Source organism: uncultured Alistipes sp. (assembly GCF_949296715.1).
Classification (GTDB): domain Bacteria; phylum Bacteroidota; class Bacteroidia; order Bacteroidales; family Rikenellaceae; genus Alistipes.
On sequence record NZ_CASFQD010000048.1, the window covers coordinates 1 to 57,671 of the forward strand.

Below are 57,671 nucleotides of genomic sequence, written 5' to 3' on the forward strand. Positions count from 1 at the left end.
ACAACATTTTAAGGACTTCGTAAAGTGGTATCTTTTTCTGAATAGCAATGATGGAATTATTATGAAAAACAAATGACCAGAATCATACGATTCTGGTCATTTGTTCTAATATAATACCAACCAATTTTGGCATCATTACCCGAAAAAAACTCCCGACCCTTTCCCGGGTCGGGAGTTTTTCGTTGCCGCAGGGCGGACGGTCTGTCGTTACGAGCGCACCTGGGCGCCGCACTGCTGCTCGAACTGCCGCGTGAGGTTGGCCATCACGCGCTCGATGGTCTTGTCGTCGAGCGTGCGCGTCTTGTCCTCGAGGATGAAGCTCAAGGCGTAGGACTTCTTGCCTGCGGGGAGCTTGTCGCCCTCGTAGACGTCGAAGAGCGAGACGCTCTTGAGCAGCTTGCGCTCGGCGGCAAGTGCGACGCTGCGCAGCGTCGCGAAGGTGACGTCGCGGTCGACGAGCAGCGCCAGGTCGCGCTTCACCTCGGGGAACTTCGAGAGCTCCTCGGCCGCAATGCGGTGCTTCTTCGTCGAGCGCACCAGCGCGTCGAAGTTCATCTCGAGGTAGTAGACCTCCTGCTTGACGTCGGTCAGGCGGCGGAGCTTGCCGCTGACGACACCGATCTGCAACAGTTCCTTGCCGTTGAGCGACATCGTGAGCCCCTCGCCGAAGAGATCGCTCTGCGTCGGCTCGCTCTTGAGCGCATAGATGTCGATGCCGAAGCGGCGCAGCAGCTTCTCGGCCACGGCACGCAGCGTGAAGAACGACGCCTTCTCGGGCTTCGCGTTCCACGACTGCGGCATTGCGATGCCCGTCACGGCGATGGCGAGCCGGTACTCCTCCGAATAGGCCGCCAAGCGGTTCTCCTCCGAGCGCTTCGCCTCGTCGTAGAAGTAGCAGTTGCCGAACTCGTAGAGCTTCAGGTCGCCGTTCTTGCGGTTGGCGTTCAGGCAGACGGCCTCCAGCATGTTGAACAGCAACGTCTGGCGCAGGACGTTCAGGTCGGCGCTCAACGGATTGAGGATGCGCACGCAGTGCTCGGGCGGGCAGGCGGCGAGCCCCTCGTAGTAGGCCGCCTTCGTCAGCGAGTTGGACATGATCTCCGTGAATCCGTTGTCGGTCAGGAAGTCGGCCGCAAGGTTCATGAGCTTGCTGCGGTCGGGTTTCGGCGCGTAGGAGAGCGTCGAACGCACGCGCGACGGGATTTCGACGTTGTTGTATCCGTAGATGCGGAGGATGTCCTCGATCAGGTCGGCCTCGCGCTGCACGTCGACGCGGTAGGGCGGCACGGCAACGGTCAGGCGGCCCTGCTCTTCGGAGAGAATCTTCACGTCGAGCGCCGCGAGGATCGTGCGCACGGTCTTCTGGGGAATCTCCTTGCCGATGAGCGCGTTGATGCGCGCGAACGAGACGTCGAAGACGAAATCGGCGGCCGGCACGGGGCAGATGTCCGTAATCTCGCTCGAAATGGTGCCGCCGGCCAGCTCCTTCATCAGCAGCGCGGCGCGTTTGGCGGCGTAGACCTGCAGGTTGGGGTCGATGCCGCGCTCGAAGCGGAACGACGAATCGGTGTTCAGGCCGAAGCGCTTGGCCGTCTTGCGCACCCACACGGGATTGAAGTAGGCGCTCTCGATGAAGACGTCGGTCGTCGTCTCGCTGATGCCCGAATCGAGGCCGCCGAAGACGCCGGCGATGCACATCGGGCGCTCGGCCGAGCAAATCATCAGGTCCTTGTCCGTGAGCTTGCGCTCCACGCCGTCGAGCGTCACGAAGGGCGTACCCTCGGCGCAGGTGCGGACCACGACCTCGCGGCCCTCGATCTTCGCGGCGTCGAAGGCGTGCAGCGGCTGCCCGAGCTCGAAGAGCACGAAGTTGGTGATGTCGACCAGGTTGTTCTTGGGGTTGATGCCCGCGGCCCGCAGGCAGTTCTGCATCCACTCGGGCGAGGGGCCGATCTTGCAGCCCGAGACCGTGACGCCCACATAGCGGGGGCAGGCCTCGTGGTTCTCGACGCGGATCGCGACGGGCAGGTCGTGGTTGTCCACGGCGAAGGCCGAGACGTCGGGCCACTTCACCTCCGCCCGCTCGCCGCGGCTGCGCAGGTAGGCCGCCAGGTCGCGCGCCACGCCGATGTGCGACGCGGCATCCACACGGTTGGGCGTCAGGCCGACCTCGATCAGGTAGTCGTCCTCGACACGGAGGTACTCCCTGGCCGCCATGCCGACGGGCGCGTCGGCCGCAAGCTCCATGATGCCGTCGTGCGACGAGCCGATGCCCAGCTCGTCCTCGGCGCAGAGCATGCCGAGCGACTCGACGCCGCGGATCTTCGACCGTTTGATCTTGAACTCCTCGTCGCCGCCGTTGGGGTAGAGCACCGCGCCGACCGTGGCGCACAGCACCTTCAGTCCCGCGCGGCAGTTGGGTGCGCCGCAGACGATCTGCAGCGGCTCGCCCGCGCCGACGTCGACCGTCGTGACATGCAGGTGGTCCGAGTCGGGATGGTCCGTGCAGGTCACGACCTCGCCGACCACCACGCCCTGAAGGCCGCCCTTGACGGTCTCGATCTTCTCGAAGCCCTCGACCTCGAGGCCTATATCGGTCAGAATGCGGGCCACCTCCTCGGCCGGAAGGTCCGTTTCGATGTAGCGTTTGAGCCAGTTGTACGAAATATTCATATCGTTGAGTTTATGTATTTGCTAAAATCGAACAAAGATAGGAAAAATTCCGCACTTTGTCCACTTTTGCGCCGATAATCGGGCATACCCGTCCCGGGCGGCCCGCGCATCAGCGCGACCCGAGCCAGAGGAAGACCATGCCGACGAGGATGAAGGCCAGGTCGACGGCTTTCGAGCGGAGGTTGCGCTCGTGGAAGAGCGCCGCGCCGCACAGGAACGAGATGACGACCGAGCCGCGGCGGATCATCGAGACGACCGAAATCATCGCATCCTCCTCCTGCAGGGCGAGCAGGTAGGCGAAGTCGGCCAGCGTCAGGAAAACCGAGATGAGCGGGATGGCCCAGCTCCAGTGGAACGGCGTGGTCGTGCGCCGCTTGGGCCACCAGAGCAGCGCCACGACCGCCGACATCATCACCAGCTGGTAGAAGTTGTACCAGCTCTGCACGAAGACGGCGTCGAGACGCGACATGATGTACTTGTCGTAGAGGCCGCTCACGGCACCCGTCAGGGCGGCCAGCGCGACGAAGAGAATCCAGAGGTTGTGGCGGAAGTCGACCCCTTCGCGGCGGCTCGAACGGCTCAACAGGAAGAGCGAGACGAGCGCCAGCACGACACCGGTCCACTGCCAGGCGTTGAGCCGCTCGCCGAAGAGCAGCATCGCACCGACGAGCACCATGACCGGGCGCGTGGCATTGATCGGCCCGACGATCGTGATGGGCAGGTGCTTGATGCCGAAGTATCCGAATATCCACGATGTGAGCACGATGGCCGACTTCAGCACAACCAGTCCGTGAGCCTGCGCCGTGCCGGGTTCGCAGGCCAGCAGCGTGCCGTCGAACCAGCCCAGCCCGCACTCGGCGGAGAGAATCGCCGGAACGAAGAACAGCGTGGAAAACAACGTATTAAGCAGTAGCACCGGAAGTACGGCATTATCCGTCAGGGCCTTCTTCTTGGCGGCATCGTACAACCCCAGCAGCGCTGCGGAGGTGAAGGCAAGCGTCAACCACATGGGCGTCAGAGTTCGTCGCTGTAGACGGCGCCGGGCAGGTCGTGGAGGTTGTAGCGCGAGGCCATCGACATGCCGTAGGCCCCGGCCGACTTGATCGCCAGCAGATCGCCGCGCCGCGTCTTGCGCAGGCTCACGTTCTCGTCGAAGACGTCCGTCGATTCGCAGGCCGTGCCGACGATCGTATATTTGTCGCGCCCCTCCTCCTCGGAGGTGATGTTCTCGATGTTGTGGTACGAGCCGTAGAGCGCCGGGCGGATCAGCTCGGTCATCGAGGCGTCGACGATCACCAGCTTGCGGCCCGTGGCCGTCGTCTTGTTGAAGAGCACCCGCGTGATGAGCTCGCCGCACTCGGCGACGATCGAACGCCCGAACTCGAAGTGCACCTCGCGCTCGCCGACCGAGAGGTGGTTGCGGATGATCGAGAAGAGCGACGCGAAGTTGGGGATGGGCTCGTTCTCGGGCACGTCGTAGTTGACGCCCAGACCGCCGCCCACATCCACGAAGCGGAACGTGAAGCCGAGCTTCTCGAGATTCGCCACGATGACGTTGACCTTGTCGCACATGTTCTCGAAGACGTGCAGCTCGCGGATCTGCGACCCGATGTGGAGGTGTATGCCGATGATGTTGATATGCTTGAGCGCCTTGATCTCGTCCGCATGTTCAAGCACCTCCTCATACGAGATGCCGAACTTCGAGTCGGCCTGTCCCGTATCGATGCAGTGGTTCGTCTTGGGGTCGATGTCGGGGTTGATGCGCAGCGCCACGTCCGTCACGCGGCCCGCCTCTGCCGAGAAGCCGTCGACGACGTGCAGCTCCTCGATCGACTCGCAGTTGATCGCCAGGATGCCCTGCTCGATGGCGTAGCGCAGCTCCTTGTCTCGCTTACCGACACCGGCATAGACGATGCCCTTCGGATCGAAGCCCGCCTCGACGGCCTTGCGCAGCTCGTTGCCGCTCGCGCAGTCGATGCCCAGGCCGTATTCGCGGATGATCGCCAGCAGGTGGTCGTCGTAGTTGGCCTTGATGGCGTAGTGGACCTTGTAACCGTATTTGTTCGACTCGTAGACGACGCTTTCGAGTGTCTGGCGCAGCAGCGCCGTATCATACAAATAAAAAGGGGTCTCGTAACCCCGCAGTCTGGATGCGATTTGTCTGCTTAACATCTTTTTTCAACCTTTTAACCTAACCGAATGAGGACGCAAAGATAAGATATTCGGAACAAAACGACAAATCGGAAAGCGCGGCGAAAGGCCCGGAATCCGATTTTTTTCGTATATTTGCGCACATTTTCACGCGAGGAACATGAAAAACATCCGCAATTTCTGCATCATAGCCCACATCGACCACGGGAAGAGCACCCTTGCCGACCGCCTGCTCGAAAAGACCAACACGCTGAACCAGCGTGAAATGCAGGCACAGGTACTTGACGACATGGAGCTCGAGCGCGAAAAGGGCATCACCATCAAGAGCCACGCCATCCAGATGGAATACACGGCCCGCGACGGCGAGCGCTACACGCTCAACCTGATCGACACGCCGGGACACGTCGACTTCTCCTACGAGGTCTCGCGCGCCATCGCCTCGTGCGAGGGGGCGCTGCTGGTCGTCGACGCGACGCAGGGCATCCAGGCGCAGACGATCTCGAACCTCTACCTGGCCCTGGGGCACGACCTGGAGATCATCCCCGTGCTGAACAAGATCGACATGGAGTCGGCGATGATCGACGAGGTGAAGGACCAGGTCATCGACCTGATCGGCTGCCGGGAGGAGGAGATCCTGCTCGCCTCGGGCAAGACCGGCGCCGGCATCGAGGAGGTACTCGAGGCCATCGTGCAGCGCATCCCGGCTCCCGAAGGCGACGAGACGGCGCCGCTGCAGGCGCTGATCTTCGACTCGGTGTTCAACCCCTTCCGGGGCATCATCGCCTATTTCCGCGTCTTCAACGGCACGATCCGCAAGGGCGACCACGTCAAGTTCTTCAACACGGGCAGCGAGTACGACGCCGACGAGGTGGGCGTGCTGAAGCTCAAGATGCAGCCGCGCGACGAAATCCGTGCCGGCGACGTGGGATACATCTGCTCGGGCATCAAGACCTCGTCCGACGTGAAGGTCGGCGACACGATCACCTCGGTGGCCAACCCCGCGCAGGAGGCCATCGCAGGCTTCGAGGATGTCAAGCCGATGGTCTTCGCGGGCGTCTATCCCGTCGAGGCGGACCAGTACGAGGACCTGCGCGCTTCGCTCGAGAAGTTGCAGCTCAACGACGCCTCGCTGACCTTCGAGCCCGAGAGCTCGCTGGCACTCGGCTTCGGCTTCCGCTGCGGATTCCTCGGCCTGCTGCACATGGAGATTATCCAGGAGCGCCTCTACCGCGAGTTCGACATGGACGTCATCACCACGGTGCCGAACGTCTCCTACCGCATCACGACGACGCAGGGCGCGCAGCTCGAGGTCCACAACCCCTCGGGGCTTCCCGAGATCACGAAGATCGCCAAGATCGAGGAGCCCTACATCCTCGCGCAGATCATCACCAAGTCGGAGTTCCTGGGCAACGTCATCAAGCTCTGCATCGACAAGCGCGGCGTGATGAAGAACCAGACCTTCATCACGCAGGACCGCGTGGAGGTGAACTTCGACATGCCCCTCTCGGAGATCGTCTTCGACTTCTACGACAAGCTCAAGAGCATCTCGAAAGGGTATGCCTCGTTCGACTACCACCGCACGGGCTACGAACTCTCGAAACTCGTCAAGCTGGACATCCTGCTCAACGGCGAGCCGGTCGACGCCCTCTCGTCGCTCACCTATGCGGACCACGCCTACGACTTCGGCCGCAAGATGTGCGAGAAGCTCAAGGAGCTGATTCCGCGCCAGCAGTTCGACATCGCCATCCAGGCAGCCATCGGCGCCAAGATCATCGCCCGCGAGACGGTGAAGGCCGTGCGCAAGGACGTGACGGCCAAGTGCTACGGCGGCGACATCTCGCGAAAGCGCAAGCTGCTCGAGAAGCAGAAGAAGGGCAAGAAGCGCATGCGCCAGATCGGCAACGTCGAGGTGCCGCAGTCGGCATTCCTCGCGGTATTAAAAATGGACTGACATGAAGAAAACCATCATCGACCTGTTCGAGAGCTCCGTCGAGAAGTACGGGGCCAAAACCTTCCTGCTCGAGAAGCGCCACCACAAGTTCGAGCCCACGACCTACGCCGAGACACGCGAGTTGGCCCTCGAAACCGGTGCGGGTCTGGCCGCCATCGGCATCCGCCCCAAGGACAAGGTCGCCATCCTGTCGGAGGGAAGCAACGCATGGATCATCTCCGAGCTGGGCCTCTTCTACGCAGGTGCGATCAGCGTGCCGCTGTCGGTCAAGCTCGAGGAGGCGAACGACCTGCTCTTCCGCCTGCGGCACGCCGAGGTGCGGGCGATCTTCGTGTCGAAATACCAGCTGCCGAAAATCCGCCGCATCCGCGCCGAGCTGCCCGAGCTCGAGCACATCATCGTGCTGGGCCATATTCCGCTCGAACCGGGCGAAACGGCCTACGGCACGCTCAAGCGGCTGGGCCGCGACTACCTGTCGAAGCACCGCCCGGAGTTCCTCGCCATCGGACAGTCGATCCGCAACGAGGACTACGCGACAATCACCTATACGTCCGGCACGACGGCCGATCCGAAGGGCGTCGTGCTGACGCACCGCAACTACACGGCCAACGTCGAGCAGTCGCTCTCGCGCATCGACATCCCGTCGTACTACCGCACGCTCATCATCCTGCCGCTCGACCACTGCTTCGCCCACGTCGTAGGCTTCTACATCATGATTGCCTGCGGCGCGTCGGTCGCCACGGTGAAGGTCGGCGCCACGCCCATGGAGACGCTCAAGAACATCCCGCAGAACATCCGCGAGGTGCAGCCGCACTTCCTGCTCTCGGTCCCGGCGCTGGCCAAGAACTTCCGCAAGAACATCGAGAGCTCGATCCGCGCCAAGGGAGCCTTCACCGAGCGGCTCTTCCGCCTGGCACTCCGCACGGCCTACGCCTACAACGCCGACGGATACCGCCGCGGCACGGGGTGGCGCCTGCTGCTCAAGCCCTTCGTCGCACTCTTCGACGCCGTGCTCTTCCGCAAGGTCCGTGCAGGCTTCGGCGGCTGCCTGCGCTTCTTCGTCGGCGGCGGGGCCCTGCTCGACGCCGAGCTGCAACGCTTCTTCTATGCCATCGGCATCCCGATGTTCCAGGGCTACGGGCTCTCGGAGGCGACACCCGTCATCTCGACCAACTCGCCCAAATACCACTGGCACCGCTTCGGCTCGTCGGGCAAGATTCTCATCCCGCTCGAGCTGAAGATTGTCGACGAGGAGGGGCGCGAACTTCCGCGCGGCGAGAAGGGCGAGATTGTCATCCGCGGCGAGAACGTCATGGCGGGCTACTGGAAGAACCCCGAAGCGACGGCCGAGACCGTGCGCGACGGCTGGCTCCACACGGGCGACATGGGCTACGTCTCACAAGACGAGTTCCTCTACGTGCTGGGACGCTTCAAGAGCCTGCTCATCGCCTCGGACGGCGAGAAATACAGTCCCGAGGGGATGGAGGAGTCGATCGTGAGCAACTCGCCCTACATCGACCAGATCATCATCCACAACAACCAGAGCCCCTTCACGGGTGCCATCGTCGTACCGAACGGCGAGGCGCTGCGCCGCGAGCTGGAGGCCCGGGGCGTCGCACCCGAAGAGCGGGCCGCAGCGGCCGCCGACCTGCTCGGCGCCGAAATCGACCGCTACCGTGCGGGCGGAGACCATGCCGGGGAGTTCCCCGAGCGGTGGCTGCCTGCAGGACTGGCGATCGTCGACGAGGCCTTCACCGAGCAGAACGGGCTGGTCAACAGCACAATGAAGATCGTGCGCAGCAAGGTCGAGGAACACTTCCGCACCCGGCTGGAGTACCTCTATACGGCCGAGGGCAAGGCGCTGCGCAACCCCGAGAATCTGGCCTCGCTGAAAAAAATCGTAGGCTGATGCAAAAAATCGGCCTGCAAAAAGTTGAAAAATCAAAAAAGCGGAGTATCTTTGTACTCCGAATGCGGAAATAGCTCAGTCGGTAGAGCATCAGCTTCCCAAGCTGAGGGTCACGGGTTCGAATCCCGCTTTCCGCTCACGAAAGAGGAGAGGCCGCAAGGTTTCTCCTCTTGTTTTATTTTCCAGATACACAGGGATTCGCTGCCCGTGACCCTCACCGCCCCTTTCAGGGGCCGGGGGTGTCAACAAAATTGCCCGCTCGGGCGCAGCACGAGTGCGAATCCCGTTTTCCGCTCACGAAAGAGGAGAGGCCGCGAGGTTTCTCCTCTTGTCTTATTTACCAGATACCCAGGGATTCGCTGCCCGTGACCCTCTCCGCCCCTTTCAGGGGCCGGGGGTGTCGACAAAATCACCCGCTCGGGCGCAGCACGAGTGCGAATCCCGCTTTCCGCTCACAGACAAAACACTCTCCACATACAACGGAGAGTGTTTTTTATTCGAAACGAAACGAGCCGCAACAGTCGAGCGAATAATATTTCCCGGCAGATGTTGTCAAATAGTTGTCAAAAAATTATCCGACAGGAAGCCACAACGCAGGCTCTCGCGTGGCGGACATAAAACCTGTACAGTCGTCCGTCTGGAGGATTATCCTGTTTCGACCGAAACGGTAATCGGAACCGGTCTTTCATTTTTTAGGATATTCGCCCGTTTCTCGCTACTTTTACATGCCAAAACCAATCGGAATGGAAATACGTCTGAAAGCGGGAGCCGGATTTCCGAACCGGCTGCTCTATACGCTGGCCGTCATCGCCGGGGTCTCGGTCGCCAACCTCTACTACAACCAGCCGCTGCTCGACATGATCCGGCAGGAGCTCGGCACCACGACCCTGGCCGCCAACCACATCGCCCTCTTCTCGCAGTGCGGATACGCCCTCGGACTGCTCTTCCTCATTCCGCTCGCCGACCTGCGCAGCCGTCGGCGCATCCTGCTTGCCGACTTCACGCTGCTGATCCTCGCCCTGCTGGCCACGGCGACGGCGCCCGACATCGGCGTGCTGCACGTCAGTTCGTTCGTCATCGGCGTCTGCTCCGTCGTGCCGCAGTTCTTCATCCCCTTCGCCGCGCAGTACTCGCGCCCCGAAAACAAGAACCGCAACGTGGGCATCATCCTCTCGGGGCTGCTCACGGGCATCCTCGCCTCGCGCGTCGTCAGCGGCGCCGTCGGCGAGTGGCTCGGCTGGCGCGAGATGTACTATATCGCCACGGGCATGATGCTCGTCTGCGCCGTGCTCGTCTTCCGCATCCTGCCCGACGAGAAGCCCAACTTCACGGGCAGCTACGCCGCGCTCATGCGCTCGCTCTTCACGCTGCTGAAGCAGTACCCGCTGCTGCGGCTGCACTCCGTGCGCGCCGCACTCGCCTTCGGCTCGTTCATGGGTTTCTGGGCCACGCTCGCCTTCAAGATGGCGCAGGAGCCCTTCCATGCGGGCAGCGACGTGGTGGGGATGCTCGGGCTGTGCGGCATCGCCGGAGCCGTGACGGCCTCCTTCATCGGGAAATACATCGCCCGGCTGGGCGTCTACCGCTTCAATTGCTTCGGGGCGCTGCTGCAGCTGGCCGCCTGGGGGCTCTTCGCCGCGGGCGGCGACCACTACGGGCCGATCATCGGGGGTATCCTGCTCGTCGACATCGGCATGCAGTGCATCCAGTTGAGCAACCAGGCGCCGCTGTTCGAGCTCTGCCCGTCGGCCGCCAACCGGATCAACACGATCTTCATGAGCTGCTACTTCATCGGCGGCTCGCTCGGCACGCTGCTCTCGGGCACGGCCTGGGTGCTCTTCGGCTGGTCGGGCGTCGTGGGGACCGGAGCCCTGCTCACCGCTCTGTCGCTCATCATCACACTCGTTGCCAAACGATAGGGTAGTCCGCTGCCGCACTCCGCAATAAGCCCTGCCGGCCGCTGCGCCGCATATCCGCCCCGCCTCACATCACGCATTCACGCCACCGCACAACAAATCCGGCCGGCCGCAGTCCGAAGCTGCAACCGGCCGGGGTCTTGTAAGGCGGCAAGTCTATTGCAGTTTGCCGTACTCCTCATCCGTGACGGGTTCGAGCCACTCGTTCGACGTCTTGTCGCCCGGCACCTCGAAGGCCAGATGGGCGAACCAGCTGTCGGCCGCGGCGCCGTGCCAGTGCTTCACGCCGGCCGGGATGTGGATCACCGTGCCCGGAAGAATCTCCACGGCGGCCTTGCCCTCCTCCTGGTACCATCCGCGCCCGGCCACACCGATGAGCATCTGTCCGCCGCCCTTTTCGGCGTGGTGGATGTGCCAGTTGTTGCGGCAGCCCGGCTCGAAGGTCACGTTCGAGACGGCGACCTGCTCGCGCGAGACGGGAGCCAGGTAGCTGTTGCCGGTGAAATACTGCGCGTAGGCCGTGTTGGGCTCGCCGACGGGGAAAATCATCTGCCGCTGGAAGGCCGCCCGGGCATCCTCACCCGTCGTATCTCCGGCCCATACCTCTTTGGCCAGCCGGAACGCCGCCCATGCCTTGGGCCATCCGGCGTAGAAGCCGATGTGGGTGATGATCTCGGCAATCTCCGTGCGGGTGATGCCGTTCTGCCGGGCCGTCTGCAGGTGGTAGGTCAGCGACGAGTCGGTGATTCCCTGACTGATGAGCGACGTGATCGTCACCAGGCTGCGGTCGCGCAGCCCGAGGAGGTCGGTGCGGCTCCACACCTCGCCGAAGAGGACATCGTCGTTCAGTTCCGCAAATTTCGGGGCGAAGTCGCCCAGCTGGTCGCGGCCGGCCGTCTGTTTGGTTTTTTCCTGTGCCATGATCGTTGTTGTGTTAAGTGCCAATGCGACGAGCGCAAGCATGAATCGTCTCTTCATATCGTTCGCGGTTCGTTGGTTTGCGTTTGCGTTTCCGATACAAAGGTACGCCACGGCCGCCGGCCGGAGTTATACGTTTTACGGGGGTTTCTACCCGAATCCATGTTTTGCGCGCCGCCGCACGCGCCGCGCGGGAGGGATCACGCGTGCAGGCGGTAGCCGACGCCCCGGGCGTTGACGATCTGCACCGACGGATCGGCGGCCAGCAGGCGGCGCAGGCGCGTGATGAAGACATGCAGGCTCCGGGCGTTGAAGAAGGTGTCGTCGCCCCAGATGCGCTGCAGGATCAGCTGCGTCGGGACGATCTCGCCCATGCGCTCGCACAGCATCTCGAGCACCCCGGCCTCGCGGGCCGAGAGCTCGCGCACGTGCACGCCGTCCGCGAGGGTCTGCCGCTCTGGATCGAACTGAAAGCGGCCGACGGCGTAGTGCACCCCGGCGGCGGGCCGTGCCGCGCGGCTGCGCCCGACGAGCGACCGGACGCGCACGACCAGCTCGCTCATGGCAAAGGGCTTACGCAGGTAGTCGTTGCCGCCCGTCTCGAAGCCGCGCACCACATCCTCGGCCGCCGAACGGGCCGAGAGGAAGAGGATCGGCACGTCGTCCGAGCGGCGGCGCAGCGCCTCGGCAAAGGTGTAGCCGTCCATGCCGGGCATCATGATGTCGGTCACGACGACGTCGGGCCGGCAGGCGTCGAAGCGCCGCAGCCCCTCGACGCCGTCGTAGGCTACCGTGACGTCGAACTCCCGTTCGCCGAGCGTGTCGGCGATGATGTCGGCCAGTGTCCGCTCGTCCTCGACGAGCAGCATGCGGATCTTATCGTTCTTCATCGGGCAGAATCAGTGTGAAGGTCGAACCGCGGCCCGGAGCGCTCTCCACCGTAATTTCGCCGCCGTGTTTGCGGGCGATCAGCCGCACATAGTAGAGCCCCAGTCCGAATCCCTTGACGTCGTGGCGGTCTCCGGTCGGCACGCGGTAGAATTTTTCGAAGATGTGGGCCTGCGCTGCGCGGTCGATGCCGATGCCGTCGTCCGCGACGCGCAGCTCGACCCCTTTTGCAGTGCGCCGGGCCGTGAGGAGGACCGACACCCGTTCGCCCGAATATTTCAGCGCGTTGTCCACCAGGTTGTCCAGCACGTGCCCGAGGTGGAAGCGGTCGGCCGTCACCGCGATGTCCGCCGGCTCGACCCGCACCGTGATCTCGGCCCGGCCGCGGGCCTTCATCCGGAATTTCGCCGCCGTCTCGTCGAGCAGCGCTCCGAGTGCAAAGCGCTCGCGGCGGAGCGTGAACTCCTCGCGCTCCTCGACGCTCATCGTCAGGATGCGCTGCACCATGCCGCCCAGCGCGGCCAGCTGTTCGCGGATGACCTTAAGGTACCTCTCCCGCCGCGCCGGGTCGTCGGCCGCCCCGAAGTCGAGCAGGGCGTCGTTCGCGGCGTTGGCCACGGCGATCGGGGTCTTCAGTTCGTGGGTGATGTTGTGCGTCAGGTCGAGGCGCATCTCTTCGAGCGTCTTTTGCCGGAAGAGCGTGCGCAGCAGGTAGATCAGCGCCCCGGCCACGGCCGCAAGCATCAGGAGCGACGAGCCGATCACTCCGGCCATGTCGCGCAGGAGCTGCCGGTCGGGGTTCTCGATGCGCAGGCGGAAGAGCAGCTCGTCGTCGGTCGTGAGCGGCGTCGTGAAGACCAGCGGGTCCGCAAGCCGCAACGAGTCGTTGCGCGCCGTGAGGACCACCTCCTCGTCCGCAAGCGGACGTGTGGAGAAAAGCCGTGCCGACGAGGCCGTATCGGCCTGTCCCCGCACGACATCCACCTTGTGGGGCAGGTCGATGCCCGCAGCCCGCAGGTTACACGTGAGCAGCGAGTCGTAGCGCGCCATGTTAAGCCGCAGGACATAGACCGACGGGATGCGGATCTCCTGCCGAATGTGGCGGGTCGTTTCGCCGTCCGAGATGCTGATGTCGTGGTGGACCGTGTCGGCGGCCGTTTGGGGAACGAAGGTGATGCTCTTGCCCGCGCCGGAGAGGTTCTTTACCGAAATCTCCTGAATCATGTCCACCTGGATCGAGTCGATGTTCCCCGACGAGGAGAAGGTGATTTGGCTGCGGTGCCCGGAGGGTTTGTTGCCCAGCAGCAGGTCGTCGTAGGCGGCGCGCGTCATGGCCTGCATCACCTGCCGCGAGAACTCGCGCCGGCGGTCGCGGTACATGCCCGCAAGGCTCCACGCCTGCACGGCGACGAGTACCGCCAGCGTGACGGTAACCAGAAGCGATATGCGGCCGAAGCGACGTTTGTTCATTCCGATGCGGCGTTTTGTGCGAAACAAAGGTACGCATAAAAACGCCACGGTCGACGGCGTTAAGACTATTTAACATTCGTTAACGGAGCGTTAACCATCGCCTGCCGGATTTCGTGCGACCTTTGTCATCGGAACAAAAACCGATATACACCATGAAAAAAATCTTTGTCATCACCCTGGCCGCCCTTGCGGCCTCGATCTGCGCGGTACAGGCGCAGCAGACCATTGTTTCCTATACGACCGACGGCGTCACGACCTTCGATACGGTCGAGCAGCCCGGCGACGTGCTCGACACGACGCGCTTTGTCGTCAGCTACCGCATGCTCTACCATCAGCGGCCCGAAAACGACGACCCGATGGAAGACCTCCTGCTGCTCCAGGTCGGGCACAACGTCACGAAATGCTACTCCTACAAGACCTGGCAGACCGACTCGCTCGTGCGCGTCACGCCGCCCGAGCAGGTGATGGCCAACCTCGGAAGTTTCCACGGCGGCGTGAAGGACATCCTCTTCCGCGACCAGGCGGCCGGCCGGCTGACCCACACCGACCAGATCGGCATGGACCACCTGCTCTACACCGAGCCGCTGCCCGACTGCGGTTGGGAACTTACGGACGGCGAGCGGACGATCCTCGGCTATGCCTGCCGCCGGGCCACCTGCACCTTCCGCGGCCGCAACTACGAGGCGTGGTACGCCCCCGAAATTGCCGTGAGCGGCGGGCCGTGGAAGTTCGGCGGGCTGCCGGGGCTGATCCTTGCCGTGAAGGACGATGCCGGGGTGCTCGACCTGGAAGCCACGGGCGTGGAACAGCGCGTCGAGCCCATCCGCATGACCAAGCGCAACTACATGAAAACCAGCCGTAAAAAATACAGCGAGCTCAAGCAGAAGATAATGACCGATCCGGTCGGTTATCTCACGGGCAACTCCAACGTGCGGATGACCGTCAAGAACGAGGACGGCACGCCCCTCAATCCGGGCGACCTCGTGCGCGGCTACAACCCGATCGAACTCGAATAACCCGCAGCGTCGCATGAAGTGGATTGCATTTCTCATTGTCCTGCTGGGAATTTCCGTCACGGCATCGGCACAGGAGCTGACGGGCCGGGTCGTGGATGCCGCGGACGGACGTCCCATCGCCGGAGCCATCGTGCTGGCGGCCGACAGCACGGGCCGGCAGGCGGGCTATACGACCTCGGGAGCAGACGGCACCTACCGCCTGACGCCGCGTGCGGGGCGGCACGTCGCCCGCATCGAGGTCTCGACGATGGGCTACCGCCGGCAGTCGGTCGCGGCCGCCACGCCGCTCGAAATCGCCATGACGGCTGCGCCGCTGGCCATCCGCGAGGTCGATATCCGCGCACCGCGCCTCACGCTGCGGGGCGACACGGTAAGCTACAACGTCGCGAGCTTCACCGAGGCGCAGGACCGCACGATCGCCGACGTACTGCGCAAGATGCCCGGCATCGAGGTCGAAAAGACGGGCGAAATCCGCTACAACGGCCAGGCGATCAACCGCTTCTACATCGACGGGCTGGACATGCTCGACGGCCGCTACTCTCTGGCGACGAACAACATCGCCCCGCAGGATGTGGCGAGCGTCGAGGTGATGGAGAACCACCAGCCGATCAAGGCCCTGCGCGACATGATCTACAGCGACCGTGCGGCGCTGAACCTCCGCCTGAAGAAGCAGGCCCGGGCACACTGGACCGGCACGCTGCGCGCCGCGGCAGGCGCCTCGACCGACGAGGCGCTCTGGAACGGCTCAGCCTTCGCCATGCGCATCGCCTCGGGCAGCCAGTCGATGTACAACGTCAAGGGCGAGAACACGGGCGGCGACCCGACGGCCGAGCTGCGGCAGTTGAGCGTCGACGACCTGCTCAACGGCGACGCCAACCGCTACGCGACGCCCGAGTGGTTCTCGACGGGGCTCTCCGAGGCGCCGCTCGACGACCGGCGCACGCGGATGAACCGCTCGCTCGCGGCCAGTGCGGACAACCTCTGGAAACTCTCCGACGACTACCAGTTGAGCGCCCACGTCGCCTGCGCCGCCGACCGCACGCAGTCGGACTACGCGGCCCGCACGGTCCGCTACCTGAGCGACGGCGAGCGCATCGAGGAGCTCGGCGAGCAGGCCCGGCTGCGCAACCGCCAGGTCACGGCGCAGGTACGGTTGCAGGCCAACACCGAGCAGGTCTACCTGCGCGAGCGGCTCGCGGCCGACCTTGTCTGGAGCGACTTCCGCTCCCTCGTCTCGGGCAGCTACCCCAACCGGCAGCAGAGTGCGGCGCCCGCCTTCCGTGTGGAGAACGATCTGGACTACATCCGCCGCACGGGACGCCACGCGATGACCGTCACCTCGAACATGCTGTGGCTCACGCAGCCGCAGCAGCTGGACGTCGTGCGCGAGGGCTCCGCACAACGGCAGACGCTCGATGTCGGCCTGCTGCGCATGAACCACAACGCCGCCTGGGACGTGCAGGCCGGCCGCCGCTGGTCGTTCCGCCTCAAAGGGGGCGTTGCGGGCCTGCTGCGCGACTTCGAAAGCACGCTGACGGGCGTCACAACGGATGCAGCGCACGGCGATGCCCGCTTCGGATACATCGGGCTCTACGTGCAGCCCGCCGTCACGTTCCGCACGCCGCGCCTGCGCCTTATGTGCGAACTCCCCGCAACGTGGCGCCACTACCGGTCCGGGCAGCGGCAGGCCGACCTGCCCGTCTGGGACAGTCGGATCATTGCCCGCTGGGAGGTCTCGGCCTACTGGGCTCTCTCGGCCTCGGCATCGACGGGGCAGGCGGCGCCGGACGACGGCCGGATCTATCCCTGCGTGCTGCTGCGCGACTACCGCACGCTCTCCGCGGGCACCTCGTCGCTCGAGCAGGCGTGGCACACCACCTTCTCCGCGGCAGCCAACTACAAGAACCCGCTGAACGGCCTGTTCGCCTACCTCCTGGCGTGGGGCAGCCGGAGCCGCCTGCCGCTGCTCGCCACACAGCGCTTCGAGGGCGACTACCTCGTCGGCGGCTGGACGGAGCAGACGAACAGCGTCACGTCGTGGCAACTCTCGGCGGGCATCAGCAAGAACCTCGACGCCCTGCACGGGCAGGCGGGGCTCGATGCCGCCTTCATGAACGCCGATGCGCAGATGCTGCAGGAGGGGAGCCGCATGCCGTACCGCAACCGGACGCTCGACCTCTCGCCGCGCATCAACTTCCGCTTCGCCCGCTGGATCAACGCCGAATACCGGCTCAACTACCGCTACACGCAGCTGAAGATCGAGGGCTCGGGCGCCTCGGCCCGCCACGCCGCCGACCAGCGGCTGACCGTCAGCCTCTCGCCGACCGAACGCCTCGTCATCCGCCTGACGGGCGAGCACTACTACACACAGCTCTCCGACACACAGTCCAAGCACCTGCTTCTGGCCGACGCGTCGGTAAGCTGGAAGATCGGCGAACGCTGGGAACTTTCGGCCACGGCGGCGAACCTGCTCGGCGAAACGGCCTACGCCTACACGCTCTTCGACGCCTTGAGCTCCTCGTCGTGCCGCTACACGATCCGCCCGCGCGACCTCTACCTCGGCGCCACCTGGCGCTTCTGACCGCCGCCCGGCTGTCCATCTCGGCACAATGCGCACGGGGCAGGCTGTGGGCCTGCCCCGTGCGCGTTGCAACACAGCCGTTGCGGCGTCAGAATTCGATCCGGTAACTGATGTTGGGAATGATGTTCGCCTCGCGTTCGGGCTCCACCTGCCCGGTGAGGTAGTTGTAACGGTGGCCGTAATAGTCCTTGTAACCCGTCAGATTGAGTACCTTCAGCGCAAATTCGTGGGCCACGCGCCGGCGGTTGATCCGGTAGCTGACGGTCAGGTGCGCCAGCAGCGCGGGCTCCAGCCGCCGGGTGAAGGGGCGGCTCTCGTCGTACACCGCCTCGCGGCGCGCCGCCGAGGCCTCCGGATCGACGGGCGAATAACGCTCGCCGCCCTGAAGGGTCACCCGACCGCTGATACCCAGCGGATTGCGGCGGCTGCGCCCCAGCATCCACTCCTTGCCCGCCAGCAGGTTCAGGACGTAATGGCGGTTGTAACGCGTGTCGTACCACGCCCCGCCGGCCGTGCGGTAGCGCGCATCGAAGAGCGAAGCGGTCGCCAGGTAGTAGAATCCGCGCGACATGAAGCGCTCGAAGGTGATGTCCACGCCGTAGTTCAGCCCCCGCCCGGCGTTGGACAGCCGCTCGGCGAGAAACCAGTCGTCACCGCCCTGCAGGTTGATGAACGAGAAGGTCGTTCCCGGAATGACCGGCACGTCGTAGAGGTACTGGACGTAGGGTTCGACCCGCAGGTGGCGGTCCGTGCCCATCTGCCAGTCCCAGGCAAGCGACAGATGGTGGGCCTTCGTGAAGCCGAGGTCGCGGTTGACCCGCTCGCCGTCGACCTGCGTAAAGTAGTAGTTCAGCATCTCCAGCCGGCTGTGCAGGCCGTAGGCCAGTGCCAGCGAGTGGTCGGGCGCAGCCTGCCACTTCACGCTCACGCGCGGCTCCAGCGTCCAACGGCCGTTGAGCGTGAACCACTGCGCATGAAGCCCTGCGCCCACCTCCCAGCGCGGCGACAGCCGCACGACCGAAGTCGTATAGAAGGCCAGCAGGGCGCTCATGCCCGTCTCGTCGGTCAGCGTCTGCAACTCTCCGTCGCGTGCCGGGGCGTCCTGCATGAACTGGTCGTAGCGCAGCCCCGTCAGCCGGATGCCCGTGCGGTTCGTGTGGCGCTCGCCCAGGCGGCTCTGGAGCGCCGTCGAGCAGACGAAATTTCAGTCCGTATTGCGGATGACGTTCTGCGGCAGGGGAACCGCCTCGTCGGTCATCCGCTCGGTGTGCATGTCCAGCCCGCTGACGGTCACGGCCAGCGTCGAGCGGAGCGAGGCGGCGCGTCCGATGCGGAGCCGGTGTCCGAGCCCCGCCGCACCCATGTACTGCCGCACGTCCTGATTCTCCATGTCCTGATCATAGGCCCACTTCGCGGGGTCGGTCTCGGCCACGGTGCCCGAACGGTCGATCAGCCCGACGCCCCACAGCGAAAAGTCGCCCGCATGCCGTGTCGGGAAGTGCAGCTTGAACGAGAGGTCCTGATAGCTCGTACCGTCGGCATCCTCGGGCAGCAGGGGCGTGAGCAGCGCGAGGGTCGAATAGCGGTAGTTGAAGAGGTAGGAGCCATCGTAACGCTTCGAAAAAGGCCCCTCCGAAGCGACGTCGATGCCGAGCGCCCCCAGCTGGAAGGTATGTTCGCGGCGCGTGTCGTTGCCGTTGCGCAGATAGATGTCGAAGACCCCCGAGAGGGCATTGCCGTACTCGGCCGGGAAGGCCCCGGTGTAGAAATCGGAGTTGCCGAGCACCTGGCTGCTCAAGGCCGTGAGGCCGCCGCCCCCGAAGGTCGTGACCTCGGCAAAATGGTTCGGATTGGGAATCTCGACCCCCTCCATGCGCCACTGCAGGAACTTCGGGGCATTGCCGCGCACGACGATGCCGTTGTTGCCCACCGTCGAGGCAACCCCGGCAAACGAGGAGACCAGCCGCGCCGGATCGTCCATGCCGCCCGCATAGCGGCTCGCCTCCTCGACGCTCAACATGCGTCCGCCGGCCAGGGCCATGCTGTTCAGCGGCTGGGTCTTGTCGACGGTGGGGCGGACGACGACCTCGCCCACGGCAATCAGGCTCTCCTGCAGGCGGACATGCAGGACAACCTCCTTGGACGAGCCGACGAGAATCTCCTTGAGCAATACGGGTTCATAGCCCAGGCAGGAGACCTCGACGTCGCAGCGCCCGACGGGAACGCCCGTCAGGGCAAAGCGGCCCAGCGAATCGGTCACCGTACCGACCGCAGGCTGCACACCGGCCAGCACGACCGTGGCATAGGGGACGGGACGGCCGCCGCTCCGCTCGGAGACGACACCCCGCAGGGTCTGCGCGGAGGGGAGAGCCTGGCCGCACAGCAGCAGGGGAAGCGGCAGCAGGAAAAGAAGCAGGGAAGCGATCTTCATCATGGCATCATTTGCAGGTTTGCAACCGACACAAAATTAGCCGCCAGAGCCGGGCCCGGCAATACTGATTAATCAGTAATCGGAGGCTACGCCTCCAGCAGTCCGAGAATCCGGGCGTACTTGATCGCCTCGATGGAGTTGCTCACGCGGAGCTTGGAGAGGATGCGCTGCCGGTGCGTGTTGACCGTATGGACGCTGATATGGAGTTCGTCGGCAATCTCCTTGCTCAATGCACCCCGTTCGATCAGCCGCAGGACCTGCACCTCGCGCGGCGAGAGGATTTCGTCGCGGTCGAAGAAGTCGTCCGGCGGAGAGAAGCAATCCCCGCTCCGGGTGTCGATCAGCTGCGAGACCACCTGCCAGGGCGGCAGCTGGTTCGGCGAAAGGTTGACGATGCTCAACACCAGCCAGACGTTGCCGCGGCTGTCGGTCTCGAGCACCTGCATCTCCTCGGTAATCCGCCGGTAGGAGCCCTGCACCAGCGCCCGGTATTCGCGGATGAGCTTGTAGCGGCGGACGTCGCGGCGCTGCTTTTCGTGCAGGAAGACATGCCGTATGCCGGCCACGCCGTTCTTCGCGACCGCAAACAGGTCGTCGGGATGAATCCGCACGCCCGTATAGCCCTCCTGCGGCGTACTGAAGAGCGTCTTGTGGTAGTCCGATTCGTAGACATGCTCGCGCCGGCAGAGGTCGAAGATCGAAAGGGCGCTCCCGGCAAAGAGGGGCGACGAGGACAACAGCCCGACATGCCGTTCCAGCCGGCCGTAGTCGAGCTCCTCCCTGCAGAACTGCTGCGCGGAGAGCAGCTCCATGTATTATTTCTGAATCGCCTGCATAGGACAAGGTAATACAAATATACTATTAATCTCGGAATTCACTCCACAATTCCTCACGGAATACCGACAATCCATCGCATTCGTCTGCCGCACGGGGCGGTTCGTCGACGGGATCGGGCAATTCGTCTATTAGGATTGCACGGGCGGGAGGCGCCTGCTACATTTGCACCAGCAAAACCGAGGAAACCGATGAGGACAAAACAGATAGGATGGATCGGATGCGCCGCCTGGCTCGCATGGGGCACCGCCGCAGCACAGGAGACCGCCATCCCGCAGCAAACGGGGCTGACGCCCGTCGAGGTGACCGTGCAGGAGCCCGAAACGACGGAGCCCGCAGCCATGGCGGCATCGCCGCAGCGGCAGGCGACGGACGAGCGGCCAGCCGTGAAGGGCTGGACGCTGCAGGAGTGTCTGGACTATGCGCTGGAGAACAACATCCAGCTGCAACAGAGCCGCAACGACTACCTTTCGGGCGTGGAGGATACGAAAGAGGCAAAAGCCGCACTGCTGCCGTCGCTCGCAGCCTCGACGACGCAGGCCTTCACGAACTACCCCTCGTCGAACGTCTCCGACAACAACAGCTACACGGGGACCTACGGCCTCAATGCCGATCTGGTGCTCTATCAGGGCGGGAAGCTCCGCACGGCCGTCCGCCAGCAGCAGCTTCAGAACCGCATCGACGCACTGACGGTCGAGGAGGCCGAGATCGACATCCGGCTGGCCATCGTCGAGGCCTACATGCAGGCGCTCTACGCCTCCGAGGCGGTGGAGATCGCCGCCGGCACGGCCGAAGTGTCGCGGGCACAGCGCGACCGGGCCCGCGAGATGTGGCAGACGGGGTCGATCAGCAAGGTCGACTTCGCCCAGATCGAAAGCCAGCACGTGAGCGACGAATACCAGGTCGTCGTGGCCCGCACGACACTCGACAACTACAAATTGCAGCTCAAGCAGCTGCTCGAACTCGACATAACGGACGAAATGGAACTTGCCGCGCCTGCCGCAGATGAGGATAAGGTGGTGCTGGCTCTGCCCCCAAAAACCGAAATCTACGCATCGGCACTGGATGTCATGCCCGAAATCCGACGGGGTGACCTCTCCATCGAAGCAGCAGAGCTGGAAGTCAGGCAGGCGCGCGCAGGGTTCCTTCCGTCCGTTTCCCTTACGGCGGGCATCGGCACCGGACACATGTCGGGCGGCTCGTTCGAGAGCGGGTCGCAGGTGTGGAACCGCTTTAACGAGAACGTCGGGCTGTCGCTCAACATCCCGATCTTCTCGAACCGCCGCAACCGCACGGCCGTGAACAAGGCGCGCATCGCCGCCACGAACAGCCGGCTCGAACGGCTCAATCTCGAAAAGACGCTGCTGCGCGAGGTCGAGACGGCCTATCTCGACGCGGTATCGGCCCAGTCGCAGTACACGGCTGCCGTCGAGAAGCGCCGCTACGCACAGGAGAGCTACGACCTGACCGACGAGCAGTTCCGCGTCGGCATGAAGAACACGGTCGAGCTCATCACGGCGCAGAACGAACTTTCGTCGGCCCGGATGGAGGTCCTGCAGGCGAAATACGTCGCGCTGCTCAACATGGCGCTGCTCGACATCTACCGGGGCAGGCCCGTATCGGCGATCTGACACGCGAACAATCAAACGACGCATAAACAATCATGAAACGAAAGAACGTGCTCATCGCGGCATACATCCTCTTTGCCGCCGTTGTGCTCTGGGTGGTGCTGCGCCCGTCGAAGCGGGAGGACATCGCACTGGAGACCGCACCCGCGGAGCGCATCGCGATCAGCAATTCGGTGACGGCGACCGGCACCGTGGAACCCGTCACCGAAGTGGAGGTCGGTACGCAGGTCTCGGGCATCATCGACCGGCTCTACGTCGACTACAACGACGTCGTGAAGGCCGGGCAGTTGATCGCCGAGATGGACAAGGTGACGCTTCAGGCCGAACTCAAGTCGTCCGAAGCCGAGCTGGCAAGCTGCAAGACCGAATACGAATACCAGTCGAAGAACTACGCCCGGACAAAAACGCTCTACGAAAAGGAGCTCGTCAGCGACCAGGAGTACGACGAAGCGCTCTACCTCTATGAGAAGGCCCGCAGCGCCTACGAGCAGTCGCAGGCGGCGATCGTCAAGGTGAAGCAGAACCTCGACTACGCGACCATCACGTCGCCCATCGACGGCGTGGTCATCAGCCGGGCCGTCGAGGAGGGTCAGACCGTGGCCGCGGGCTTCGAAACCCCGACGCTCTTCACCATCGCCAACGACCTGACGCAGATGCGTGTCATCGCCGACGTCGACGAGGCCGACATCGGGCAGGTGGCCGACGGACAGCGCGTGCAGTTCACCGTGGACGCCTATCCCGACGACACGTTCGAGGGAACGGTCGAGCAGGTGCGGCTCGAGGCGACGACCGAATCGAGCGTCGTGACCTACGAGGTGGTCATCACGGCCTACAACCCCGACCTGAAGCTCAAACCCGGGCTGACGGCCAACGTCACAATCTTCACGCTCGAAAAGGAGAACGCTCTCTCGGTACCGACCAAGGCGCTGCGGTTCGTTCCCGATGCCAGGCTGCTCGCCGAGATTGACCTGACCCTTGCGACGGATTCGATGCCGGCCGTTGCCGGGAAGCGCGAGGTGTGGGTCCGCAGCGGCGGAACGCTCACGCCGCGCTACGTGACGACCGGTGCGACGAGCGGCGACCGCACGGAGATTCTCGACGGCCTGACCGACGGCGAAGAGGTGGCCGTTGCCATGACATCGACGGCCTCCGTCGAGCAGATGCCGACCGCCGAGCGCAGCCCCTTCATGCCGACGCCTCCGGGCGGCAACAAAAAGAAATAGCCATGCAGACGGACGTTCAGGCCAAAGAGGTCATCCGCCTCGAAAACATCCGGCGCGACTTCCGCGTCGGTGACGAGACGGTGCATGCGCTGCGCGGCGTGTCGTTCACGATCCGCGAGGGGGAGTTCGTCACGATCATGGGCACGTCGGGATCGGGCAAGTCGACGCTGCTCAACACGCTCGGGTGCCTCGACACGCCGACGGCAGGGGAGTACTACCTCGACGGCATCTCCGTGCGCACGATGGACAAGAACCAGCGGGCCACGCTGCGCAACCGCAAGATCGGCTTCGTCTTCCAGAACTACAACCTGCTGCCGAAGACCACGGCCGTCGAGAACGTCGAGCTGCCGCTGATGTACAATCCGCAATGCTCGGCCGCCGAGCGGCGCGAACGGGCCGTCGAGGCGCTGAAGGCCGTGGGGCTGGGCGACCGGCTGCTGCACCGCAGCAACCAGATGTCGGGCGGACAGATGCAGCGCGTGGCCATCGCCCGGGCGCTGGTGAACGACCCGGCGGTGATCCTCGCCGACGAGGCGACGGGCAACCTCGACACGCGCACGAGCTTCGAGGTGCTCGTGCTCTTCCAGCAGCTGCACGCCGCGGGGCGCACGATCATCTTCGTGACGCACAACCCCGAGATCGCCCAGTACAGCAGCCGCAACATCACCCTGCGCGACGGCCGCATCACGGACGACCGGCGCAACGATCACATATTGAGTGCGGCCGACGCGCTGGCGCGGCTGCCCAGACAGGAGGAGTAGACCATGAATTTCGCCAATCTTTTCAAAATCGCCGTCAAGGCGTTGAGCAACAACAAGCTGCGGGGTTTCCTGACGATGCTGGGCATCATCATCGGCGTGGCGTCGGTCATCACGATGCTGGCCATCGGGCAGGGCTCGAAGCGCAGCATCCAGGCCGAGATCAGCGAGATGGGTTCGAACATGATCATGATCCATCCGGGCGGCGACCGGCGCGGCGGCGTGCAGTTGAGCGCCGACGACATGGAGTCGCTCAAGCTCCAGGACCTCGAGGACATCCAGACCAAGACGCGCTACGTCACCTACGTCTCGCCGGCGGTCAACAGCGCCGGACAGGCCGTCTATGGGTCGAACAACACCCCGACGACGGTCTACGGCGTGAATCTCGACTACCTGGAGATCCGCCGCTACCGCATCGCCGACGGCGACAGTTTCTCGGAGCAGGACATCCGCACGGCGGCCAAGGTGTGCCTCGTGGGGCAGACGGTCGTCGAGGAGCTCTTCCCCGACGGCGAGAACCCCGTGGGGCGGGTGATCCGCTTCGGGACGATCCCGTTCCGCATCGTCGGGGTGCTCGAGAGCAAGGGCTACAACAGCATGGGCATGGACCAGGACGACCTGATCATCGCCCCCTACACCACGGTGCAGAAACGCATCCTGGCCATCACGCACCTGCAGGAGATCGTCTGCTCGGCGCTGACCGAGGCCTATACCGACCAGGCCATCGACGAGATCACGACGATCCTGCGCGAGAACCACCGGCTCAAGCCGACGGACGAGGACGACTTCTCGATCCGCTCGCAGCAGGAGATGACCTCGATGCTCACCTCGACGACCGACATGATGACCGTGCTGCTGGCGGCCGTGGCGGGCATCTCACTGCTGGTGGGCGGCATCGGCATCATGAACATCATGTACGTCTCCGTGACGGAGCGCACGCGCGAGATCGGACTGCGCATGTCGATCGGCGCCAAGGGGCGCGACATCCTCGCACAGTTCCTCATCGAGTCGATCCTCATCAGCGTCACGGGCGGTCTGATCGGCGTCGTGCTGGGCATCGGCGCAGCCGTCGCGGTCAACATCATCGCGGCGTTCCCGATCTACATCCAGCCGTGGAGCGTCTTCCTCTCGTTCGCCGTCTGCACCCTCACGGGGGTCTTCTTCGGCTGGTATCCCGCACAGAAGGCCGCCATGCTCGACCCGATCGAGGCGATCCGCTACGAATAACCGGATTCACGGGCAGCGGAATATCGCAGGGTCACCGGGCCGGTTCCGCGCTTCAGCCCGATAAATTTTTTGTATCTTTGCATTATGACCGCACTGCAATCGAAATACACCGGGTGGCTCATCCACCTCACGATCTGGGCCGTGATCTTCGGCATGCCGCTCTTCGTGACCAATCCCCACCGGCCGCTGATGAGCGGCCCGGAGTACGGACGCTTCCTCGTCGTGCCCCTCTCGTTCATGGTGGTCTTCTACACGAACTACCTGCTGCTGATCGACCGCTACCTCACCTCGCGGCGCATCGGCCGGTTTCTGGGCTGGAACCTGCTGCTCATCGGCGCGGTCATGGTCGGCGTGCACCTGCTCTTCCGCCATGTGCTGCCGCCCGACTCGTTCCGTCCGCCCGTGGCGCGGCCGTGGCAGGATTCGCTGCGCTTCTTCACCGGAAACGCCCTGCTCTACATGCTGGTTGTGGGCGTGGGCGTCGCCATCCGCATGACAAGCGGCTGGTACCGTGCCGAAACGGCCCGCCGCGAACTGGAGCGCAGCCGCACCGAGGCCGAGCTGCAGAACCTCAAGAGCCAGCTGAACCCCCATTTCCTGTTCAACACGCTCAACAACATCTACTCGCTCATCCAGCTCGACAGCGAGAAGGCGCAGAGCGTGGTCCACGACTTGAGCCGTCTGCTGCGCTACGTGCTCTACGACAGCAGCCGCCCGACGGTCCCGCTGCGCGCCGAGGTGGACTTCCTGCGCGACTACATCTCGCTGATGCGCATCCGCCAGCCGCGCCACGTGCGCATCTACGTCTCGCTGCCCGAAGCGCCGTCCGATACGCCCGTCGCGCCGCTGCTCTTCATCTCGCTCGTGGAAAACGCCTTCAAGCACGGCGTGAGCAACGAGAAACCCTCCTACATCACCATCGAACTGAACGAGATCGAAGGGCAGCTGATCTGCCGCATCCGCAACAGCTGCTTTCCGAAGAACGCCGCGGACCGCAGCGGCTCGGGCATCGGGCTGAAAAACCTGCAAAAGCGCCTCGAAATGATCTATCCGGGCCGCTACACGTTCGAATACGGACAGCTGGGCGACGCGGATTACCAGGCGCTGCTCACCATCCGACTGAAAGAGCCATGAAACTGACCTGCGCCATAATCGACGACGAGCCGCTGGCCGTCGAACTGATGGAGGGATACGTCCGCAAGACCCCCTTTCTGGAGCTGTGCGGCTCGTTCGGGAGCGGCACGGCCGCCTTCGAAACGCTGTGCGAACATCCCGTCGAGGTGCTCTTCTGCGACATCCAGATGCCGGGGCTGAACGGCATGGAACTCACGCGCATGCTCCCCGCCGAGACGCGCGTCATCTTCACCACGGCCTTCGACAGCTACGCCGTCGAGGGCTTCCGCGTGCGGGCCATCGACTACCTGCTCAAGCCGATCAGCTACAGCGACTTCCTCACGGCGGCCCGCAAGGCCCTCGAATGGTTCGAGATCAAGCGCCGCGCCGAAAGTGCCGGACAGAGCGCCGCACCGGCTACCGCAGCTGCCGGGCCGCCCGACGGACAGACGTCCGGACCGGGCGCCTCCGGACTGCGGAGCATCTTCGTCAGGACCGAATACCGCCTGCAGCAGATTCCGCTGGACGGGATTCTCTACATCGAGGGGCTGAAGGACTACGTGAAAATCCATCTCGAAGGGGAGCCGCGCCCGGTGCTCTCGCTCATGAGCCTCAAGTCGCTCGAGGAGCAGCTGCCCGCCGACCGTTTCTTCCGCGTACACCGCTCCTACATCGTGCAGCCGGCGAAGATCCGCACCATCGAGCGCAACCGCATCGTCTTCGGCAAGGAGTACATTCCCATCGCGGAGAGCTGCCGCCAGTCCTTCTTCGACTTTCTCTCGCGCCACGCCCTGCTGCCGCAGGGAGAGTGATCCGGCGACGCTATTCGCGCTTGCGGTAGGTGAGGGCGGCCAGCAGGTCGGCCACAACGGCAAAAAGTCCCAATGCCAGCATATCCGCGCCGAGTTCCGGGCACGCCGTACCCTTGAGATAGACCGCCTGCATGATCCCGATGAAGTAGCGGGGCGGCAGCAGGCGCGTGATACCCTGTGCCCATGCGGGCATCGAGGCCACGGGGGTAATCAGGCCGCTCATCAGCACAAAGAGCATCACGATGAAGAACATGACGAACATCGCCTGCTGCATCGTCGCGGAGTAGTTGGCGACGACGACCCCGATTCCGGACATCGTAAGGACGAAGAGCACGGCCGCCAGCAGGATCGTCGCGGGAGACCCCGCGGGCACGAGCCCGTAGACGGCCCAGGCGAGCAGCATGGCCAGCGTCAGGGCGACGAGCCCGACGATCCAGTAGGGGATGAGCTTGGCCAGCGTGAAGACATAACGGTTGACGGGCGTCACGTTGATCTGCTCGATCGTCCCGGTCTCCTTCTCGCTGACGAGGTTGAGCGCCGGGAGAAAGCCGCACAGCAGGATGAGCAGCATGATCATCAGCGCCGGAATCATGTAATGGCGGTAGTCGAGCGTCGGGTTGTAGCGGTTTTCGACAACGACGAGCTCCGCTCCGGCTCTCCGGCCGTGCTCTCCGGCGAGTTCGGCCACGGTCTGCACGACGACCTGCACGGCATACTGCGCCCCGAGGCTCCCCTTCAGGGCATTCACGCCGTTGGCCGTGATCCGCACGCTTTCGGGCTGTCCTGCAAGGAGCGACTCGCCGAATCCGTCCGGTACCTCGACGATGACGTCGGCGTCGCCCTTCTCCAGCATGCCGAGCGCCGCGGCATAGGTGTCGACCGTCCCGGCAAACTGGAAGGAGTCGGAGGCCCCGATCTTCGCGGCGAGCCGCCGCGAGGCGCTCGAGCGGTCGCCGTCCACGGTCACCACGCCGACCTGCCGCACGTCCATCGTCGTGACCCACGGCGTGAGGAGCATGACCATCAGCGGGAAGCCCAGGGCGAGCTTCGGAAGAAACGCGTTCCGGAAGAACTGCCGGAACTCCTTGTCGAGCAGGATAAGCAGTGTACGCATGGTCATTCGAGTCTGTCCTTGAATTTCTTGAGAGCCACGGCGATCAGCACGGCGGCCATCGCCAGCAGGACCGCCGTCTCCTTCAGCACGGCGCCGAAGGGCAGGCCTTCGATCATCAGTTTGCGCATGGCCGCGATGTACCAGCGGGCCGGGATGATGCACGTGAGGGGGCGGAGCACCGCGGGCATGTTCTCGATCGGGAAGGCCATGCCCGAGAGCAGGATGACGGGGAGCATGAGCACCATGCCCGAAAGGAGCATCGCCACGACCTGCGTGCGGGCCACGGTCGAGAAGAAGAGACCGAGAGCCAGCGCCAGCACGATGTAGAGCAGCGAGATGCCGAGCAGCGCCGCGATCGACCCCGACATCGGGACGTCGAGGGCAAAGTGCGCCAGCAGCAGGATCGTCATCAGGTTGATGCACGAGAGGGCCAGGTAGGGGACCATCTTGGCGAGGATGATGCGCAGGGGCCGCACGGGCGAGACGAGCAGCACCTCCATCGTACCAGTCTCCTTCTCGCGCACGATCGACACCGAGGTCATCATCGCACAGATCAGGATGAAAATCAGCCCCATGATCCCCGGCACGAAGTTGTAGGCGCTGTCCATGCGGGGATTGTACATCAGGTGCACGTCGGGCATCCATGCGGAGCTTCCGGCCCCGGCCGCAAGGACACGCTGCACGTACCCGGCCCCGGCTGCCGCGACATTGGGATTCGAGGCGTCGAAGACCAGCTGCACGGCGGGCCGCACCTCCCCGCCCGCGGCCGCACGGGCCATCGTGCGGTCGTAATCCGCGGCGAAGAGCACCACGACATCCGCCTCGCCGCGGCGCAGCACGTCGTCGACGGCGTCGGGCGCAACATAGCCGCGGAACGTGAACTGCGGATTCGCGGCGATCCGCCGGACCTGCTGCCGGAGATGCTCCGTGCGATGCGGGGCCGCGACGGCCACATCGAGGTTGCGCACCTCGGTCGAGAGGGCGAAGCCGAAGAGGAGCAGCTGCACGACGGGAATGCCCAACACGATGAGCATCGTGCGGCGGTCGCGCAGGATATGCAGCGTCTCCTTGCGGACGAACGACAGAAAACCTCCCATATCACTCACTGCGTTTGGCGTCACGGGCCAGGATGCGGAAGAGCTCGTCCATCGACTCCGCGGCGAATTGTTCCTTCAATGCGGCGGGAGCGCCGAGCGCGCGGATGCGGCCGTCGACCATGACCGACACGCGCGAACAGTACTCCGCCTCGTCCATGTAATGCGTCGTCACGAAGAGCGTCGTCCCCGCTTCGGCGGCCTCGTAGATCAGCTCCCAGAACTGGCGCCGCGTCACGGGATCGACGCCGCCCGTCGGTTCGTCGAGAAAGACCACCTCGGGCTCGTGGAGCGTCGCCACCGAGAAGGCCAGTTTCTGTTTCCAGCCCAGGGGCAGCGAACCCACGAGCGTGCGGCGCTCGGCGCGGAAGTCGAGCCGCGAGAGGAGTGCGGCGGCACGGCGCAGCATGCGGCCGCGCGTCAGCCCGTAGATGCCGGCATAGAGACGGATATTCTCCCAGACGGTCAGGTCGTCGTAGAGCGAAAAACGCTGGCTCATGTAGCCGATGCGGCGCTTGATGCACTCGCCCTGCGTCGCGATGTCGAAGCCCGCGACCGTGCCGCCGCCCGACGTCGGACGGCTCAACCCGCAGAGCATCCGCATCGCCGTGGTCTTGCCTGCGCCGTTGGCCCCGAGGAAGCCGAAAATCTCCCCGCGGGCGACGTCGAACGTGATGCGGTCCACGGCGACGAAATCGCCGAAATGCTTGCTCAATTCGCGGACGGATATGATCGGATCATTCATGGCGCATGAGTTTCATGAAGACATCCTCGATTCCGGGCTCCGCGCCCCCGAGGCGCACGTCCGGGAAGCCCTCGCCGGCCAGCTGCCGGAGGAAGGCCGCGGGATCGAATCCCTCCTCGGCGACCAGATGGTGCACCGACCCGAAGGGGTAGCACTCGCCGACCCCCGGCATGCGGCGCGCAGCACACAGCAGCCTGTACATCTCCGGTCCCGAAAGCGCATAGAGTCTCCCGTCGAAGCGGCCGACGATCCCCTGCGGTGTGTCGATGCCGAGCAGGCGGCCCCGGTCGACGAGCGCGATGCGGTCGCAGCGCTGCGCCTCGTCCATGTAGGGCGTCGAGACGAGGATCGTGATGCCGCGGCTTTTCAGTCCGGCAAGCAGCTCCCAGAACTCGCTGCGCGACACGGCATCGACGCCCGTCGTCGGTTCGTCGAGAAAAAGCACCGAGGGACGGTGGATCAGGGCGCAGCAGAGGGCCAGCTTCTGTTTCATGCCGCCCGAGAGCTTGCCCGCACGGCGCGTGCGGAAGGGCTCAAGGCGGCGGTAGATCGGGGCGACGAGGTCGTAGTTGTCGCGCACGTTGACCCCGAACAGGGCAGCGAAGAAGGCGAGGTTCTCCTCGACCGAAAGATCGGGGTAGAGCGAGAAGCGCCCCGGCATGTAGCCCACGCGTTCGCGGATGCGGCGGCTGTCGCGCACGATGTCGCATCCGTCGACCGACGCCGTACCGGCATCGGGCACGAGCAGCGTCGCAAGCAGCCGGAAGAGCGTCGTCTTGCCCGCGCCGTCGGGACCGATCAGCCCGAAGAGCTCGCCGCGCGCCACATCGAACGAGACGGCATCGAGCGCCGTCAGCGTCCCATAACGCCGGGTCAGCCCCCGCACCTCTATGGCATGACTCTTCGGCATGGCACTCAACGCGGAAGTTTCACCTCGCCGTACAGACCCAGCTTGAGCCGGCCGTCGTTTTCGACGGCGATCTTCACGGCGTAGACCAGATTGGCGCGCGTATCGCGCGTCTGGATGTTCTTGGGCGTAAATTCGCTCTCCGACGCGATCCACACGACACGTCCGGGGTAGTCGTACCGCGCCCCGCCGCCGAAGTCGGCCGTTACGGTCACCTCCTGCCCGAGTTTCAGACCGGCCAGCCGGTCCGAGGTGAAGTAGGCCCGCAGGAAGAGACGCGACAGGTCGGCCACGCACATCAGCGGACGCCCCACCGAGGCCAGTTCTCCCGCCTCGGCATACTTGGCCAGCACGGTCCCCGCCACGGGCGAGACGATGCGGCTCTTGGAGAGCAGGTCCTCGACCTGCGCAATCTGCAATCCGAGGGCCGCGGCATTCTCGTCGATCGAGGCCGAGTTTTTATAGAGCGTCGAGAGGGCGGCCTCGAGCTGGCTCTCCAGCACGCGCAGCTGCGCGTCGATATCGTCCAGCTGCTTCGCCGTGGCGGCACCGTCCCGCAGGAGCTGTTCCACGCGGCGGCGCTCGGTCTGCTGCTTGGCGATCTGTTCACGCAGCGAGGCCGCCTGCCGCGCCACATCGGGACGCGAGTTCAGCAGCGAGGCCAGCTGGCGTTCCAGCTGTAGTTTCCGAAGGTGGAGCTGCACGGTGTCGATCTCGCCCACAAGCTCACCGGCCGTCAGCAGGTCGCCCTCCCCGACATCGAAGCGGCAGATGCGTCCCGACGCTTCGGCCGAGACGACCACCTCCGTCGCCTCGAACGTCCCCGCCGCATCGAAATCCGTACCGCGCCCGCAGGCCGCGGCCAGCAGCGCGAATGTTCCGCAAATCAAGATTCGTTTCATCGGTTCATCGTATGTTTCAGTTCATAAATCGCCTTGAGCAACTCAATCTCCCGGGCCGCACGCGCCGCTGCCGCGGCATCCTCGCCGGTGATCGTCCGCAGCAGGTCGTTCGTGTCGATCACGCCGTTGCGGAGTTTCGACTCGGCGGCTTCGCGCACGGCGCGGCGCAGCTGCACGATGCGGTCGTCATCGGCCAGTGCACGGCGCAGACGCGCGATCTCCCCGCTCTCTTCGGTTGATTCCAACCGGTTGTTGAAGAGGAAAATATCCCGCTGCACCTCAATCTGCCGTCGAGCTGTCCGCAATTTGCCGAGCGTATTGCGCCGCGTGTAGTAACCGCCGATGTTCCACGACATCCGCACCCCGATCAGGGCGTTCCACGACCAGTCGCCCGTCATCATGCCCTGCATGTAGTCCAGCCCGGGATATCCGTAGTACCCCTGCGCAAAGAGCCCGAAACGGGGCCGCGTGGCGACCTTCACCTGCCGTTCGCGCGCCGTCAGCAGCTCCGCACGGGCATCGAACCAGGCCAGTTCGGGCCGGACCGGTTCCACGGCGGCGGGTTCCGCCGCATCCGGACGCTCCAGCACCTCGTCGCCGAGCTCCCGCCCGATGAAGAGGGCGAGCATGCGGCGGTAGCTGTCGCGCGCGGCCTCGATCTGCCCCCGCTGCTGTCCGGCGGCAAGAAGTTCGGCCTCGACGGCATCGGCATCGCTCTGCATCGCCACACCGCCGCGCTGCAGGGCGCGGACCTTGTCGAGGTTGCTGCGCAGCAGGCCGATCGTCAGGTCCGCCTGCGCCAGCCGTTCGTCGAGCAGCAGGATGCCGAAATAGAGCTCCGTCACGCGCCCCTCAAGGGCATAGAGGTCGACATCCGTGGCGCGGCTCTGCTCTGCGGCCTCCGCCTCGGCGAGCAGGCGGTCCGCCGCAGACTTGCCACCGTCCCAGAGCGTCTGCGAAAGTTCCAGCTGCAGGCGGTACTGGTCGCGGTGCATACCGGGAATCGTCACGCCCTGTTGAGCGAGCATGCCGGTCAGCGCATCGGGAAAATTGGGGGCATCGGTCTGCCACGTGGCCTGCGCCCCGAGCGTCAGCGCCGGAAGGCAGGCGCGCCGGGCATTCGAAATGTCATAGGCCGCCGTGCGGCGGATCAGGTCGTACTGCCGGATCGCAGGGTAGTGTTCGCGCGCCAGACGGCGACACTCGTCGAGCGTCAGCTGGGCGCGGACCGGAAACAAGGCGGCCAGAGCCGCCACAAGCAGGATCAGTCGTTTCATGGGTCACAGTTTCAGAAGCCTTCGCCGGATGATCTCGAGCGTCTCGGCCTTGCGGAGCGCGAAAAAACGCTCCCGGTCGGCCGTCAGGTCGCCGAGGATCGGCTCGATGACGGGGTAGGCGATAAAGGAAAAGACATTCAGCGAGATGATGTCCAGCAACAGCATGCGCACGTCGATCCGCCCGCTCTCGCCGCGCGCGGCCGCAGCATCCAGCTCGCACTGCACGTCGCCCATGAGCCGCTCGGCAACCTCGCGGATGCGGCCGCGCATGGCATCGTAGCGCTCCGGATGCGAGAAGACCTCGTTTACGATGAAGCGCGGCAGGTCGGGATTCGCGGCAATGAAGTCGAAATGGCGGGCGATGCCGTCGCGCAGGCGCTCGTCAAGCGGCAGCTCCGGCTGCCCGAGGGCCGTCAGGACCGATTCGCTCATCATCCGCATCTTCTCGTCGAGAATGCGGTTGAAGAGCTGCTCCTTCGTGCGGAAATAGTAGTGGAGCATGGCATGCGTGACGCCCGCCGCCTCGGCAATCGAGGTCGTGCGTGCGCCGTCATAGCCCCGGGTCAGGAATTCGCGTTCGGCCGCCTCGAGGATCGCCTGCTCGCTGTTCCGCGTCGGTTTCGCATCGTGTGTTTCGGATGTTAACATTTTTATTTAACAAAATTGTTAATGCAAACATACGACAAAGAAACGAGACTTCCAACAATCCGACAAATTATTTTGCAAAAAGGGCAAAAACAAGCCATAAGGGCGAGAGAAACGGGGAGGGGCATCGGGAATGCGGGCAAGGGCGGGAAACACCGGAACAGGCATCTTCGGAAGGGGACAAGACCGGAAACGGGCGCTGAACGGCGGAAATGTCCCCAAAGGGAAGAGCAAACGGGAGGATCGGAGCCGAAGCCGAAACTCGGCAAGAGGGCACGATACGGACGGGAAGGCAGGATTATATATAAGGATATCAGGCGCAGCCGGCAGGAAAAACGGAGAAGGAGGGAACCGCGCGGAGGATCACGGAGAAAAGCAAAGCGGGGAACGGCAACCGTTCCCCGTCGTATCAGGCCTCCTTTTCGAAGGTCGTGGCGACCTGCCGCAGGTAGTCGACAATGGGCAGGTGCTGCGGACAGCTCTGCTCGCACTGGCGGCAGGCGATGCACTGCGACGCCTTGCCGTGCGACCGGGTGAGATTCTCGTAGTAGACGCTCTGGATCGAGAAACCGCGGTTGAGCGACTGTTTCTCGGCATTGTAGAGCGCGAAATAGTCGGGGATGGCGATCCGCTCGGGACAGCCGTCCACGCAGTAGCGGCACGCCGTGCAGGGGATGGCAATCGAGCGGTTGACGATCTCCACGACATCGGCAATCGCCCTGCGTTCGCGCGCGTCAAGGGGTTCGAAATGCTGCATGAAGCCGGTGTTCTCGCGTAGCTGCTCGAGCGACGACATGCCGCTCAATACCATCATCACCCCCTCGAGGCTCGCGGCGAAACGGATGGCCCACGCCGCGGGCGAGAGGTCGGGCCGCACGTCGTGCAGCAGCCGCTCGGCCTCCTCGGGCAGGCGCGCCAGCGTGCCGCCCTTGACCGGCTCCATGACGACGACGGGCTTGCCGTGGCGCCGCGCCACCTCGTAACACCTGCGCGACTGGATGCTTTCGTTGTCCCAGTCGAGGTAGTTGATCTGCAACTGTACGAACTCCGTCTCGGGGTGTGTCGTGAGGATCTCGTCGAGCAGTTCGGCCCGGTCGTGGAACGAGAAGCCGAGCCGCCGGATGCGCCCCTCGGCCTTCATGCGCCGCGCAAAGGCGAAGCTGTCGAAGCGCCGCACGTTCTCGTAGTGCGAGACATTGAGGTTGTGCAGCAGATAGTAGTCGAAATAGTCGACCCCGCACTTTTCGAGCTGCTCGGCGAAGATGCGCTCCTGGTCGCCCTCCTTTTCGAGGAACATCGTCGGGAGCTTCGAGGCCAGCGTGAAGCTCGCACGGTCGTGGCGCCGCACGAGGGCCTCGCGCATCACCGTCTCGCTCTTGAAGTCGTGGTACATGTAGGCCGTGTCGAAGTAGGTGAAGCCCCGTTCGAGGAACGTGTCCACCATGCGTTCGACCTGTGCCGTGTCCACCGCCGCAAAGTCGTCCTCTCGCAACAGCGGAAGACGCATGCAGCCGAATCCGAGTTTTCCTGCCATCGCCGTCGTTATTTGCGGATCACGTAGTTGATGAGGGCCCAGCCGCCGAAGAGCTGCACGAGCATGCCCGGTACGCCGAGGCGGAAGTCCTGCACGGCGGCACGGAAGTCACCGACCCAGGCCCACTCGCCGAGCGAGCCGACGACCTGATAGGTCAGGATGACGGCCGCGAGCACACCGAGCGACACCCGTCCGAAGCGCGCGGCGGCCCAGCCGGCGGCGAGCGCCAGAATGACCGACTTGAAGAGGATGGGCACGAGGGCCGCAGCGGCCGGCATGCCGAAGAGCAGCGAGTTCACGAGCGGCGAGACGACGGCCGTGAGCAGGCCCACGCGCCAACCGTACTTGCAGGCGCCGACGAGCGTGAAGAAGTAGATGGGCAGCCACGTCGGCCCGCCCAGGTGCACCTGGTGGCACAGCTGCGGCAGCAGGATGTTGCCCACGGCAAAAAGCGCCGCGAAGAGGTAGGTTTTCGCATTCGCAAACTCCAGCGAATAGAGTTTTACAGTGGTTGTTTGCATGGTTTATCTCGATTAAAAGTTCACATTCAGACCGCCCAGCACCGTAGCCCGCGGCATCGGGAATCCGGCGTTGATCTCGTAGCGCTGCGCGAGCAGGTTTTCGCCACGGACAAAGATACGGAGATTTTTGCAGATGCGGAAACTTCCGCTCATGTTCCACAGCAGAAAATCCTCCTGCTCGTAGTGCCCCGCCCCGGCGACCACGACCGCCGTGTAGAGCCCGGCGACATACTGCACCCCGGTCGACAGCGACCAGCGGCCGTGCACGTAGTCGGCACCGACGTAGAGTTTGTGCTCGGGCGACGCCAGCACGGGATGCACCATGTCGAGCCAGCTGTAGTTGGCCGCAAGCGTCCAGTCGTCCGACGCCCGGAAGGTGAGGCTCGCCTCGACGCCGCGGTTCTCCACACGCCCCGTATTGACGTTAAGCGGGCGCCCGTCGACGGGCATGCGCACGATGAGGTTCTCGCCGTCGATATAATAGAGGTTGACGCCGTAGGAGAGCCGTCCGCCGAGGAGCCGCTGCGAGAAGGACACCTCGTAGCACCACAGCCGTTCGGGCTCCAGCGCGGGATTCGCCGGGGCGAACATGTAGAGCTCGCGGATCGTGGGGTAACGGAACCCCTTGCCGGCCGTGGCCTTCAGTTCGGCATCAGCCGCGGGGAAACGCCACGACAGACCCGCCTGCGGCACCCACTCCGTGCCGACGTGCGAATGGTGGTCGACGCGCACCCCGGCATCGAGCGTCAGCCGCGTGCCGATCGTCTGCCGGAAGTCGGCATAGGCCGCCACTTCGTGCTGCACCTTGTCGGCGAGCGTCTCCTCGTGCCCGTCCGCATAGCGGTTCCACGACACGCCGCCGAAGCGGAAATAATCCGCCCCGACCGTCAGCCGGTTGCCGCGGAAAAGCCGGATGCCCTGGTAGAGCGACAGGCCCAGCTGCCCGTCGCGCGAATAGAACCGGTAGTCGAGCGGCTCTTCGCCGGGGGCGTAGCCGTCGTTGATGCGGTGACGGCCCCAGTTGTAGAAGAGGCTCAAGGCGCCCGAGCTCCGCTCTCCGTCGTTCTCCACGACGACCGAGGCCGCGCCGCGCGTGATGTGCTGGTCGTTGTCCCGGAGCGGTTCGTAGACCGTCCCGGGGTTCGACGCGTCGAAATGCGTCAGGTTCACGTCGCCGCGCACGCGCCACGCCTCCGAGAGTTCGTACCCGACGCCGGCATAGCCACCGTACTGGCCGAATCCCATGTCGGTGCGGTGGCCGTCCGTGCGGTTGTACGAGGCCGTCACGACACTCGAAAAGCGCCCCTTGCGCACGCGGTTGGCAAATTCGGTCTGCAACGTATTGAACGACCCGCAGGCCGCCTGCAGGCTGTTGTGCACGCCCTCTTCGCGCTGCCGGCGCGTCACGATGTTGATGACGCCGCCCATGGCATTCGAGCCGTAGAGCACCGACGCCGGGCCGCGCAGCACCTCGACCCGCTCGGCCAGCAGCGACTGGCAGGCATCGGCAATGGGATGCCCCATCAGCCCCATGTACTGGGGATGGCCGTCGATGAGCACGAGCAGCCCCGTCGTGGGGACGCCCTCCTGCACCGGGCCGCCGATGCCGCGCAGCGACATCTGCCCGGCCGCACCGCCCGACACGCCGTAGCCCATCACGCCGCGTCCCGTGACGAAGAGCCCCGGAACCTGCTCGGCGAGCGTCGGCAGCAGCGAGGGTTCGTAGCTGCTTTCGATCCGTTCGCGCGAAACGACCGATACGGTCATCGGGAGGTGGCGGATATCCGTCCGCGTGCGCGAGCCCGTTACCACGACGCTGTCGATCGGATGCACCCCGGAGCGCTCCGTGTCGCCGGTTGCCGCGCCCATGTCGGCGCCGGCCGCCACCGTTGCGGCAAGCAGCGCCGCCAGCACAAGCATGTTTTTCAACAGCTCCTTCATTGTTGCCCCGCGATGAACCTGCGGATCAGCGGCAGACACTCTTCGGCCGTGCGGCAGTCGCGGCACAGCGTCTCCACGGGGCACCAGCCCGTCTTTGCACGGTTGATGATGTGCGGGACCTCGAGCCCGTACTCCACGGGGATGTGCGCCGCGGCAAAGAGCCCGAGCGCCGGGGTGCTGACCACCTCCGCATAGACCCCGCGCACGCCGCCCAGCACCATGAGGGCCGCAGCCCCCTTGCCCACGACCTTGTCGGCAACACAGGCTCCGGAAAGGAAGGTCGCATCGGTCTCGAGCAGGCGGAAGAGGTCCTTCACGCCGCGCTCGCGGAATATGCGCGTCTCGGCCCCGTTGCGAATCACGCACGAGGCCTGCTCGTCGCGGAGCAGGTCGACCAGCTGCCGGCGCTCCGTTTCGTTCAGTTCCATATCACTTCTCATCTTCGGAAAGTTTTACACCGCACTCCCGCAGCCAGCGCTCCACGGCCGCTGCGGCGCTGCCGGCCGAACCGCCGCGCACGGGAAGCCCCTTTTTCACCCCGGCATCCGGACAAAGCGCCCGGATATCCGCCTCGCTGCGGCCCATGCCGCTGCCGCCGTGCGTCATGAAGGGCAGGAGGGTCTTGCCCGCAAAGTCATGCGACGAGAGGAACGTCGCCACGGGAGGCGCCATGGTGCCCCACCAGCAGGGCGAGCCGACAAAGATCAGGTCGTAGCCCGCCAGATCGACCGTGTCGCCCCGCAGGGCGGGCCGCTTGCCGGCGGCAATTTCGCGGCGGGCCTGCTCGACGACCGTGTCGTAATCGGTCGGGTAGGCCTCGGCGGGGCATATCTTAAAGAGATCGGCACCCGCCTGCCGGGCAATCTCCGCCGCAAGGCGGCGTGTGTTGCCGCTGTGGGAGAAGTAGACGACGAGTGCCTTCCGGCCCGAGGCCGCACGGGCTTCGGAGGAGCCGCCGCCCAATGTCAGGGCTACGAAGGTCAGCAGTACGGAAAATGTTTTCATGTGTCGTTATTCTGTTTGTTCACACGACAAAGGTAGGGGATTCCCGCCGCACAGACACCATACGGATTCCAGGAACTCTTACCATTATTACGGGTCAATAGCCGAAACGCCGCACGGCCAGCCCCTCTTGCCGGCGAAGCCTTCGCAGCCGAACGACACGGCGCTCACCCGCAGGTTCGTGCGGCCCAATGTACGGTATTCCATAACTCGATGATTGATCGCCTCCGCCCGGCATGCGTCACGGCGCAACCGGTGCGGAGACACGTACAAAAATAGCGAAAAAATCCTCCGGACGGTCAGTTGACCGTCCGGTATTCGTTCGGCGAGCAGCCGACCGCCTGCTTGAAGAACCGCGTGAAGTGCGCCGGATACTTGAATCCCAGACAATAAGCGACATCACTCACCGACCGGCGCCGGTCGAAGAGCAGTTCCTTCGCCATGTCGATCAGCTTCAGGCGGATGTGCTCCTGCGCCGTGCGGCCCGTCTCGCGCTTGACCAGATCGCCGAAGTAGTTGGGCGAGAGGCAGAGCTCCCCGGCGCAGTACTGCACCGTAGGCAGTCCGACGGTCTGCGGCCGGTCCGAACGGAAATAGTCGTTCAGGATACGTTCGAAACGCACGAGGATATCCTTGTTGGCCACGTTGCTGCGCGTGAGGAACTGCCGGTCGTAGAAGCGCGTGCAGTAGTTGAGCAGCATCTCGATGTTGTTGACGATGAGCGTGCGGCTGTGCTGGTCGATGGCGTGCTGCAGCTCGTGTGAGATGTTGCGCAGGCACTCGACGACCGTCTGCCGCTCCTGGTCCGAGAGGTGCAGCGCCTCGCGTACCTCGTAGGAGAAGAAGGTGTAGCGGCCGATGTTGCGTCCGAGCTCCGTGCCGCGCAGCAGGTCGGGGTGGAAGAGCAGCGCCCAGCCCCGCGGACGATGCGCCTGCCCGTCGTCCTTCACGCCGAAGAGCTGTCCGGGCGCCAGGCAGACCAGCGTCCCGGCCTGATAGTCGTAGGTCTGACGGCCGTAAATGAGATTGCCGCAGTTCACCTCCTTGAGGAAGACGGCGTAGAAGCCGAACATGCGCAGCCCCGACCGCACGTCCGTTTGCAGCTGCGAAAAATCCACCACGCTGACCAGCGGGTGCAGGGTCTCGACCCCCATGAGGTCGTTGTACTGGAATACATGATCCAGATGCAGAATGGTATCCATCGTGTTCCGGCCGGGGGGATGCGTCGCCGCACGCCGGACCCGCTTCCGTGTCCGCTGCGCCGGTTCCGTTCCCGACACTGCAAAATTACGCAGACGCCCGTTCCCGCGATGATACGGATCACGGTTTTAGTTACCCGAATTACCTGCCGCGCCCGGAAAACGGCCGCGCGGAGCCGCCTGTCCCAGATTTCGGTCTGCCGCTCCCCGATTCTGCATGCCGTCTCTCCCGATTCCGCCTGCCGCCCCTCACGGCCGGAAGCATACACGGGGAAAAGCCGACAAATCCGACACTTTCGGCGACAGGGCGCACACCCCGCGGGGCACATTCCGACAAAACCGGATTGCGGATTTCGCATTTCAGGCTTTTCTTCGTATATTTGTTAACGGGAAACCGTTGCAGGACCGCTCCACGGAACCGCAGCGGCGCACCCGGCACGAAACCACCCGGTCCATTATGAAACTCACGCATTCATTTTTCGCCCCGGCTCTCGACTCCACGCAGAGCACCGTCGATACGGAAGCCCTCGACCGGAGCATCGACCTCTACAACGGGAAACAATACCTCGAGGCGCTGCACACGCTGCTCGACTTCCTGAATCCGGCATTCCGCGGCAAATACGGCAACGCCGACGGCACGCAGTTCCGCATTCCGCACGGTTCGATCCTGGTCGACATCCTCGTCCGCGACGACCGGCTGCATATCGGCGCCGACTTCCTGAAGCTCCCCGAAAAGGGCCGCGTGGCCATGCTCCGGCAGGTGTGCGACCTGTCGCTCAACAACCTGCTGCTGCCGCGCTTCCGCAAGGAGGGCGACCGCCTCCGAATGGAGTACACGTGCCCGCTGTCGCAGAGCCATCCCCACAAGCTCTACTTCATCCTGCGCAACATCTGCCACGTGGGCGACCGCTACGACGACGAGTTCCGCACGAAATTCAAGGCCGTGCGCTGCTACGAACCCCGCGTCACGCCCTATGCGGAGGCGGAGGTGGAGCGCCTGCACGAGGCGGTCGTGCAGACCTGCCGCGAGACGCTCGACGCCGTGCGCGAATATGAGACCGAGCGCAAATACGGCTATGCGTGGTGCATAATCGACACGGCGCTCTACAAAATCGCCTACATCGCCCATCCGCAGGGGCAGCTGATGAACGACCTGGACAAGGCCGTGGACGACATGGACCGCGAACTGCCCGTGGCCGAGCTGGTGACCAAAGGCAAGGCCTTCCTCGAACGGATGCGCGACATGCCGCGCGAGGAGCTGGCCGCCAATCTCTACTATGTCGACACGCTCGTCTCGACGAAGCGGCGCTCGTCGCTCGGCAACGTGCAGGAGAACCTGAAGGATATCTACAACGAGGCCACCGATGCCATCCAAATCAAGGATTTCGAGCGCAGCGCCGTGCGGATTCTCTACAAGCTCTATGAGATGTACTACTACATCGACGTGCAGGACGACCTGAATGCGCTTGTGGTGCGGGCCCTCAGGGAGTCAGCCAACAAGCCGATGGAGGAGGCCTCGGCCATCCTCTACGAGGCGGTCGGGAACATCATGGACGGCGAACTGGAGCCGGAATGGGACGCGCCCGGAGATGGGGCCGACGGCAATGCCCCGGGCGGCAGTGCCGACGAGGCCGCCGAAGCGGCACGGGCCGCAGCCGCCGCCATGAGCGGCCGGATTGCCGACATGCAGACCCGCATGCAGGAGGCGCTCGGGCGGGGCGACACGGCGGAATACATGCGGCTGGTCACGGAGTTCCAGCAGCTGGTGATGCGCCCGGAGGACGGGAATACGAAATAAACGAAGCAAAGCAGACGACAATGGAACGCGAAAAGAGTTACAGGACAGTATTCAAGGTGACCCATTCGGGCGGATCGGGGAGTTGCTTCTACCTGAAGCGCCACGGCCTCTTCGTCACAAACTACCACGTCGTGGAGGGATACCGCGAGGTCGCCATCCAGGACAACGGCCGCAACCCCCATGCGGCGCGCGTCGTGCTGGTCAACCCGACGCTGGACATCGCGCTGCTCGCGGCCGAGGGCGACTTTTCGGAGCTGCCCGAGATACGGCTCGCCGCGGACGACTCGCTGACGATCGGCCGCAAGGTCTACGTGGCGGGCTATCCCTACGGCATGCCCTTCACCACGACCGAAGGCACGGTCTCCTCGCCCAAACAGCTCATGGACGGCAAATATTACATCCAGACCGATGCGGCGGTCAACCCGGGCAACTCGGGCGGTCCGATGTTCGACGAGGAGGGCGAAGTCGTGGGCGTCACGGTGAGCAAGTTCACGCAGGCCGACAACATGGGCTTCGGCATCCGCGTCGAGGCGCTGCGCCGGCTGCTCGAGACGATCGACGGACTGGACCGCACGCGCTATCAGGTGCAGTGCGGCAGCTGCGACACGCTCATCGCCGACGAAGAGGAGGAGTACTGCACCTCGTGCGGCGACAAACTCCCCGATGGGGTCTTCGAGGTGCACGAACTTTCACCGCTGGACCGCTTCGTCGAGAGCGCCATCGAACGGATGGGCATCAATCCCGTGCTGGCGCGCGACGGCTACGACTCGTGGCTCTTCCACAAGGGGAGTTCCGAAATCCGCATCTTCGTCTACGAGGAGAGCTACCTCTTCGCCACGTCGCCAATCAACCTGCTGCCCAGGAAAGAGGTCGAGCCCGTGCTCGACTACATGCTCTCGGAGGATTTCGGCCCCTACAAGCTCGGAATCGAGGGGCGGCAGATCTACATCGCCTACCGCATCCACCTCTCGGACATCACCCCCGAGTCGGAGGAGGAGATACGCCGCAACCTGGTCAACCTGGCGCTGCAGGCCGACGAGATGGACAACATGCTCGTCGAGCGCTTCGGCTGCGAATTTTCGGAATACTCGAAAACCGACGCCTGACGCCCCTGCCGCATGCGCCGACACGAAAAAAGACACCGCTATGAACCGCATCCTGCATCTGGACCATGTCCGGCAATACAACGAGCTGCTGCAGGTGGAGACGCTCCACCCGCTGGTCGGCGTCATCGACTTCGCACAGTGCCGGCCCACGGAGCACATCCGTTTCTGCTTCGGCTTCTACGCCATCTTCCTCAAGGAGGTGCGGTGCGGCGACCTCATCTACGGACGCAGCACCTACGACTACCAGGAGGGGACACTCGTCTGCCTGGCGCCGGGGCAGTGCATCGGCGTGGACAACCGGGGCGTGAAGTTCCAGCCCAAGGGGTGGGCGCTGCTCTTCCATCCCGACCTGCTGCGCGGCACGCAGCTCGGGCGCGACATCCGCCGCTACACCTTCTTCTCCTACGAGGTGAACGAGGCGCTGCACCTCTCGGAGCAGGAGCGGCACACGGTAGTCGACTGTCTTCAAAATATCCGCCACGAGTTGCAGCAGCCCGCCGACCGGCACAGCCGCACGCTCATCGTCAACAACATCGAGATGCTGCTCAACTACTGCACGCGCTTCTACGACCGGCAGTTCATCACGCGCAGCCAGATCGCCAACAAGGACATCCTCGCCCGCTTCGAGCGCATCCTCGACGACTATTTCCGCTCGGACCGTCCGCAGACCGTCGGGCTGCCCACGGTGCAGTACTGCGCCGGCGAGCTGCACCTCTCGCCCAACTACTTCGGCGACCTGATCAAGCGCGAGACGGGCCGCACGGCGCAGGAGCACATCCAGCTGCGCCTGATCGACGCGGCAAAGGAGCGGATTGCGGACAGCAGCCGGCAAATCGGCGACGTGGCCTGCGAACTGGGGTTCAAGTACCCACAGCACTTCACACGCCTGTTCAAGAAGATTACTGGCCGCACGCCCAACGAGTACCGCAGGACGGTCTGACCCGCACGGGCGGGGCAGAGACGAAGAAGTCCCGACCTCCGAAACCGGAGATCGGGACTTTCTTCAAGACACGGGCGCGCCGGAGCGGCCGGGGAGGCCGAATGGGCACCACGGCCGGGTGTCAGAGCGTGCCGCTGCGCAGCTGCTCGACGAAGCGGTCGATGCGCTGCAGCTGCCCGGGAATGTCGATGCTCTGCGGGCAGTGCGACACGCACTGGTCGCAGCCGGTGCAGCGGCTGGCCTGCCGCAGGCGCGGCACGCTGCGGTCGTAGCCCACGAGGAAGGCGCGGCGCGCCTGCGCGTAGTTCTCGTCGCGGCTGTCCTTCGGAACGTTGCCCTCGTTGACGCAGCGGTTGTAGTGGGCGAAGATCGCCGGGATGTCCAGCCCGTAGGGGCAGGGCATGCAGTACTGGCACTCGGTGCAGGGAACCGTCGGGAACTGCAACATGCGCTGCGCCGTATCCTCCAGCAGCGCGAAGTCCTCCTCGGTCAGCGCCTCGAGCGGCGCATAGGTGCGGATGTTGTCCTGCAGGTGCTCCATGTAGGTCATGCCGCTCAACACGGTCAGCACGCGCGGGTAGCTTCCCGCGAAACGGAAGGCCCACGACGCGGTGCTCGACGTCGGGCGCCGCTGCTTGAGCCGCGCGACGAGGTGGTCGTTCAGCCGCGACAGGCGCCCGCCGAGCAGCGGCTCCATGATGACGACCGGAATGCCGCGCTTGTCCAGCTCGCCGTAGAGGTATTCGGCATTGACGTTGCGGCCCGAGGCGTGGCGCCAGTCAACGTAGTTCATCTGTATCTGCACGAAATCCCACTTCACGCCCATGGCCAGCAGGTAGTCGAAGACCTCGACGGCCCCGTGGAACGACCACCCGAGGTTGCGGATGCGTCCCGCCTCGCGCTCGCGCAGCAGGAACTCCAGTATGCCGTTGTCGATGAAGCGCTCGCGGAAGGTGCCCAGACCGCTGCCGCCGCCCACCGAGTGCAGCAGGTAGTAGTCCAGGTAGTCGACCTGCAGCTCCCGGAACGAGTTGCGGTAGAGGGCCAGCGAATTTTCGCGCGTGGGGTTCGAGAAGTTCGACATCTTCGTGGCGATGAAGAATCGGTCGCGCGGGTGGCGCTTGAGCGCGATGCCCGTGGCACGCTCGGACTGTCCCTGCACGTAGACGGGTGCCGTATCGAAGTAGTTGACGCCGTGGGCGATGGCGTAGTCGACCAGCTCGTTCACGGCCTGCTGGTCGATGATGCTGCCGTCGGCAGCGGGCTTTTCATACGTCGGCCAGCGCATGCAACCGTAGCCGAGCAGCGACACGCGGTCGCCCGTCGCCGAGGTGCGGTACTCCATGCCTTCGGTCGGCACCTCGCCCTGCGCCGCGAGCTTCACCTCCCCCTTCGGGGCACAGCCGTACATCGCGGCCGTCGTGACCAGCGCACTGCCGCCCAGCACCTTCAGGAACTCGCGGCGGCCTATCTTTTTCTCTTCTTTCTTCATGGGTTCGATCGATTAAACGGTTCGGTGGCGCAGATGGCCCTCGACATAGATGGCGCTGAACGGCCGCGCCGGGCAGAGGTTCTCGCAGGCGCCGCAGCCGATGCAACGCTCCTCGTCGACCACGGGGATGAGCCGCGACGCGGGGTCGTCGGGCGCGGCCTTCACCATCGTGATGGCCCCCGTCGGGCAGTGGCGCGCACAGTTGTCGCACTGCACGTCGTCGCGCAGCGTCACGCAGTTCTCGCGGATCCAGACGGCATGGCCGATCTGCGTCGCGGACTTCTCGGCGCGCGTGATGGGGCGGATGGCCCCCGTCGGGCAGACCGACGAACACTCGGTGCACTCGGGCCGGCAGTAGCCCCGCTCGTAGGACATCACGGGCTGCATGAACGAGGTCAGCTTGCCCGAGGGGCGCAGCACGCCGTTCGGGCAGGCCGAGATGCAGAGCTGACACCCCGTGCAATGCGTCGCCAGGTTATGGGCGCTCAACGATCCCGGCGGGGTCAGCGGCGTGGCACGGTCGGGTATCTTCTTCTCCTCGATCAGGGCCAGTCCGCCGTCGACCTTCATTTCCTGCGCACGGACCGTTGCCGCCACGGCCACCGTCCCGAGTCCCGCGAGGAAACGCCGCCGCGAAGGATCGGGAGCCGCCGCACCCGACGCCGCCGTTGCCGGAGCCTTGACCGCAGACTTTGCCGGAGCCTCGACCGCAGACTTTGCCGGAGCCTCGACCGCAGACTTTGCCGCACGGGAGGCCGCATCCTTCGGCGAACGGTTCCCGGCGCCGCCGTTCACCGTATCGCGTGTTTCCCGCCGCCACGTATAGGAGATGGCGCCCTGACGGCAGCTTTCGAGGCAGTCCATGCAGGCGACGCAGCGACTGTAGTCTATTTCGTGGGCTTCGGGATTGATGCACGACGCCTTGCAGTTGCGGGCACAGAGCTTGCAGCCGTTGCACTTCGAGACATCGAAGCGCGGCTTGAAGAGCGAGAAGCGCGACAGCATGCCCAGCACCGTACCCACGGGGCAGATCGTGTTGCACCACGTGCGGCCGCCGCGCCAGGCCAGCACGCCGATCAGGAGGAAGGTCACCGCGGCGACAAGCAGCGTCCCGAGCCCCTTCATCCAGACATCCACCGTATAGAAGGCGTAGCTGTCGAAGTGTTCGGCCGCAAGGGCCAGCAGGTTGTTGCCCCAGCGCCAGAGCGGCGCAAAAAGGTTCGAGGCGATGCGTCCGTAGGCGCTGTAGGGGGCGATGAGCGCCGCGAGCCAGGCCACCTGCGCGACGAGCGCCGCGACGAAGAGCACCAGCACGCCATAGCGGAGCCACGTGCGGGCCGGGCGGTAGCGGAAACGGTACTTGCGGCGCCGGCCGGCGATCCACGACACGATGTCCTGCATCACGCCCAGCGGGCAGATGACCGAACAGTAGATGCGCCCGAAAAGGAGCGTGAGGAGCACCAGCGCCGCAACGATCCCGAGATGGAGCGCCAGGACGGCGGGCAGGAACTGGATGCGGGCCATCCATTCGAGCCACACGTGCAGCGTTCCCGTGAAATCGAGGAACAACAGCGTCAGCGCGACGAAAAAGAGGATCGCCACGGCGATTCTGATCTTGCGTAACATAGGCAACAATTATCCGAATAATGCAAAGATAGCGAAAATCCCCGCCTGCGGGACTTTCCGCAGGACAAAAGTAATACGTCCGTCAAATAAACGTCCTATACGGATTCCGGTTTCGCTTGCCATTTTCCCGGATCGCGGGCCGGCAACGCATCGGCAGCGCACCGAGGGCCGATGAAACCGCGCTGGGCTCCGATGCAGGCACCGTACAGCGGCAGGAAAGGGGCACGATCCCCGCACCTTTTATTAATTAGGCCTACTTCTTGGAGTTGCGGAACTCGGTGGGGGATTCGCCCGTATGCTTCTTGAAGAATCGGCCCAGGTACGACTGGTCGGGGAAGCGCAGCCGGTAGGCAATTTCCTGCACCGAGAGGTCCGTGGACTGCAACAACACCTTGATCTCCAGAACCACGGAGCGGTCGATGAACTCCTTGGCCGAACTGTGCGAGATATTGCGCACGATCGTCGACAGGTAGCGCGTCGAGATGCAGAGCTTGTCCGCATAGAACGTCACCTCGCGCTCCCGGGTGCAATGCTCGTGTACGAGCGCCACGAACCGATGGAAAAGGTCCGTCTGCCGCGTCGTAGACTCCGGCACGCGCCGCTTGTGGGCATTCATGCGCTGCATCTTGTCGTAGAACTCCAGCAGCACGTTCTGAAGGCGGTTCTTGATGATCGTGTTGCGGAACATGTTGCTGCGGTCGCGGTAGGTGTAGGCCGCCATCTGGTACCAGATCGTGATCCCCTCGACGATCCGCGCCGGCGGATTGGAGATGGGATGCATGCCCAGCTGGTGAAAAAACGACGGATCGAGCCGGAACGCCGCCTCGGCAAACAGATCCCGCGAAAAGGCACAATAGGTGATCCGAAAATCCTCCGAACAGTCCGACAGCATCAGAATCCAGCCCGGGAGCAGCACCACCACCGTATTGCGGCGTATCTCGCCCCGTATCTGATTGACAGCGACCGTTGCGTGGCCGCTCCGGCAGAAGAGCAGGGCACCGCTCTCGCAGCGGCAGGCGTTATTGCTGAAAAAGGAGAAATCGGACTCTCCGACGACAAATTGCTCGTCGGCAGTCGTGATTATCGGATTCATCTGTGACATACATATTTCTTTTTTCGAACAAAAATAGTGATAAAATTGTTAATAAGCCGAATTTTGTTCCGAAAATCACCAACACTGTTCGCAATATAAAGCAGAAAGACAACGTTTTTAGAATACTTTTGCACCTGAAAAAGTTTTTTAGTACAAACAAAGAAAAGGAATTATGAAGCAAACATTTGTGAAAGCAGCATTTATGATCTGCTGCATGGCAGTTGTTTCGTGCGGACAGGCTCCGACGGCCATGGGGCCCGGCGAATACGCCGTGACGACCATCGCCACCACCGACCGCGAAATCCCGAGCAACTACTCGGCATCCATCCGCGGACGTCAGGACATCGAAATCTATCCGCAGGTGTCGGGAACGATCTTCCAGCTCTGTGTCACGGAGGGCCAGCGCGTCTCGAACGGCCAGACGCTCTTCATCATCGACCAGGTCCCCTACAAGGCCGCCCTGCAGACTGCCGAAGCCAATGTTGCGGCTGCCGAGGCCAGCGTCGCCACGGCACAGCTCACCTATGACAGCAAGAAGGAGCTCTACGCCCGCAAGGTCGTATCGCTGTTCGACCTCTCGACGGCCGAAAACAACCTGCTCACGGCCAAGGCCCAGCTCGCCCAGGCCGAGGCGCAGCGCGTCAATGCCGCCAACAACCTTTCATACACCATCGTGAAGAGCCCCGCAAACGGCGTGGTCGGCACGCTGCCGTACCGTGTCGGCGCACTGGTCAGCGCGTCGATTCCGCAGCCGCTGACCACCGTGTCGGACAACTCCGAGATGTACGTCTACTTCTCGATGACCGAGAACCAGCTGCTCGACCTCACGCGCCGCTACGGCTCGATCGAGGAGACGCTCAAGAACATGCCCGACGTCGAGCTGCAGCTCAACGACGGATCGCTCTACGACCAGACGGGCCGCATCGAGTCCATCAGCGGCGTGATCGACACCTCGACGGGCAGCGTCCAGCTGCGCGCCGCCTTCCCCAACAAGGGAGGTCTGCTGCACAGCGGCGGCTCGGGCAACATCATCCTGACGACCAACTACAAGGACTGCATCGCCATTCCGCAGGCCGCCACGTTCGAACTGCAGGACAAGGTATATGTCTACAAACTCGTCGACGGCAAGGCTTCGTCGGCCCCCGTTCAGGTGGCAAGCATCTCCAACGGCACGGAATACATCGTCCTCTCGGGCCTTGTTCCGGGTGACGTGATCATCACCGAAGGCGTCGGCCTGCTGCGCGAGGGTACGCCCGTCGTTCCGAAGGGCCTGGCAACAGCCCAGCCCGCACAGGAGGCTCCCGCAGCCGACGCAGCTACTCAAACCGAAACCGGAAAGGAGGAATAACCCATGACACTCAAGCATTTTATCGAACGCCCCGTACTGGCGTCCGTCATCTCCATTCTGATCGTCATCGCCGGTATTCTCGGCCTTGCGACGCTGCCCGTGGAGCAGTACCCGGACATCGCGCCCCCGACGGTGATGGTCCGCGCCTCCTATCCGGGCGCCAGCGCCGAGACCATCCAGAAATCGGTTGTCGTGCCGCTCGAAGAAGCCATCAACGGCGTCGAGGACATGACCTACATCACCTCGTCGGCCGCCGTCGGCAGCGCCAGCATCAGCGTCTATTTCCGTCAGGGCACCGACGCCGACATGGCTGCCGTGAACGTCCAGAACAAGGTGGCTACGGCCAACGGACAGCTGCCGTCGGAAGTCACGCAGATCGGCGTGACGACCATGAAGCGCCAGACCTCCATGGTCAAGATTTTCTCGCTCTACAGCCCCGACGACAGCTACGACGAGACCTTCCTGGCCAACTACCTGAAGATCAACATCGAGCCGCGTATCCTGCGTATCCAGGGCGTGGGTGAGGCCTTCACGCTGGGTGCCGACTACTCGATGCGCGTATGGCTCAAGCCCGACGTCATGGCCCAGTACAAGCTCATTCCGTCGGACGTAACCGCCGTACTGGCCGAGCAGAACATCGAGGCCGCCACGGGTACGCTGGGCGAGAACTCCGACAACACGTTCCAGTACACGATGAAATACCGCGGCCGCATCCAGACTCCCGAGGAGTTCGGTCAGATCGTCATCCGCTCCGAGGAGGACGGCAGCGTGCTCCGCCTGAAGGATATCGCCGATATCGAACTGGGCCGTGAGTCCTACGCCTTCAAAGGCTACACCAACGGCCACCCGGGTGTCAGCGCCATGGTCTTCCAGACGGCCGGTTCGAACGCCACGCAGGTCGTCAACGACATCGACGCGCTGCTGGCCGAGGTCGAGGCCGAACTGCCGAAAGGCGTGGCCATCGCCCACCTGCAGAGTGTGAACGACTTTCTCTACGCCTCGATCAACGAGGTGATCAAGACCCTGATCGAGGCCATCATCCTCGTCGTGCTGGTCGTGTACGTCTTCCTGCAGGACATCCGCTCGACGCTCATCCCGACGGTGTCGATCCTCGTATCGCTCATCGGTACCTTCGCGTTCCTCGCCGTGGCGGGTTTCTCGATCAACCTGCTGACGCTCTTCGCCCTGGTGCTTGCCATCGGTACGGTCGTCGACGATGCCATCATCGTGGTCGAAGCCGTGCAGGCGCGCTTCGACGTCGGCTACAAATCCTCGTTCATGGCCACGATCGACGCCATGTCGGGCATCTCGTCGGCCATCATCACCTCGACGCTCGTCTTCATGGCCGTGTTCATCCCCGTGTCGATGATGGGCGGTACGTCGGGTATCTTCTACACGCAGTTCGGTCTGACGATGGCCGTGGCCGTGGGTATCTCGGCCATCAACGCCCTGACGCTCTCGCCGGCGCTCTGCGCCCTGATTCTCAAGCCCTACATGGATGAGAACGGCGAGATGCGCGACAACTTTGCCGCCCGCTTCCGCAAGGCCTTCAACTCGGCCTTCACGGTCATGATCGCCAAGTACAAGCACGGTGTGCTGCTCTTCATCAAGCACAAGTGGCTCATGTGGTCGACGCTCTTCCTCGCACTGGGCGCGCTGGTCGTCCTGATGAACACCACGAAGACGGGTCTGGTGCCCGACGAGGACCAGGGTACGATCATGGTCAACGTCACCACGGCCCCGGGTTCGTCGCTCTCCGAGACGCACAAGGTCATGGAGGAAGTGTCGGAGCGTATCCAGGGCATTCCGCAGATCCGCGACTTCATGCAGACGGCCGGCTACGGCATGATCGCAGGCCAGGGTTCCTCCTACGGCATGTGTATCATCAAGCTGAAGAACTGGGAGGAGCGTCCCGACAAGGAGGACGCCGTGAATGCCGTCATCGGACAGATCTACGGACGCACGGCCGACATCAAGGATGCGCAGATCTTCGCCGTGGCACCGCCGATGATTTCTGGTTACGGTACGTCGACCGGTTTCTCGATGCACCTGCAGGACAAGGCCGGCGGCGAGCTCAAGGACTTCTACAACATCTACCTTCAGTTCATCGCGGCGCTGAACCAGCGTCCCGAGATCGAGCGCGCCTACTCGACCTTCAACATCAACTTCCCGCAGTACCTCGTGGACATCGACGCTGCGAAGGCCAAGCGTGCGGGCGTCTCGCCGAACACGCTGCTCTCGACGCTGGCAGGCTACTACGGAGGCCAGTACGTATCGAACATCAACCGTTTCTCGAAGATGTACTACGTGACGATGCAGGCCGACCCGAAATACCGTCTCGACGCCGAATCGCTCAACCACGTCTACGTGCGCATGGACAACGGCGAAATGGCCCCGTTGAGCCAGTTCATCACCCTGACGCGCGTCTACAGCTCGGAGGTGCTCAACCGCTTCAACATGTACAACTCGATCGCCGTGAACGGTACGGCCGCCAACGGCTATTCGTCGGGTGACGCCATCCAGGCCATCCGCGAGGTGGCTGCCGAGGTGCTGCCGCGTGGCTACGGATTCGAATTCGACGGCATCACGCGCGAGGAGGCCCAGACGGGCAGCAACACGGCCATCATCTTCGGCATCTGCATCCTGCTGATCTACCTGATTTTGAGCGCCCTCTACGAGAGCTTCCTCATTCCGTTCGCCGTGATCCTCGCCGTACCGTGCGGTCTGATGGGTTCGTTCCTCTTCGCCAAGATCATGGGCATGGAGAACAACATCTACCTGCAGACGGGTATCATCATGCTCATCGGTCTGTTGTCGAAGACCGCCATCCTGATCACGGAGTACGCCGCCGACCGCCGCCGCGCCGGCATGAGCCTCACGCAGGCCGCCGTCTCGGCCGCCAAGGCCCGTCTGCGTCCTATCCTGATGACGGTGCTCACCTGCGTCTTCGGCATGATCCCGCTGGTACTCGCAAACGGTGTGGGCGCCAACGGCAACTCGACGCTCGGTTCGGGTGTCGTCGGCGGTATGATCGTCGGAACGCTGGCGCTGCTGTTCCTCGTACCGACGCTGTTCATCGTCTTCCAGACGCTGCAGGAGAAGGTCAAACCGCTGGAAATAGACCTCGATCCCCAATGGTCGCTGCGTGCCGAGATGGAAGATGTCAAAAACGAGAAAGAGGAGGAATAACATGAAAAAGATCGTGATTATATGCCTGGCAGCCGCCTTGACGGGCTGCGGCATCTACAAACCCTATACCCGCCCGGAGGTCACGACGGCAGGGTTGTACGGCACGGCCGAGACGGCCGACTCGACGACCCTGGGCGACATCCGCTGGCAGGAGATGTTCACCGATCCCCAGCTGCAGGAGCTCATCGCCCTGGCGCTGGAGAACAACACCGACCTGCAGTCGGCAGGCTGGCGCGTGAAGGAGGCCGAGGCGACGCTCAAGTCGGCACGCCTGGCTTACCTGCCGTCGTTCAACTTCGCACCGCAGGGTTCGTTGAGCAGCTTCGACGGCGCTCCCGCGACGAAGACCTACTCCATTCCGGTCACGGCCAGCTGGCAGATCGACATCTTCAACGGCCTGACCAACGCCAAGCGCAAGTCGAAGGCGCTCTACCTCCAGAGCAAGGAGTACGAGCAGGCCGTGAAGACGCAGCTGATCGCCAGCGTCGCCAACCTCTACTATTCGCTGCTGATGCTCGACAGCCAGTACGAGATCACGGAGGAGACCGCGGCCAAGTGGCGTCAGAGCGTCGAGACGATGCGCGCCATGAAGGATGCGGGCATGACCAACGAGGCGGGCGTAGCCCAGTACGAGGCCAACACGCTCTCGATCGAAGCTTCGCTGCATGACCTGGCCTATCAGCGCACGCAGGCCGAGAACAGCCTCTGCTCGCTGCTGGGCGAGGCGCCGCACACGATCGCGCGCGGCAGGCTCGAGGCGCAGCAGCTGCCCGAGACCCTTGCGGTGGGCGTGCCCCTGCAGATGCTCTCGAACCGTCCCGACATCCGTTCGGCCGAGTACACGCTCATGCAGTCCTACTACGCCACGAGCGAGGCACGGTCGGCACTCTACCCGTCGATCACGTTGAGCGGAACGCTGGGCTGGACCAACAACAGCGGAGCCGGTATCGTCGATCCGGGCAAGCTGATCTGGAATGCCGCGGGATCGCTGCTGCAACCGCTCTTCAACGCCAATGCCAACCGGGCCCGCGTACAGATCGCCAAGGCCCAGCAGCAGGAGTCGCTGCTGGCGTTCCAGCAGGCACTGCTCAACGCCGGGGCCGAGGTAAACAACGCCCTGACGCAGAGCCAGTCGGCCCGTGCCAAGACGGACCTGCGCAACCGGCAGATCGAGGCGCTCGAGCGCGCCGTGGAGAGCACCGAACTGCTCATGCAGCACGGCACGACGACCTACCTCGAGGTGCTGACCGCCGAGCAGTCGCTGCTGACGGCGCGCCTGTCGCAGATTGCGGATCAGTTCGACGAGATACAGGGTGTCGTGAACCTCTACCAGGCTCTGGGCGGCGGTCGTGACATCACGCAGGAGGAGAAATAATGAAGCGGGGAGCGACCAGAGACGAGATTATCCGCACGACGCAGGAGCTCATCACCCGCAACGGCATCCGTGCCGTGCGGGTCGATGAGATCGCCCAGACGCTCGGTATCTCCAAACGCACGCTCTACGAGATGTTCACCGACAAGAACGACCTGGTGAATGCCTGTCTCGACGACTTGAGCCACCGGCAGCAGCAGCACATTGTCGAATGCCGGAAACGCCGCAGCGGCAGTCCGCTGCAGAAGGCGATGAAACTCATGAACGAATACATCGACATTCTCTGCGAGGTGGAACACAGTTTTCTGACGGACATCCGCCGCAAGGTGATCTTCGCCGAACATTACGACGAGCACCGCGAATTCTGGATCCGGGAGCTGACCGACGATCTGGAACGCTGCCGCCAGGAGGGGCTGCTGCTGCAGGAGATCGACGCGAGGTCCTTTGCCACGAAACTGCTCTCCACGATTCTGGAACTCCGGCTGAACAATACGACGCGCGACGAGATCAGTCTCTTCTGCAAAATCTTCCTGCGCGGGGCCGCAACCCGGCAGGGTATCGAACTCATCGACCGGAGGCGATAGGCGCCTGCCGGTACGACACGGAAAAATCCGCAGGAAGGCATCCTGCGGATTTTTTTGTGCCCCGACCGGCGGAAAAATGCAAAAAAAGCGTATATTTGCCGTATCGAAACCCGAAAAGAGGTGAATGCACGCACGACATATCACGCAACGAACCGCAGCATGCTCCGCGGCATGATGATGGGTATGATGTGCATGTGCAACCGATCTTGCCGGGTGTAAGTGCTTCGTGCACGCGAAAGTCTGAATCCGGCGTCCTGCGATGCCGGATTTTTTCATGAACGAATTTGCAAACACGACTGAATATGGAACAGAAAAACTACCGATTCGAGACCCTGCAGGTCCATGCGGGCCTCACGCCCGACGAGCCCACCGGGGCACGCGGCGTGGCGATCTATCCCACGGCGGCCTACCGCTTCCGGAGCTGCGACCACGCCGCACGGCTCTTCGAGTTGAGCGAGGCCGGGAACATCTACACCCGGCTGCAGAACCCCACGACCTCGGCCTTCGAGCAGCGCATCGCGGCGCTCTACGGCGGCGTCGGGGCGCTGGCCGTGTCGTCGGGCATGTCGGCAATCCTCGTGACGGTGCTGTCGCTCGCCTCGGCAGGCGACAACATCGTCACCTCGCCGCACCTCTACGGCGGCACCTACAACCAGTTCCGCATCTCGCTGCGCAACCTCGGCATCGACTGCCGCATCGCCCCGGCCGAGACACCCGAGGCATTCGAGCGGCTGATCGACGACCGCACGCGGGCGCTCTACGTCGAGAGCATGGGCAACCCGACCTGCGCGGTGCCCGACCTCGAGGGGCTGGGAGCGCTGGCGCGGCGCCATGACGTACCCTTCGTCGTCGACAACACGTTCGGTGCGGCGGGCTACCTCTGCAACCCCTTCCAGTGGGGTGCGAACATCGTCGTGGACTCCGCGACGAAGTGGATTAACGGCCACGGCACGGCCATGGGCGGCGTGATCGTCGACGGCGGCAACTACGACTGGTCGAACGGCAAGTTCCCGCAAATCGACGGCCCGTCGGAGGGGTACCACGGGCTGAACCTCCACCGGGCGTTCGGCCGCGCGGCCTTCATCGTCAAGTGCCGCGTCGACGGACTCCGCGACCTGGGCTGCTGCCCCTCGCCGTTCGACTCCTACCTGATGCTGCTCGGGCTCGAGACCCTCTCGCTGCGCGTCCGCCACGAGGTCGAGTCGACCTGGAAGCTCGCCGAATACTGCCGCAGCCACCCGAAGGTCGAGCGTGTGAGCTTCGTGGGATTCGACTCGCACCCGAGCTGCGCGAACGCCCGCAAATACTACCGCTTCGGCTCGTCGGCAGTCTTCACCATCGAGCTCAAGGGGACACTCGAAAGCACCGTGCGCTTCGTCGAGTCGCTGCATCTGGCGACGAACATGACCATGATCGGCGATTCGATCACCGTCGTCACACACCCGGCGTCGACCACCCACAAGCAGCTCGGCGAAGCCGACCTCGCGGCCGCGGGCGTCACGCCGACGCTGCTGCGCATCTCGCCGGGGCTGGAGGACCCGGACGATCTGATCGAGGATTTCGAACAAGCCTTCGTACACGTCGGATGATGGAAGCACACCTCTACGTCAGTCCCGGGCCCTTCCCGCTCGAAACGGGCCGCACGCTGCCCGAGCTGCGCATCGCGTACCACACCTGCGGCACGCTGAATGCCGCGCGCGACAACGTCGTCTGGGTGTGCCACGCCCTGACGGCCAACTCGGACGTGGCCGACTGGTGGCCCCACACGGTCGAGGCGGGGCGCTTCCTCGACCCGGCGCGCCACTTCGTCATCTGCGCCAACATCCTCGGTTCGCACTACGGCACGACGGGCCCCCTGCACGTCAACCCCGCGACGGGGCGGCCCTATTACCGGGATTTCCCGCCCTTCACGATCCGCGACATGGTGCGTGCGCACCGCCTGCTGGCCGACGCCCTCGGCATCGGGACGATCGACACGCTGGTCGGCAGCTCCGTGGGCGGGTTCCAGGCCGTGGAGTGGGCCGTCGAGGAGCCGGAACGGATCAACAGGCTCATCCTGATCGCCACGGCGGCGAAGGCCTCGCCGTGGAGCATCGCCATCGACGAGACGCAGCGCATGGCCATCGAGGCCGACGCGACGTTCGGCGAGCCGCGCGACGACGCCGGCATGGCGGGGCTCGCGGCAGCCCGCGCCATCGGGCTGCTGACCTACCGCGGCTCGCAGGGCTACAACCTCACGCAGCAGGACCGCGAAGAGCTGCCGGCCCAACACCGTGCCTCGACCTACCAGCAGTACCAGGGCGAGAAGCTCTGCCGGCGCTACAACGCCTATTCGTACTACGCCATCCTCAATGCCTTCGACACGCACGACGCGGGCCGCGGGCGAGGCGGGGTAGCGGCGGCACTCGCCCGCATCCGGGCCCGGACGCTGGTCGTGGGCATCACCTCCGACATCATCTTTACGCCGGAGGAGATGCGCGGGCTGCACGCGATGATCCCCGGCAGCAGCTACCGCGAGATCGACTCGCCGTTCGGCCACGACGGCTTCCTGGTCGAGCACGAACAGCTCAACGCCCTGCTCCTTCCCTTCATGGAGCAGTAATCAACGCACAAACAACAAAAACGGAACAGATATGGCAAAAATCAAAATCGGCCTCTTCGGCTTCGGCGTCGTCGGGCAAGGCATCTACGAAGTGGTGCGCAAGTCGAAGAACGCCCACGCCGAGATCGTGAAGATCTGCGT

At 64.0% G+C, this 57,671-nt stretch carries 45 protein-coding genes, 1 tRNA gene and 1 pseudogene (1 of these 47 running past the window's edge); 22 read left to right on the forward strand and 25 right to left on the reverse strand.

The genetic code is table 11. The features are described 5' to 3' along the window. Nucleotides 1-207: 207 nt before the first annotated feature. From pheT to lysA, 3 genes are all read right to left on the reverse strand, one after another. On the reverse strand, nucleotides 208-2,673 hold the full coding sequence (pheT, locus tag Q1Y33_RS07140; protein ID WP_300799056.1) for a phenylalanine--tRNA ligase subunit beta: 2,466 nt from the start codon (nucleotides 2,671-2,673) through the stop codon (nucleotides 208-210). Nucleotides 2,674-2,782: 109 nt separating this feature from the next. After that, nucleotides 2,783-3,682, reverse strand: a complete 900-nt coding sequence (locus Q1Y33_RS07145; protein ID WP_300799057.1) for a DMT family transporter — start codon at nucleotides 3,680-3,682, stop codon at nucleotides 2,783-2,785. Nucleotides 3,683-3,687: 5 nt separating this feature from the next. Further along, a complete protein-coding gene (gene lysA / locus Q1Y33_RS07150) occupies nucleotides 3,688-4,845 on the reverse strand; it encodes a diaminopimelate decarboxylase (RefSeq protein ID WP_300799058.1) in 1,158 nt (385 codons plus the stop codon). 139 nt (nucleotides 4,846-4,984) lie between these two features. On the opposite strand from lysA, the gene lepA reads away from it, so the two are divergent. The 4 genes from lepA (at nucleotide 4,985) to Q1Y33_RS07170 (ending at nucleotide 10,603) form a co-directional block, all read left to right on the forward strand. Beyond that, complete coding sequence (lepA, locus tag Q1Y33_RS07155; protein ID WP_300799059.1) at nucleotides 4,985-6,775, forward strand: translation elongation factor 4; 1,791 nt, start codon at nucleotides 4,985-4,987, stop codon at nucleotides 6,773-6,775. Between the two features lies 1 nt (nucleotide 6,776). Then, a complete protein-coding gene (locus tag Q1Y33_RS07160) occupies nucleotides 6,777-8,684 on the forward strand; it encodes an AMP-binding protein (RefSeq protein ID WP_300799060.1) in 1,908 nt (635 codons plus the stop codon). A gap of 64 nt (nucleotides 8,685-8,748) precedes the next feature. Then, nucleotides 8,749-8,821: transfer RNA gene (locus Q1Y33_RS07165), tRNA-Gly, on the forward strand. 606 nt (nucleotides 8,822-9,427) lie between these two features. Next, nucleotides 9,428-10,603 (forward strand): MFS transporter, encoded by a 1,176-nt coding sequence (locus Q1Y33_RS07170; RefSeq protein WP_300799061.1) that lies wholly within the window; start codon nucleotides 9,428-9,430, stop codon nucleotides 10,601-10,603. 153 nt (nucleotides 10,604-10,756) lie between these two features. On the opposite strand, the gene Q1Y33_RS07175 is transcribed toward Q1Y33_RS07170, so the two are convergent. The 3 genes from Q1Y33_RS07175 to Q1Y33_RS07185 all read right to left on the reverse strand — a co-directional run bounded on the left by Q1Y33_RS07175 (nucleotide 10,757) and on the right by Q1Y33_RS07185 (nucleotide 13,876). Beyond that, nucleotides 10,757-11,578, reverse strand: a complete 822-nt coding sequence (locus tag Q1Y33_RS07175) for a carboxymuconolactone decarboxylase family protein (RefSeq protein ID WP_363322803.1) — start codon at nucleotides 11,576-11,578, stop codon at nucleotides 10,757-10,759. A 140-nt stretch (nucleotides 11,579-11,718) separates the two neighbouring features. Then, nucleotides 11,719-12,408: a response regulator transcription factor gene (locus Q1Y33_RS07180; protein WP_300799063.1), complete on the reverse strand. Its 690-nt coding sequence runs from the start codon at nucleotides 12,406-12,408 to the stop codon at nucleotides 11,719-11,721. After that, entirely contained in the window at nucleotides 12,395-13,876 is a 1,482-nt protein-coding gene (locus tag Q1Y33_RS07185) for a HAMP domain-containing sensor histidine kinase (protein ID WP_300799064.1), read from the reverse strand. Before Q1Y33_RS07185 ends, Q1Y33_RS07180 begins: the two co-directional genes overlap by 14 nt. A gap of 152 nt (nucleotides 13,877-14,028) precedes the next feature. Between Q1Y33_RS07185 and Q1Y33_RS07190 the strand changes: the two genes are divergently transcribed. Continuing rightward, the gene (locus tag Q1Y33_RS07190; RefSeq protein ID WP_300799065.1) at nucleotides 14,029-14,892 is read left to right on the forward strand and encodes a GLPGLI family protein; all 864 of its coding nucleotides are present in this window, start codon (nucleotides 14,029-14,031) and stop codon (nucleotides 14,890-14,892) included. A gap of 13 nt (nucleotides 14,893-14,905) precedes the next feature. After that, on the forward strand, nucleotides 14,906-17,473 hold the full coding sequence (locus Q1Y33_RS07195; protein ID WP_300799066.1) for a TonB-dependent receptor: 2,568 nt from the start codon (nucleotides 14,906-14,908) through the stop codon (nucleotides 17,471-17,473). An 88-nt stretch (nucleotides 17,474-17,561) separates the two neighbouring features. Here the strand turns inward: Q1Y33_RS07195 and Q1Y33_RS07200 are convergent, their stop codons facing one another. The 3 genes from Q1Y33_RS07200 to Q1Y33_RS07210 all read right to left on the reverse strand — a co-directional run bounded on the left by Q1Y33_RS07200 (nucleotide 17,562) and on the right by Q1Y33_RS07210 (nucleotide 20,716). Beyond that, nucleotides 17,562-18,581 (reverse strand): TonB-dependent receptor, encoded by a 1,020-nt coding sequence (locus Q1Y33_RS07200; RefSeq protein ID WP_363322804.1) that lies wholly within the window; start codon nucleotides 18,579-18,581, stop codon nucleotides 17,562-17,564. Nucleotides 18,582-18,677: 96 nt separating this feature from the next. Further along, a complete protein-coding gene (locus Q1Y33_RS07205; protein WP_300799067.1) occupies nucleotides 18,678-19,907 on the reverse strand; it encodes a carboxypeptidase-like regulatory domain-containing protein in 1,230 nt (409 codons plus the stop codon). Nucleotides 19,908-19,990: 83 nt separating this feature from the next. Next, nucleotides 19,991-20,716: a response regulator transcription factor gene (locus tag Q1Y33_RS07210; protein WP_300799068.1), complete on the reverse strand. Its 726-nt coding sequence runs from the start codon at nucleotides 20,714-20,716 to the stop codon at nucleotides 19,991-19,993. A gap of 213 nt (nucleotides 20,717-20,929) precedes the next feature. Between Q1Y33_RS07210 and Q1Y33_RS07215 the strand changes: the two genes are divergently transcribed. The 6 genes from Q1Y33_RS07215 to Q1Y33_RS07240 all read left to right on the forward strand — a co-directional run bounded on the left by Q1Y33_RS07215 (nucleotide 20,930) and on the right by Q1Y33_RS07240 (nucleotide 27,499). Further along, nucleotides 20,930-22,369, forward strand: a complete 1,440-nt coding sequence (locus tag Q1Y33_RS07215; RefSeq protein ID WP_300799069.1) for a TolC family protein — start codon at nucleotides 20,930-20,932, stop codon at nucleotides 22,367-22,369. A gap of 32 nt (nucleotides 22,370-22,401) precedes the next feature. After that, nucleotides 22,402-23,589 (forward strand): efflux RND transporter periplasmic adaptor subunit, encoded by a 1,188-nt coding sequence (locus tag Q1Y33_RS07220; protein ID WP_300799070.1) that lies wholly within the window; start codon nucleotides 22,402-22,404, stop codon nucleotides 23,587-23,589. Nucleotides 23,590-23,591: 2 nt separating this feature from the next. After that, the gene (locus tag Q1Y33_RS07225) at nucleotides 23,592-24,350 is read left to right on the forward strand and encodes an ABC transporter ATP-binding protein (RefSeq protein WP_300799071.1); all 759 of its coding nucleotides are present in this window, start codon (nucleotides 23,592-23,594) and stop codon (nucleotides 24,348-24,350) included. A 3-nt stretch (nucleotides 24,351-24,353) separates the two neighbouring features. Then, entirely contained in the window at nucleotides 24,354-25,574 is a 1,221-nt protein-coding gene (locus Q1Y33_RS07230; protein WP_300799072.1) for an ABC transporter permease, read from the forward strand. An 84-nt stretch (nucleotides 25,575-25,658) separates the two neighbouring features. Further along, on the forward strand, nucleotides 25,659-26,708 hold the full coding sequence (locus Q1Y33_RS07235; protein ID WP_300799073.1) for a histidine kinase: 1,050 nt from the start codon (nucleotides 25,659-25,661) through the stop codon (nucleotides 26,706-26,708). Further along, nucleotides 26,705-27,499 (forward strand): LytTR family DNA-binding domain-containing protein, encoded by a 795-nt coding sequence (locus tag Q1Y33_RS07240; protein ID WP_300799074.1) that lies wholly within the window; start codon nucleotides 26,705-26,707, stop codon nucleotides 27,497-27,499. The genes Q1Y33_RS07235 and Q1Y33_RS07240 overlap by 4 nt, the downstream gene beginning before the upstream one ends. A gap of 10 nt (nucleotides 27,500-27,509) precedes the next feature. Here Q1Y33_RS07240 and Q1Y33_RS07245 read toward each other — a convergent pair whose 3' ends face one another. From Q1Y33_RS07245 to Q1Y33_RS07305, 13 genes and pseudogenes are all read right to left on the reverse strand, one after another. Next, complete coding sequence (locus tag Q1Y33_RS07245; RefSeq protein ID WP_300799075.1) at nucleotides 27,510-28,613, reverse strand: ABC transporter permease; 1,104 nt, start codon at nucleotides 28,611-28,613, stop codon at nucleotides 27,510-27,512. A gap of 2 nt (nucleotides 28,614-28,615) precedes the next feature. Beyond that, on the reverse strand, nucleotides 28,616-29,710 hold the full coding sequence (locus Q1Y33_RS07250; RefSeq protein WP_300799076.1) for an ABC transporter permease: 1,095 nt from the start codon (nucleotides 29,708-29,710) through the stop codon (nucleotides 28,616-28,618). Between the two features lies 1 nt (nucleotide 29,711). Next, nucleotides 29,712-30,443, reverse strand: a pseudogene (locus Q1Y33_RS07255) (ABC transporter ATP-binding protein); the annotation flags it as partial. Nucleotide 30,444: 1 nt separating this feature from the next. Next, nucleotides 30,445-31,362 carry an ABC transporter ATP-binding protein gene (locus Q1Y33_RS07260; RefSeq protein WP_300799078.1) on the reverse strand — a complete coding sequence of 306 codons (918 nt, stop codon included), beginning with the start codon at nucleotides 31,360-31,362 and terminating at the stop codon, nucleotides 30,445-30,447. Nucleotides 31,363-31,367: 5 nt separating this feature from the next. Continuing rightward, a complete protein-coding gene (locus Q1Y33_RS07265) occupies nucleotides 31,368-32,261 on the reverse strand; it encodes an HlyD family efflux transporter periplasmic adaptor subunit (protein WP_300799079.1) in 894 nt (297 codons plus the stop codon). Then, a complete protein-coding gene (locus Q1Y33_RS07270; protein ID WP_300799080.1) occupies nucleotides 32,258-33,538 on the reverse strand; it encodes a TolC family protein in 1,281 nt (426 codons plus the stop codon). Before Q1Y33_RS07270 ends, Q1Y33_RS07265 begins: the two co-directional genes overlap by 4 nt. Before the next feature lie 3 nt (nucleotides 33,539-33,541). After that, the gene (locus tag Q1Y33_RS07275; protein ID WP_300799081.1) at nucleotides 33,542-34,186 is read right to left on the reverse strand and encodes a TetR/AcrR family transcriptional regulator; all 645 of its coding nucleotides are present in this window, start codon (nucleotides 34,184-34,186) and stop codon (nucleotides 33,542-33,544) included. 406 nt (nucleotides 34,187-34,592) lie between these two features. Continuing rightward, entirely contained in the window at nucleotides 34,593-35,717 is a 1,125-nt protein-coding gene (locus Q1Y33_RS07280; RefSeq protein WP_300799082.1) for an aldo/keto reductase, read from the reverse strand. A gap of 8 nt (nucleotides 35,718-35,725) precedes the next feature. After that, the gene (locus Q1Y33_RS07285) at nucleotides 35,726-36,238 is read right to left on the reverse strand and encodes an ECF transporter S component (RefSeq protein ID WP_300799083.1); all 513 of its coding nucleotides are present in this window, start codon (nucleotides 36,236-36,238) and stop codon (nucleotides 35,726-35,728) included. Between the two features lie 12 nt (nucleotides 36,239-36,250). Continuing rightward, on the reverse strand, nucleotides 36,251-38,158 hold the full coding sequence (locus Q1Y33_RS07290; RefSeq protein ID WP_300799125.1) for a TonB-dependent receptor: 1,908 nt from the start codon (nucleotides 38,156-38,158) through the stop codon (nucleotides 36,251-36,253). A gap of 17 nt (nucleotides 38,159-38,175) precedes the next feature. Then, nucleotides 38,176-38,619, reverse strand: a complete 444-nt coding sequence (locus Q1Y33_RS07295) for a DUF1893 domain-containing protein (RefSeq protein ID WP_300799084.1) — start codon at nucleotides 38,617-38,619, stop codon at nucleotides 38,176-38,178. Next, nucleotides 38,609-39,184: a flavodoxin gene (locus tag Q1Y33_RS07300; protein WP_300799085.1), complete on the reverse strand. Its 576-nt coding sequence runs from the start codon at nucleotides 39,182-39,184 to the stop codon at nucleotides 38,609-38,611. The genes Q1Y33_RS07295 and Q1Y33_RS07300 overlap by 11 nt, the downstream gene beginning before the upstream one ends. 296 nt (nucleotides 39,185-39,480) lie before the next feature. Next, entirely contained in the window at nucleotides 39,481-40,383 is a 903-nt protein-coding gene (locus Q1Y33_RS07305; RefSeq protein ID WP_300799086.1) for a helix-turn-helix domain-containing protein, read from the reverse strand. A 454-nt stretch (nucleotides 40,384-40,837) separates the two neighbouring features. Here Q1Y33_RS07305 and Q1Y33_RS07310 point away from each other — a divergent pair, with 454 nt between their 5' ends. From Q1Y33_RS07310 to Q1Y33_RS07320, 3 genes are read left to right on the forward strand one after another with little or no spacing between them, the layout of a single operon-like run. Beyond that, entirely contained in the window at nucleotides 40,838-42,178 is a 1,341-nt protein-coding gene (locus tag Q1Y33_RS07310; RefSeq protein WP_300799087.1) for a hypothetical protein, read from the forward strand. 20 nt (nucleotides 42,179-42,198) lie between these two features. Beyond that, nucleotides 42,199-43,284: a serine protease gene (locus Q1Y33_RS07315; RefSeq protein WP_300799088.1), complete on the forward strand. Its 1,086-nt coding sequence runs from the start codon at nucleotides 42,199-42,201 to the stop codon at nucleotides 43,282-43,284. A gap of 40 nt (nucleotides 43,285-43,324) precedes the next feature. Continuing rightward, nucleotides 43,325-44,224 (forward strand): helix-turn-helix transcriptional regulator, encoded by a 900-nt coding sequence (locus Q1Y33_RS07320; protein ID WP_300799089.1) that lies wholly within the window; start codon nucleotides 43,325-43,327, stop codon nucleotides 44,222-44,224. A 121-nt stretch (nucleotides 44,225-44,345) separates the two neighbouring features. On the opposite strand, the gene Q1Y33_RS07325 is transcribed toward Q1Y33_RS07320, so the two are convergent. The 3 genes from Q1Y33_RS07325 to Q1Y33_RS07335 all read right to left on the reverse strand — a co-directional run bounded on the left by Q1Y33_RS07325 (nucleotide 44,346) and on the right by Q1Y33_RS07335 (nucleotide 48,435). Then, nucleotides 44,346-45,716: an aldo/keto reductase gene (locus Q1Y33_RS07325; protein WP_300799090.1), complete on the reverse strand. Its 1,371-nt coding sequence runs from the start codon at nucleotides 45,714-45,716 to the stop codon at nucleotides 44,346-44,348. A 12-nt stretch (nucleotides 45,717-45,728) separates the two neighbouring features. Beyond that, nucleotides 45,729-47,342: a 4Fe-4S binding protein gene (locus Q1Y33_RS07330; RefSeq protein WP_300799091.1), complete on the reverse strand. Its 1,614-nt coding sequence runs from the start codon at nucleotides 47,340-47,342 to the stop codon at nucleotides 45,729-45,731. 253 nt (nucleotides 47,343-47,595) lie between these two features. Continuing rightward, nucleotides 47,596-48,435: a helix-turn-helix domain-containing protein gene (locus Q1Y33_RS07335; protein ID WP_300799092.1), complete on the reverse strand. Its 840-nt coding sequence runs from the start codon at nucleotides 48,433-48,435 to the stop codon at nucleotides 47,596-47,598. A 172-nt stretch (nucleotides 48,436-48,607) separates the two neighbouring features. Here Q1Y33_RS07335 and Q1Y33_RS07340 point away from each other — a divergent pair, with 172 nt between their 5' ends. The 7 genes from Q1Y33_RS07340 to Q1Y33_RS07370 all read left to right on the forward strand — a co-directional run. Beyond that, a complete protein-coding gene (locus tag Q1Y33_RS07340; RefSeq protein ID WP_300799093.1) occupies nucleotides 48,608-49,783 on the forward strand; it encodes an efflux RND transporter periplasmic adaptor subunit in 1,176 nt (391 codons plus the stop codon). Between the two features lie 3 nt (nucleotides 49,784-49,786). Continuing rightward, on the forward strand, nucleotides 49,787-52,972 hold the full coding sequence (locus Q1Y33_RS07345) for an efflux RND transporter permease subunit (RefSeq protein ID WP_300799094.1): 3,186 nt from the start codon (nucleotides 49,787-49,789) through the stop codon (nucleotides 52,970-52,972). A 1-nt stretch (nucleotide 52,973) separates the two neighbouring features. After that, nucleotides 52,974-54,347, forward strand: coding sequence for a TolC family protein (locus Q1Y33_RS07350; protein ID WP_300799095.1), 1,374 nt, complete (start codon nucleotides 52,974-52,976; stop codon nucleotides 54,345-54,347). Then, entirely contained in the window at nucleotides 54,347-54,928 is a 582-nt protein-coding gene (locus Q1Y33_RS07355) for a TetR/AcrR family transcriptional regulator (RefSeq protein WP_300799096.1), read from the forward strand. Before Q1Y33_RS07350 ends, Q1Y33_RS07355 begins: the two co-directional genes overlap by 1 nt. A 302-nt stretch (nucleotides 54,929-55,230) precedes the next feature. Then, nucleotides 55,231-56,517: an O-acetylhomoserine aminocarboxypropyltransferase/cysteine synthase family protein gene (locus Q1Y33_RS07360; protein ID WP_300799097.1), complete on the forward strand. Its 1,287-nt coding sequence runs from the start codon at nucleotides 55,231-55,233 to the stop codon at nucleotides 56,515-56,517. Then, the gene (gene metX, locus Q1Y33_RS07365; RefSeq protein ID WP_300799126.1) at nucleotides 56,517-57,530 is read left to right on the forward strand and encodes a homoserine O-acetyltransferase; all 1,014 of its coding nucleotides are present in this window, start codon (nucleotides 56,517-56,519) and stop codon (nucleotides 57,528-57,530) included. Before Q1Y33_RS07360 ends, metX begins: the two co-directional genes overlap by 1 nt. Before the next feature lie 31 nt (nucleotides 57,531-57,561). Continuing rightward, a protein-coding gene (locus Q1Y33_RS07370; RefSeq protein WP_300799098.1) for a homoserine dehydrogenase crosses the window boundary here: on the forward strand, nucleotides 57,562-57,671 show its 5' end (the start). It continues 1,096 nt past the right edge of the window; 110 of the gene's 1,206 nt are visible here — the first part of the coding sequence; the start codon lies at nucleotides 57,562-57,564; the stop codon falls past the right edge of the window.

Excerpts from the sequence above, each read along its gene's own strand:
- pheT (WP_300799056.1), bottom strand. The coding sequence starts at position 2,673 with ATGAATATTTCGTACAACTGGCTCAAACGCTACATCGAAACGGACCTT.
- Q1Y33_RS07145 (WP_300799057.1), bottom strand. The coding sequence starts at position 3,682 with ATGTGGTTGACGCTTGCCTTCACCTCCGCAGCGCTGCTGGGGTTGTAC.
- lysA (WP_300799058.1), bottom strand. The coding sequence starts at position 4,845 with ATGTTAAGCAGACAAATCGCATCCAGACTGCGGGGTTACGAGACCCCT.
- lepA (WP_300799059.1), top strand. The coding sequence starts at position 4,985 with ATGAAAAACATCCGCAATTTCTGCATCATAGCCCACATCGACCACGGG.
- Q1Y33_RS07160 (WP_300799060.1), top strand. The coding sequence starts at position 6,777 with ATGAAGAAAACCATCATCGACCTGTTCGAGAGCTCCGTCGAGAAGTAC.
- Q1Y33_RS07170 (WP_300799061.1), top strand. The coding sequence starts at position 9,428 with ATGGAAATACGTCTGAAAGCGGGAGCCGGATTTCCGAACCGGCTGCTC.
- Q1Y33_RS07175 (WP_363322803.1), bottom strand. The coding sequence starts at position 11,578 with ATGAAGAGACGATTCATGCTTGCGCTCGTCGCATTGGCACTTAACACA.
- Q1Y33_RS07180 (WP_300799063.1), bottom strand. The coding sequence starts at position 12,408 with ATGAAGAACGATAAGATCCGCATGCTGCTCGTCGAGGACGAGCGGACA.
- Q1Y33_RS07185 (WP_300799064.1), bottom strand. The coding sequence starts at position 13,876 with ATGAACAAACGTCGCTTCGGCCGCATATCGCTTCTGGTTACCGTCACG.
- Q1Y33_RS07190 (WP_300799065.1), top strand. The coding sequence starts at position 14,029 with ATGAAAAAAATCTTTGTCATCACCCTGGCCGCCCTTGCGGCCTCGATC.
- Q1Y33_RS07195 (WP_300799066.1), top strand. The coding sequence starts at position 14,906 with ATGAAGTGGATTGCATTTCTCATTGTCCTGCTGGGAATTTCCGTCACG.
- Q1Y33_RS07200 (WP_363322804.1), bottom strand. The coding sequence starts at position 18,581 with ATGCAGGACGCCCCGGCACGCGACGGAGAGTTGCAGACGCTGACCGAC.
- Q1Y33_RS07205 (WP_300799067.1), bottom strand. The coding sequence starts at position 19,907 with ATGATGAAGATCGCTTCCCTGCTTCTTTTCCTGCTGCCGCTTCCCCTG.
- Q1Y33_RS07210 (WP_300799068.1), bottom strand. The coding sequence starts at position 20,716 with ATGGAGCTGCTCTCCGCGCAGCAGTTCTGCAGGGAGGAGCTCGACTAC.
- Q1Y33_RS07215 (WP_300799069.1), top strand. The coding sequence starts at position 20,930 with ATGAGGACAAAACAGATAGGATGGATCGGATGCGCCGCCTGGCTCGCA.
- Q1Y33_RS07220 (WP_300799070.1), top strand. The coding sequence starts at position 22,402 with ATGAAACGAAAGAACGTGCTCATCGCGGCATACATCCTCTTTGCCGCC.
- Q1Y33_RS07225 (WP_300799071.1), top strand. The coding sequence starts at position 23,592 with ATGCAGACGGACGTTCAGGCCAAAGAGGTCATCCGCCTCGAAAACATC.
- Q1Y33_RS07230 (WP_300799072.1), top strand. The coding sequence starts at position 24,354 with ATGAATTTCGCCAATCTTTTCAAAATCGCCGTCAAGGCGTTGAGCAAC.
- Q1Y33_RS07235 (WP_300799073.1), top strand. The coding sequence starts at position 25,659 with ATGACCGCACTGCAATCGAAATACACCGGGTGGCTCATCCACCTCACG.
- Q1Y33_RS07240 (WP_300799074.1), top strand. The coding sequence starts at position 26,705 with ATGAAACTGACCTGCGCCATAATCGACGACGAGCCGCTGGCCGTCGAA.
- Q1Y33_RS07245 (WP_300799075.1), bottom strand. The coding sequence starts at position 28,613 with ATGCGTACACTGCTTATCCTGCTCGACAAGGAGTTCCGGCAGTTCTTC.
- Q1Y33_RS07250 (WP_300799076.1), bottom strand. The coding sequence starts at position 29,710 with ATGGGAGGTTTTCTGTCGTTCGTCCGCAAGGAGACGCTGCATATCCTG.
- Q1Y33_RS07260 (WP_300799078.1), bottom strand. The coding sequence starts at position 31,362 with ATGCCGAAGAGTCATGCCATAGAGGTGCGGGGGCTGACCCGGCGTTAT.
- Q1Y33_RS07265 (WP_300799079.1), bottom strand. The coding sequence starts at position 32,261 with ATGAAACGAATCTTGATTTGCGGAACATTCGCGCTGCTGGCCGCGGCC.
- Q1Y33_RS07270 (WP_300799080.1), bottom strand. The coding sequence starts at position 33,538 with ATGAAACGACTGATCCTGCTTGTGGCGGCTCTGGCCGCCTTGTTTCCG.
- Q1Y33_RS07275 (WP_300799081.1), bottom strand. The coding sequence starts at position 34,186 with ATGTTAACATCCGAAACACACGATGCGAAACCGACGCGGAACAGCGAG.
- Q1Y33_RS07280 (WP_300799082.1), bottom strand. The coding sequence starts at position 35,717 with ATGGCAGGAAAACTCGGATTCGGCTGCATGCGTCTTCCGCTGTTGCGA.
- Q1Y33_RS07285 (WP_300799083.1), bottom strand. The coding sequence starts at position 36,238 with ATGCAAACAACCACTGTAAAACTCTATTCGCTGGAGTTTGCGAATGCG.
- Q1Y33_RS07290 (WP_300799125.1), bottom strand. The coding sequence starts at position 38,158 with ATGCTTGTGCTGGCGGCGCTGCTTGCCGCAACGGTGGCGGCCGGCGCC.
- Q1Y33_RS07295 (WP_300799084.1), bottom strand. The coding sequence starts at position 38,619 with ATGAGAAGTGATATGGAACTGAACGAAACGGAGCGCCGGCAGCTGGTC.
- Q1Y33_RS07300 (WP_300799085.1), bottom strand. The coding sequence starts at position 39,184 with ATGAAAACATTTTCCGTACTGCTGACCTTCGTAGCCCTGACATTGGGC.
- Q1Y33_RS07305 (WP_300799086.1), bottom strand. The coding sequence starts at position 40,383 with ATGGATACCATTCTGCATCTGGATCATGTATTCCAGTACAACGACCTC.
- Q1Y33_RS07310 (WP_300799087.1), top strand. The coding sequence starts at position 40,838 with ATGAAACTCACGCATTCATTTTTCGCCCCGGCTCTCGACTCCACGCAG.
- Q1Y33_RS07315 (WP_300799088.1), top strand. The coding sequence starts at position 42,199 with ATGGAACGCGAAAAGAGTTACAGGACAGTATTCAAGGTGACCCATTCG.
- Q1Y33_RS07320 (WP_300799089.1), top strand. The coding sequence starts at position 43,325 with ATGAACCGCATCCTGCATCTGGACCATGTCCGGCAATACAACGAGCTG.
- Q1Y33_RS07325 (WP_300799090.1), bottom strand. The coding sequence starts at position 45,716 with ATGAAGAAAGAAGAGAAAAAGATAGGCCGCCGCGAGTTCCTGAAGGTG.
- Q1Y33_RS07330 (WP_300799091.1), bottom strand. The coding sequence starts at position 47,342 with ATGTTACGCAAGATCAGAATCGCCGTGGCGATCCTCTTTTTCGTCGCG.
- Q1Y33_RS07335 (WP_300799092.1), bottom strand. The coding sequence starts at position 48,435 with ATGAATCCGATAATCACGACTGCCGACGAGCAATTTGTCGTCGGAGAG.
- Q1Y33_RS07340 (WP_300799093.1), top strand. The coding sequence starts at position 48,608 with ATGAAGCAAACATTTGTGAAAGCAGCATTTATGATCTGCTGCATGGCA.
- Q1Y33_RS07345 (WP_300799094.1), top strand. The coding sequence starts at position 49,787 with ATGACACTCAAGCATTTTATCGAACGCCCCGTACTGGCGTCCGTCATC.
- Q1Y33_RS07350 (WP_300799095.1), top strand. The coding sequence starts at position 52,974 with ATGAAAAAGATCGTGATTATATGCCTGGCAGCCGCCTTGACGGGCTGC.
- Q1Y33_RS07355 (WP_300799096.1), top strand. The coding sequence starts at position 54,347 with ATGAAGCGGGGAGCGACCAGAGACGAGATTATCCGCACGACGCAGGAG.
- Q1Y33_RS07360 (WP_300799097.1), top strand. The coding sequence starts at position 55,231 with ATGGAACAGAAAAACTACCGATTCGAGACCCTGCAGGTCCATGCGGGC.
- metX (WP_300799126.1), top strand. The coding sequence starts at position 56,517 with ATGGAAGCACACCTCTACGTCAGTCCCGGGCCCTTCCCGCTCGAAACG.